Origin of the sequence: Nodosilinea sp. E11, assembly GCF_032813545.1 — a bacterium.
GTDB lineage: Bacteria > Cyanobacteriota > Cyanobacteriia > Phormidesmidales > Phormidesmidaceae > Nodosilinea.
The window spans coordinates 180,001-237,253 of record NZ_CP136520.1 but is presented as its reverse complement, the minus strand read 5'-3'; the positions used below and the strand labels follow the sequence as shown (position 1 = coordinate 237,253).

50 protein-coding genes and 1 tRNA gene (2 of these 51 running past the window's edge) are annotated in these 57,253 nt (G+C 55.7%); 23 read left to right on the top strand and 28 right to left on the bottom strand.

Annotated features, from left to right (window positions below):
• The 14 genes from RRF56_RS03655 to RRF56_RS03590 all read right to left on the bottom strand — a co-directional run.
• Positions 1-2,768, bottom strand: partial view of a strawberry notch C-terminal domain-containing protein gene (locus tag RRF56_RS03655; RefSeq protein ID WP_317036270.1) — the 5' portion only. 3,913 nt of this gene lie to the left of the window's left edge; 2,768 of the gene's 6,681 nt are visible here — the first part of the coding sequence; the start codon lies at positions 2,766-2,768; the stop codon falls past the left edge of the window.
• A gap of 2 nt (positions 2,769-2,770) precedes the next feature.
• Positions 2,771-4,336 carry a hypothetical protein gene (locus RRF56_RS03650; protein WP_317036269.1) on the bottom strand — a complete coding sequence of 522 codons (1,566 nt, stop codon included), beginning with the start codon at positions 4,334-4,336 and terminating at the stop codon, positions 2,771-2,773.
• Positions 4,324-4,722 (bottom strand): hypothetical protein, encoded by a 399-nt coding sequence (locus tag RRF56_RS03645; protein ID WP_317036268.1) that lies wholly within the window; start codon positions 4,720-4,722, stop codon positions 4,324-4,326. Before RRF56_RS03645 ends, RRF56_RS03650 begins: the two co-directional genes overlap by 13 nt.
• Positions 4,723-4,732: 10 nt before the next feature.
• On the bottom strand, positions 4,733-6,463 hold the full coding sequence (locus RRF56_RS03640) for a type IV secretory system conjugative DNA transfer family protein (protein ID WP_317036267.1): 1,731 nt from the start codon (positions 6,461-6,463) through the stop codon (positions 4,733-4,735).
• Positions 6,463-6,981 carry a hypothetical protein gene (locus tag RRF56_RS03635; RefSeq protein WP_317036266.1) on the bottom strand — a complete coding sequence of 173 codons (519 nt, stop codon included), beginning with the start codon at positions 6,979-6,981 and terminating at the stop codon, positions 6,463-6,465. Before RRF56_RS03635 ends, RRF56_RS03640 begins: the two co-directional genes overlap by 1 nt.
• An 11-nt stretch (positions 6,982-6,992) precedes the next feature.
• Entirely contained in the window at positions 6,993-8,702 is a 1,710-nt protein-coding gene (locus RRF56_RS03630) for a M23 family metallopeptidase (RefSeq protein ID WP_317036265.1), read from the bottom strand.
• 22 nt (positions 8,703-8,724) lie between these two features.
• Positions 8,725-9,453: a hypothetical protein gene (locus RRF56_RS03625; RefSeq protein WP_317036264.1), complete on the bottom strand. Its 729-nt coding sequence runs from the start codon at positions 9,451-9,453 to the stop codon at positions 8,725-8,727.
• Positions 9,450-10,916: a TrbI/VirB10 family protein gene (locus tag RRF56_RS03620; RefSeq protein WP_317036263.1), complete on the bottom strand. Its 1,467-nt coding sequence runs from the start codon at positions 10,914-10,916 to the stop codon at positions 9,450-9,452. Before RRF56_RS03620 ends, RRF56_RS03625 begins: the two co-directional genes overlap by 4 nt.
• Positions 10,916-11,650, bottom strand: coding sequence for a hypothetical protein (locus RRF56_RS03615; protein ID WP_317036262.1), 735 nt, complete (start codon positions 11,648-11,650; stop codon positions 10,916-10,918). The genes RRF56_RS03620 and RRF56_RS03615 overlap by 1 nt, the downstream gene beginning before the upstream one ends.
• 24 nt (positions 11,651-11,674) lie before the next feature.
• On the bottom strand, positions 11,675-12,775 hold the full coding sequence (locus RRF56_RS03610) for a hypothetical protein (protein ID WP_317036261.1): 1,101 nt from the start codon (positions 12,773-12,775) through the stop codon (positions 11,675-11,677).
• 39 nt (positions 12,776-12,814) lie between these two features.
• A complete protein-coding gene (locus RRF56_RS03605) occupies positions 12,815-13,537 on the bottom strand; it encodes a hypothetical protein (RefSeq protein ID WP_317036260.1) in 723 nt (240 codons plus the stop codon).
• Entirely contained in the window at positions 13,534-16,347 is a 2,814-nt protein-coding gene (locus RRF56_RS03600) for a hypothetical protein (protein WP_317036259.1), read from the bottom strand. The genes RRF56_RS03605 and RRF56_RS03600 overlap by 4 nt, the downstream gene beginning before the upstream one ends.
• Positions 16,277-16,630 (bottom strand): hypothetical protein, encoded by a 354-nt coding sequence (locus RRF56_RS03595; protein WP_317036258.1) that lies wholly within the window; start codon positions 16,628-16,630, stop codon positions 16,277-16,279. Before RRF56_RS03595 ends, RRF56_RS03600 begins: the two co-directional genes overlap by 71 nt.
• A gap of 69 nt (positions 16,631-16,699) precedes the next feature.
• A complete protein-coding gene (locus RRF56_RS03590) occupies positions 16,700-17,251 on the bottom strand; it encodes a hypothetical protein (protein ID WP_317036257.1) in 552 nt (183 codons plus the stop codon).
• Between the two features lie 665 nt (positions 17,252-17,916).
• Between RRF56_RS03590 and RRF56_RS03585 the strand changes: the two genes are divergently transcribed.
• From RRF56_RS03585 to RRF56_RS03560, 7 genes are all read left to right on the top strand, one after another.
• Positions 17,917-18,693 (top strand): ParA family protein, encoded by a 777-nt coding sequence (locus RRF56_RS03585; RefSeq protein WP_317036256.1) that lies wholly within the window; start codon positions 17,917-17,919, stop codon positions 18,691-18,693.
• Positions 18,686-19,129 (top strand): hypothetical protein, encoded by a 444-nt coding sequence (locus RRF56_RS03580; protein ID WP_317036255.1) that lies wholly within the window; start codon positions 18,686-18,688, stop codon positions 19,127-19,129. The genes RRF56_RS03585 and RRF56_RS03580 overlap by 8 nt, the downstream gene beginning before the upstream one ends.
• A gap of 169 nt (positions 19,130-19,298) precedes the next feature.
• The gene (locus tag RRF56_RS03575; protein WP_317036254.1) at positions 19,299-20,483 is read left to right on the top strand and encodes an ABC-three component system protein; all 1,185 of its coding nucleotides are present in this window, start codon (positions 19,299-19,301) and stop codon (positions 20,481-20,483) included.
• Positions 20,377-20,979, top strand: a complete 603-nt coding sequence (locus tag RRF56_RS26345) for a three component ABC system middle component (RefSeq protein ID WP_410510529.1) — start codon at positions 20,377-20,379, stop codon at positions 20,977-20,979. Before RRF56_RS03575 ends, RRF56_RS26345 begins: the two co-directional genes overlap by 107 nt.
• 1 nt (position 20,980) lies before the next feature.
• Positions 20,981-22,933, top strand: coding sequence for a DUF3732 domain-containing protein (locus tag RRF56_RS03570; RefSeq protein WP_317036253.1), 1,953 nt, complete (start codon positions 20,981-20,983; stop codon positions 22,931-22,933).
• A 197-nt stretch (positions 22,934-23,130) separates the two neighbouring features.
• On the top strand, positions 23,131-23,397 hold the full coding sequence (locus tag RRF56_RS03565) for a type II toxin-antitoxin system ParD family antitoxin (RefSeq protein ID WP_317036252.1): 267 nt from the start codon (positions 23,131-23,133) through the stop codon (positions 23,395-23,397).
• Positions 23,397-23,627: a type II toxin-antitoxin system RelE/ParE family toxin gene (locus tag RRF56_RS03560; RefSeq protein ID WP_317036251.1), complete on the top strand. Its 231-nt coding sequence runs from the start codon at positions 23,397-23,399 to the stop codon at positions 23,625-23,627. The genes RRF56_RS03565 and RRF56_RS03560 overlap by 1 nt, the downstream gene beginning before the upstream one ends.
• Before the next feature lie 927 nt (positions 23,628-24,554).
• On the opposite strand, the gene RRF56_RS03555 is transcribed toward RRF56_RS03560, so the two are convergent.
• The 3 genes from RRF56_RS03555 to RRF56_RS26340 form a co-directional block, all read right to left on the bottom strand.
• The gene (locus RRF56_RS03555) at positions 24,555-26,951 is read right to left on the bottom strand and encodes a DUF3987 domain-containing protein (RefSeq protein ID WP_317036250.1); all 2,397 of its coding nucleotides are present in this window, start codon (positions 26,949-26,951) and stop codon (positions 24,555-24,557) included.
• A gap of 329 nt (positions 26,952-27,280) precedes the next feature.
• Positions 27,281-27,550 (bottom strand): hypothetical protein, encoded by a 270-nt coding sequence (locus tag RRF56_RS03550; protein WP_317036249.1) that lies wholly within the window; start codon positions 27,548-27,550, stop codon positions 27,281-27,283.
• Positions 27,432-27,755: a helix-turn-helix domain-containing protein gene (locus RRF56_RS26340; protein ID WP_072015953.1), complete on the bottom strand. Its 324-nt coding sequence runs from the start codon at positions 27,753-27,755 to the stop codon at positions 27,432-27,434. Before RRF56_RS26340 ends, RRF56_RS03550 begins: the two co-directional genes overlap by 119 nt.
• A 102-nt stretch (positions 27,756-27,857) precedes the next feature.
• Between RRF56_RS26340 and RRF56_RS03545 the strand changes: the two genes are divergently transcribed.
• Positions 27,858-28,493: a LexA family transcriptional regulator gene (locus RRF56_RS03545; protein WP_317036248.1), complete on the top strand. Its 636-nt coding sequence runs from the start codon at positions 27,858-27,860 to the stop codon at positions 28,491-28,493.
• Between the two features lie 10 nt (positions 28,494-28,503).
• Here the strand turns inward: RRF56_RS03545 and RRF56_RS03540 are convergent, their stop codons facing one another.
• Together RRF56_RS03540 and RRF56_RS03535 are read right to left on the bottom strand one after the other, a co-directional pair.
• Positions 28,504-29,649, bottom strand: coding sequence for a tyrosine-type recombinase/integrase (locus tag RRF56_RS03540; protein ID WP_317036247.1), 1,146 nt, complete (start codon positions 29,647-29,649; stop codon positions 28,504-28,506).
• A gap of 151 nt (positions 29,650-29,800) precedes the next feature.
• Positions 29,801-29,874: transfer RNA gene (locus tag RRF56_RS03535), tRNA-Pro, on the bottom strand.
• Positions 29,875-30,085: 211 nt separating this feature from the next.
• Between RRF56_RS03535 and RRF56_RS03530 the strand changes: the two genes are divergently transcribed.
• The 3 genes from RRF56_RS03530 to RRF56_RS03520 all read left to right on the top strand — a co-directional run bounded on the left by RRF56_RS03530 (position 30,086) and on the right by RRF56_RS03520 (position 33,530).
• Positions 30,086-31,549, top strand: coding sequence for a phosphoglucomutase/phosphomannomutase family protein (locus tag RRF56_RS03530; protein ID WP_317036246.1), 1,464 nt, complete (start codon positions 30,086-30,088; stop codon positions 31,547-31,549).
• Positions 31,550-31,759: 210 nt separating this feature from the next.
• Positions 31,760-32,764, top strand: coding sequence for a protochlorophyllide reductase (locus RRF56_RS03525; RefSeq protein WP_317036245.1), 1,005 nt, complete (start codon positions 31,760-31,762; stop codon positions 32,762-32,764).
• 292 nt (positions 32,765-33,056) lie between these two features.
• On the top strand, positions 33,057-33,530 hold the full coding sequence (locus RRF56_RS03520; RefSeq protein ID WP_317036244.1) for a hypothetical protein: 474 nt from the start codon (positions 33,057-33,059) through the stop codon (positions 33,528-33,530).
• Between the two features lie 183 nt (positions 33,531-33,713).
• On the opposite strand, the gene RRF56_RS03515 is transcribed toward RRF56_RS03520, so the two are convergent.
• Positions 33,714-34,040: a hypothetical protein gene (locus RRF56_RS03515; RefSeq protein WP_317036243.1), complete on the bottom strand. Its 327-nt coding sequence runs from the start codon at positions 34,038-34,040 to the stop codon at positions 33,714-33,716.
• Between the two features lie 308 nt (positions 34,041-34,348).
• On the opposite strand from RRF56_RS03515, the gene RRF56_RS03510 reads away from it, so the two are divergent.
• Positions 34,349-36,043 (top strand): mechanosensitive ion channel family protein, encoded by a 1,695-nt coding sequence (locus RRF56_RS03510; protein WP_317036242.1) that lies wholly within the window; start codon positions 34,349-34,351, stop codon positions 36,041-36,043.
• Between the two features lie 383 nt (positions 36,044-36,426).
• Here the strand turns inward: RRF56_RS03510 and RRF56_RS03505 are convergent, their stop codons facing one another.
• On the bottom strand, positions 36,427-36,711 hold the full coding sequence (locus tag RRF56_RS03505) for a hypothetical protein (RefSeq protein WP_317036241.1): 285 nt from the start codon (positions 36,709-36,711) through the stop codon (positions 36,427-36,429).
• Positions 36,712-36,971: 260 nt separating this feature from the next.
• Positions 36,972-37,583, bottom strand: a complete 612-nt coding sequence (locus RRF56_RS03500) for an Npun_F5749 family FMN-dependent PPOX-type flavoprotein (protein ID WP_317036240.1) — start codon at positions 37,581-37,583, stop codon at positions 36,972-36,974.
• Between the two features lie 99 nt (positions 37,584-37,682).
• Here RRF56_RS03500 and RRF56_RS03495 point away from each other — a divergent pair, with 99 nt between their 5' ends.
• Together RRF56_RS03495 and RRF56_RS03490 are read left to right on the top strand one after the other, a co-directional pair.
• Entirely contained in the window at positions 37,683-38,810 is a 1,128-nt protein-coding gene (locus RRF56_RS03495; RefSeq protein ID WP_317036239.1) for a calcium/sodium antiporter, read from the top strand.
• Between the two features lie 30 nt (positions 38,811-38,840).
• A complete protein-coding gene (locus tag RRF56_RS03490) occupies positions 38,841-40,430 on the top strand; it encodes an Hsp70 family protein (RefSeq protein ID WP_317036238.1) in 1,590 nt (529 codons plus the stop codon).
• A gap of 45 nt (positions 40,431-40,475) precedes the next feature.
• Here RRF56_RS03490 and RRF56_RS03485 read toward each other — a convergent pair whose 3' ends face one another.
• The gene (locus RRF56_RS03485; RefSeq protein ID WP_317036237.1) at positions 40,476-40,655 is read right to left on the bottom strand and encodes a DUF1328 domain-containing protein; all 180 of its coding nucleotides are present in this window, start codon (positions 40,653-40,655) and stop codon (positions 40,476-40,478) included.
• Between the two features lie 284 nt (positions 40,656-40,939).
• On the opposite strand from RRF56_RS03485, the gene pyrC reads away from it, so the two are divergent.
• Positions 40,940-41,968 carry a dihydroorotase gene (pyrC, locus tag RRF56_RS03480; protein ID WP_317036236.1) on the top strand — a complete coding sequence of 343 codons (1,029 nt, stop codon included), beginning with the start codon at positions 40,940-40,942 and terminating at the stop codon, positions 41,966-41,968.
• Between the two features lie 394 nt (positions 41,969-42,362).
• Positions 42,363-42,920: a tetratricopeptide repeat protein gene (locus RRF56_RS03475; protein ID WP_317036235.1), complete on the top strand. Its 558-nt coding sequence runs from the start codon at positions 42,363-42,365 to the stop codon at positions 42,918-42,920.
• A 281-nt stretch (positions 42,921-43,201) separates the two neighbouring features.
• Here the strand turns inward: RRF56_RS03475 and RRF56_RS03470 are convergent, their stop codons facing one another.
• Complete coding sequence (locus tag RRF56_RS03470; protein ID WP_317036234.1) at positions 43,202-44,518, bottom strand: S41 family peptidase; 1,317 nt, start codon at positions 44,516-44,518, stop codon at positions 43,202-43,204.
• 453 nt (positions 44,519-44,971) lie between these two features.
• Between RRF56_RS03470 and trmFO the strand changes: the two genes are divergently transcribed.
• The 3 genes from trmFO (at position 44,972) to RRF56_RS03455 (ending at position 47,549) form a co-directional block, all read left to right on the top strand.
• A complete protein-coding gene (gene trmFO, locus RRF56_RS03465; RefSeq protein ID WP_317036233.1) occupies positions 44,972-46,357 on the top strand; it encodes an FADH(2)-oxidizing methylenetetrahydrofolate--tRNA-(uracil(54)-C(5))-methyltransferase TrmFO in 1,386 nt (461 codons plus the stop codon).
• 162 nt (positions 46,358-46,519) lie between these two features.
• The gene (locus RRF56_RS03460) at positions 46,520-46,765 is read left to right on the top strand and encodes a hypothetical protein (RefSeq protein WP_317036232.1); all 246 of its coding nucleotides are present in this window, start codon (positions 46,520-46,522) and stop codon (positions 46,763-46,765) included.
• Between the two features lie 115 nt (positions 46,766-46,880).
• Positions 46,881-47,549: a PD-(D/E)XK nuclease family protein gene (locus RRF56_RS03455; RefSeq protein ID WP_317036231.1), complete on the top strand. Its 669-nt coding sequence runs from the start codon at positions 46,881-46,883 to the stop codon at positions 47,547-47,549.
• A 51-nt stretch (positions 47,550-47,600) separates the two neighbouring features.
• On the opposite strand, the gene RRF56_RS03450 is transcribed toward RRF56_RS03455, so the two are convergent.
• The 3 genes from RRF56_RS03450 to RRF56_RS03440 all read right to left on the bottom strand — a co-directional run bounded on the left by RRF56_RS03450 (position 47,601) and on the right by RRF56_RS03440 (position 50,669).
• A complete protein-coding gene (locus RRF56_RS03450) occupies positions 47,601-48,791 on the bottom strand; it encodes a benzoate/H(+) symporter BenE family transporter (RefSeq protein ID WP_317036230.1) in 1,191 nt (396 codons plus the stop codon).
• Positions 48,792-48,859: 68 nt separating this feature from the next.
• Positions 48,860-50,065, bottom strand: coding sequence for an ATP-dependent 6-phosphofructokinase (locus RRF56_RS03445; protein ID WP_317036229.1), 1,206 nt, complete (start codon positions 50,063-50,065; stop codon positions 48,860-48,862).
• Positions 50,066-50,192: 127 nt separating this feature from the next.
• On the bottom strand, positions 50,193-50,669 hold the full coding sequence (locus tag RRF56_RS03440; RefSeq protein ID WP_317036228.1) for a hypothetical protein: 477 nt from the start codon (positions 50,667-50,669) through the stop codon (positions 50,193-50,195).
• 346 nt (positions 50,670-51,015) lie between these two features.
• On the opposite strand from RRF56_RS03440, the gene RRF56_RS03435 reads away from it, so the two are divergent.
• From RRF56_RS03435 to RRF56_RS26335, 3 genes are all read left to right on the top strand, one after another.
• Positions 51,016-52,038, top strand: a complete 1,023-nt coding sequence (locus RRF56_RS03435; protein ID WP_410510567.1) for a spore photoproduct lyase family protein — start codon at positions 51,016-51,018, stop codon at positions 52,036-52,038.
• A gap of 177 nt (positions 52,039-52,215) precedes the next feature.
• Positions 52,216-53,280, top strand: coding sequence for a hypothetical protein (locus RRF56_RS03430; RefSeq protein ID WP_317036226.1), 1,065 nt, complete (start codon positions 52,216-52,218; stop codon positions 53,278-53,280).
• A 243-nt stretch (positions 53,281-53,523) separates the two neighbouring features.
• Positions 53,524-54,054 carry an REP-associated tyrosine transposase gene (locus RRF56_RS26335; RefSeq protein WP_410510528.1) on the top strand — a complete coding sequence of 177 codons (531 nt, stop codon included), beginning with the start codon at positions 53,524-53,526 and terminating at the stop codon, positions 54,052-54,054.
• Between the two features lie 637 nt (positions 54,055-54,691).
• Here the strand turns inward: RRF56_RS26335 and RRF56_RS03425 are convergent.
• Positions 54,692-56,812, bottom strand: a complete 2,121-nt coding sequence (locus RRF56_RS03425) for an NACHT domain-containing protein (protein ID WP_317036225.1) — start codon at positions 56,810-56,812, stop codon at positions 54,692-54,694.
• Between the two features lie 199 nt (positions 56,813-57,011).
• Between RRF56_RS03425 and RRF56_RS03420 the strand changes: the two genes are divergently transcribed.
• A protein-coding gene (locus RRF56_RS03420) for a DUF389 domain-containing protein (RefSeq protein ID WP_317036224.1) crosses the window boundary here: on the top strand, positions 57,012-57,253 show its 5' end (the start). The gene runs 853 nt beyond the window's last position; the window shows 242 of its 1,095 coding nt (coding positions 1-242); the start codon lies at positions 57,012-57,014; its stop codon lies off the right edge, out of view.

Below are 57,253 nucleotides of genomic sequence, written 5' to 3'. Positions count from 1 at the left end.
TCCTCCACCGTCGCATCCGCCTTTTGGGCCAACAGACCCTGCTCAATGCAGTTGTGCATCAACGAGGTGAAGTTGGTACTCCTGGCTCCCACCTCGCCAATCGCCCCATCCTGCCCCAAGGCCTTCGCTTCCGCCTTCGCCTCATTACTGATCGCTTTCACCGCCTTCTGCTTGGCCCGGTCAAAATCCTTAATGGCCCGCATCGCCGCCGAGAAGTCGTCCGCTACCTCCCGATCCACCGGCACCGTCTTGGCTTGAAACGAAATGCCCTCATAGGAGCGCTCGCGGCGCAGCATCTGCCCGGAGGCGACAAACTTGCTGGCGACAATCTGCTGAAGCGGCACTCCACCCCGCGTCAAGATATTCTCCAGCGCCGTCATGCTGCTCACGCCCAGCCGCAGGTCAGTGCGCCGAGCATAGAGATCCATCACATCGGCCCGTTTGGCATAGGTCGCCGACGAGTAAAACACTCCCGAAGACAGGTCGATCAACTCTCGCACAAAATCCGCCCGATCCGGTGGCCCCGCTTCTTTCCATCCCCCTTTACTGCCCCCTGCCTGGTGGGCCTCGTCCAGAATCAAGATGGCATTTGGAGCCATCCGTCTCAGGAACGTGCGCCGTAACGGTTCCTTCTTTCCTACGGTCTGAAGCTGGCTGTAGGTGGTGAACACCGCGCTGTAGCGGCCCAGGTTCCCCCGCTGAATCATCGCCTGCATTTCCGCCTTCTGCTTGGCGGCCCCGGCAGTTTTCAGCGCCGCACCATTGGCTAGCGGAATCTCAGTACCGCTATCGGTAATGAAGGGCGAAAACCGCCGCATCCCGATATCCCCTACATCGCGCATCATGTCGGCATAGAGGGGTTTGTCCTTAGTTATGAATAGGGCGATCTTAGCCTGCTGCTGGGCATAGCGCATGATGCTGGCACAGATGCGGCCCTTGCCAATGCCGGTCTGGTCGCCCGTGATGAACCCGGCCCCCCGCTCGATATTGCTGATCGCCAGGGCCGAGGCATCGACCTGCTCAGCGCTGAAGTAGCCGTGGAGTTCAGAAACAGAACCATAACCCAGTCGGGTGGCCAGGTACTCATCAATGTCGCCGTGGTGCTGCTCAAAGCACTCCAGTGCCTGCTGGGCCGCACTGGCCATGTTGAAGGGAATCAGGGTTTGAGTCGAAAAGCCTTTGCTTTTGGGCACATAGGCCACCTGCCGGGGCTGGACATCATAGGTGTCTGCCGACGGGGCCACAGCCTCGCCGGTTGAAAGAGGAGTATTCATAATCAGGTCTGGGTGCAGGGCTACAGGCTCAGTTCGTTCAGCCACGCCTCTAGCGTGGTTTCGTCGTGCAGGCTCAGCCAGTCCAGGTAATCTGGATAGCTGGGGGTTACGGGCGTTACCGGAAAGATCCCCCCGTAGTGGCCCAGTCGTTCCTGAAACCGCCAATTGCTCCGAATCAAGGTTTCCGCCCACTGCTGCCGCCAATACTCCAGAGCCAAGTCCGGCTCCTCGTCCGGCTCCAGTATCGGAATCTCCTGAGCCCAGTCCAATTCGCTGAGGGTCGTGGCCAGCCCTTGTTGCGTCTCGATTTGGGAGGTTTCCGAGACGGAGGCCTGAATCATTCTGTCCAGTCGAGTTTGCATCAACTGCAGGTAAGTGGCTTCGCTCAGTTGCTCTAGCGCTGGTGGCACCTTGACGATGAATAGCGTTCCCAGGCCCTCCAGCGTCCAGAGATTGGGAAAGCTGGGGTACTTGCTGGTCATGAACGGGTACGTCCAGGGAGATACGGGCGTGGTGGATAGGTTCATGGGGAATCAACTCCTTAAGTTCAGCAAACGACTTGTAGATAATCGGGACATCAGCGGCAGGTAACGGACGTTCAGACCGTCCTCGACCTTCAATCACAATCAAATCAATCGGAAAACCCGCACCCTGTTTGCGGTACAGGTCACCCCAAATGGAAATGTGTTGGGTAACGGCGTACTGCTGATATAGGGCATAAAAGAAGCCTCGACTTTCCAGGCTGTTGTAGCGCTCAGACCGCAGCTCTGCGTCTACCCCCAGCTTGCCGCCCAGAATTAGCACGGCGCGACCATCGTCCTTCATCGCCCCTAGAGCTTGGAACGAGATCGCCTGATCAATCTGGGTCGTCCCCCGCAGGTTGCCGGGCAACTTGAACCGCTTGCGCTGCCCCTGTGCATCTCGCACCGCGCCAAAGGGAGGGTTAGCAATCACCACGTTATGCAGACGTTCCGGCTGATACTCCGCTGCGTCATGCTCCGTGACGGTGTAGCCTTGAACCCGCAAGTCAGCGGCGCGGTCTGGATTGAGTTCATTGACGCTTACTTGAGTGGGGTCAGTTCCCACCAGCAATGCGCCATGCCCGGCGGAGGGTTCGTAGACAGTGGTCTCTGGGGTAATGCCCGCCAAGGTAGAAGCTAAAAATGCGATGGGAATGGGCGTGCTGTAGGCCTGCTGCAACACGCTGGTGGAGGAACGAACATTCAGGGCTGGCTGGCGGTTGTGCAATTCGACCAGCCGCTCATAGGCGTCGCGGGGGGTAGGCGAGGCTTGAAGAATCCCCTGGGCTGCTCGCACCACCGCCCCCTCCACCGCTTCATCCACCTGCTTCGCCAGCGCCGTGCCGGGTTTGACCGGCGTGCCCAACACCAGCGCCGCCTGTTGTCGGGCGGTGGTGATCGTCGTAAACCCTTCACCGCCCAAGAAATGGGCAGTGAAGTGGTTCACCATCTGCTGTTGGGCGTCTTCTACCATTCCTACTCACCCATGGCCATGCCCACGGCGCGGCTGCGTTGTCGGCTGTTCAGGGGTGTCACTGTCGCCGGTTGATGCCGCTGCAAATCCTGGCTGAGTTCCCGGTCAATGAACCGGAAATAAGCAACATCCTTAGAAGTGAGATCAGACTTGATTTTGCCGTTGTCGATGCTGAGAATCTGACCTCGCTCTCCCGCCTGAATTTTCAGGCTATTGGGGGTCTCCTCAATCCGGTACTGGCTGCCCCCTTGGAAGACCCGCTTGCCCTGCACGTTGGGGCGACTGCCGGTGACATCGAGCAGTTTGCGGGCGGTTTTCGCCAGGGCCAGGGCGGTGAGATCGCGGGTGATGCCCCTGTCCCCGGCTGGTGCAAGGTTGCCCAACTGTCGCACCCGCATAGGAGGCTCTGGTGACAACCCATCCACTCCCTGGATCTGAATCTGCTGGCGGGCTTTCATGAAGTCGGCCTCTTGGGAGGCCACCATATCGTTTTTGAGGATGTCCAATCCCCATCGAGTTTTGCGAGCCGTCATCAGTTCAATGCCTTCGCGGTCTGAGACGGTGACCATGCGGCCCTTAGAGCTGACCACGTAGTTCTCAGCCACATAGAAGCCTCGACCAGGGCTGTAGGCGGTACCGTACTTTTGGAGCAAATCCACCGCTGTGGAGGCGACCTGCCGACTGCGGATATTCGCCGCCAGAGCCACCACCCGTTCAGTCAACTGCTGGGACGATCGCCGCATCACCTGAGTGGTCTGCTGCATCCATTTCTGGGTGGCTTTTTCGACCACCTGCTGGTTCTGGCGCTCCATTACGTTGAGGATGGAGACCACCCTAGGGGAGGCCATGGCCAGAGGCTGAGCCGCAACTCGGGTAGGTGCAGGCTGGTTAGCGGTTGGTTGTTGCTCTGGTTCTACAGCCGTTACAAGGGCCGGGTTTTCCTTAGGCTCAGGTTCTATAGTGGCCTCTGCTGAGGACACAGGCGACGGCATAGAGGGCACAGTCTCATCCGCCAACTTGGGATCTGCTGCTGTTGACGCCTCCCGGACGCCTCTAGGGGAAGAAACGCTCGCCTGATCCAGTTGATCAGGCTCTAGCCGGTTGGTTTCAACCGCCCCTTTGCTCATCCGATAAACCAGCTCATCTCCAGCTTTGATATTGATTGTCCCTTTGGCTCCGGAAGTTGCCTCAGCGCCCGGCTGCGGAGGCGCATCTACTGCGGCCTGGAGCAGCTTTAGCGTATTGGCATTGAGCTTGTTGACGGGGTCTTTATCGGCATAGCCCTCGCGGTAGACAATCTCGCGGCCCATTTTGATTTCGATGGGCTCGGCGACGGCTTGAGGCAGATCTACAGCATCCTCAGACTGAGCATCCTGTGCTTCAGTTTCCGGGTCTTGCTCCTTCTGTCGAGCCGCCTGTAGCCGCTCGCGCAGCATCTGGATAAAGGCATGTACTGCCTCGGCAGTCGATTGAGCCGTGGCCGCTGCCATTTCGCTAGAGGCCAGGGTAGTGTGAGCATAATCCTGCTCGATTTGTTTCGCTTCTCCGGGATTCACTACGGCTTGCATGGTTCCTCCTTTAAGGGGTCTAGGCCTTCTAACTCCATCAGGGGCATGATTTTGATGCGGTTAATCACCTCCAGGCCTTGAACCGAAAAGTAGGCAGTGTCGCCATCGATCAGCCACTCCACCAGCGTTGGCGTATAGTCGATATCCACATCGGCGCACTGGGCATGAATCCGGCCATCCCGCCAGTGAAACACCGTCACATCGTCGTACAGCAACTCAATCTCGCGGGGCACGTAGTCAGCGCCCAAGGGCGGCTGATCTAGCACCAACGCCAGATCAGCGGCGATGTTGGGGTAAGCCAGTAGGGCGGTAACCGTATCCACGGGCAGCTTGGCTCGCAGAGTTTGGGCCAGCATGAGATCGGGGGATTGAATCGTTGTCGTCATCGGAGGTCTCCTAAAGCAAACTGCTGTATTTATCGATCAGGCCAGCGGGGTCAGGGTAGGCCGAGTTGACCGGGGCTTGAGGCTCGGGCAGCATCGCTTCCACCATCTGTCGCCGCTTTTCTAAATCAGCGGCAGTGGGCATCCGCTGCGGGCTGCGGCGCACGAGGCGAGCGTGGATCTTGGCCCACAGGGCTTTACTCCCCTCGCTGGCTTGAACATCAGCCTTGGGAATTTTGATTGCCTGCTGGATAGGAATCGCGGCTTCTCCTCGGGAGGTAAAACCGGGGTTGATCAAGATGCATTTACCTGGTGGCAGGCGTAAAAATTGGCTGGGTTCAAATAGCTTGCGGGTACGTTCCTGGTCGGAGATGGTGGTGCTGGACTTACCGCCGCCGCGATTGCGGGATTTTTGCTTGTGCTGAATTTCCTCATCCCCCAGAAAGTCTGAGAACATGCGGGCCGCTTCGTATTCCTGGGGGTTGAAGACCGCTTTGGTAGCACAGGCCCCCAAGATGGCGCGGGCCAGCTCGCGACCGTAGGTTTTCTCTAGCTGCACCAGGTTTTGAAAGCCAAGGATGACCGCTAGACCGTCCTCCCGGTTTTCGTTCAGCCACTGCACCAGGGTGGGTAAGTAAAGGGTGGGCAACTCGTCAATCGCGACAACTAACGGATCTTGCCGACGCTGGGCCACATTGCGGGTGACCAGCATGTGCAGCACCGTGGCTACTAGCGGCCCCACCACATCCCGCCGCTCTCGATCCATCCCCAGAATCAGCAGCTGTTTGCCGGTTAAATCGAGAGGGATAGAGGTTTGACCACAGAACGCCCCCAATACCCCTTCTTTCATAAAGCGGGTAAAGGTCTCGCTGGCGCTGCCCACAATGCCGCTGGCGGTTTTCTCGGCATCTTTCACCCCAATCAACTGGTTAAAGGAGACTCGAATCCAGCTGTTCATGCCGTGAGCCGCCGCTACCCGATTGCCCAAATTGGTCAGCCCCAGCACCGCCTGGGCGGTCATGATGTCGGGGTGCTGGGTGGATTTGGCCAGCATCAACAGGGCTTCTGTCAGCTGATCACCAGCGGCGGCAAAGAATCCGTCTTCGCTGCTCTGGGTCATCAGCCGAAAGTTTTTGTTCAGCACCGTGGCGATTTGCCGCGCCATCTCGGCATCGGATTCGCTGCGGAGGAAGTCAATGGGGTTGCACACCTCGGATTCAGGAAAGCCAGGGGCCAGCACGCGCACGTCATAGCCCAGCTTGGCGGCATAGGCGGCATGTCGAGCACTTTGGGTCGGATACTTGAAGTCGTACATCGCTACCGGTAGACCCTGGTCAAGGGCGGAGCGAATCAGCGGGTCGATGATGCTGAAGGTTTTCCCAGAACCTGGCCCTCCACAAACAGCGATGCCCCGCTGAAGGTCGGGCAAATAGAGAGACCGAGCATCTTGCTTGCGGGTGGGCTTGCCAATGTAGAGAGAAACCGCGTTGCGTTTGCGCTCCTGAATCTGTCGTACCGCACGCTTGCGGGCAGCGGCTTTCTCGGGGCTGCCACCAAAGCGGCTGGTGGCGAGCTTCCCTTTCTTGCCTTGGCTCATTAGCGAGAAGGCGGCAATCAGCACAGCACAGCCGAGCAGGGTGAGCCCCTGGCGGGACTGGAGTGAGGTCACCAGCTGGGAGATGGATTGAGTAGAGGTGGAATCCACCTGCCCCAACAGAGATGGTTGTTCGGTGGTGTAACGCATCAGCGCAGCACCTCATAGCTGTTGGGCGGTAGCTCAATACCCAGTTGCTCTAGCGCCCAGAGGTATTCTTCAGGAAACTGACTGCGGGTACCGTCGGGGGCTGCCATCAGATACTCGGTCAACTGCTGCTGATAGGCGTCGCGCCCACCCTGTTCTTGCATCACTTGGGTGTAGCGCTGGAGGGCTAACTCGCGGGCCAGGTTCAGCGGGATATAGTGACTCAGCACCGGGTCATCCTCCGGTAGCAGCGATCGGCAGGCGGCTTGAGCATCCAGGTAAATCAGCACTTCCTGGTAGGTCTCGCCTTCACCGGCCCCGATTAGGAAGTAGCTGCCGGAGGCTGTTTCAACTCGGCCCCAGAGTTTTGTGATCTGGGTCTGGGGCGGCAGGCAGTCGTAGACCGCCTCTGGAACGGGGTCTGACGCCCGAGCCAGATTCAGGCCCACAACAGAGATTAGACCGACCAGCAGCAGACAGATGCCTGCTAAACCAGCGAAGACAGTGCGGTTAAGTCTCATCGCTAAACTCCTTAACTGAGATAGTTCATAGGGTTCTGGGGCTGACCGTTCTGGCGTACCTCAAAGTGCAAATGCGGCCCCGTTGACCAACCCGTACTGTTGGCGCGACCGACCGGATCGCCTTGGGCGATGATGTCGCCCGCTTGCACGAAAAAGCCTTGCAGATGGGCGTAGTAGGTCTCTACGCCATTGCCGTGGTTGATGATGACGAGCCTGCCGTAGCCACTGGTGAGGGAGCCGCTGATGCCAGCAAAGATGACCTGCCCACCGTCAGCCGCTCGAATGAGGGTGCCAGTGGGAGTGCCAAAGTCGGTGCCGCTGTGGAGACGGCGATCGCCATGGATTGGGTGAGTGCGATAGCCAAAACTACTGGTGACGCCATAGCCCGGTGCGGGGTGAATGAATCGCCCAGTAGCAGTACCTGGAGAGCCTGAAGCCCTGGTGACAGGTGCTGGGTTGAGTTTAGGTTCGCCGGTCTGCGGGTCGATTCCTTTCGATGCTGCAACGTCGGCTGAATCGGTGGTGGAAAGGCCTTCCTTGATTTGGCCCAAGAAGACCATGCCCTCTTCCTGCACCGGCAGCCAGGGAATGGGGCCGATGAAGTAGGGAGTGCAGCCTAAGTCCACAAACAGGTTGCGAACGCACATGCGGAAATATAGCCCGGTTTCAGCGGTGCCAGAGGCCTCATCGGTGTCGAGCACCGCCACCTTGAACGCATTGCCAAAGGGATGGCGACCGGTGGGTTCAACCCCGCCATTGGCGGCAGCCAAGGCCCCGCGTCCGCCGCGTACCTGCTGGTACTTGCCGGAAACCCACTGGGTACCTTCCACCAGGGTGGGCTGCCCGATTTCGAGGTGGGCGCAGTCAGCGTCACAGGGCACATTGAACCCCTCCACATAACTGCCGCTGATGGTGTTAGTGCGGTTGCCTTCCGCCGGGCCAAACACCACATCCACCTGGCCCACCACCACGCCTTGCTCCACGATGGGGTTGGGAAAGTTGGCGAAGGGGACATTCGCGAGACCGGGCACCTGGCCGATAACGGACTGCTGCCAGTCGCGGAAGCTCTCCAGCGGGGCCTCGATCAACCCTGGAATATCCCCTAGCCCGTACTGCTCCAGGTCGAGGTCTCCTAGGCTGAGTGACGCCAGTGCCTCATCTTGAAGCACCTCGGCGATCGCAGTTTGCGGATCGACTTGTCCCTTGAGTAGGTCAGAGATCGGGGCCACCGACTCCACTGGTCGATTGGCTAAATCAGGCAGCGCCTGCACCAAATCCCCCAGGGTTTGCCATGCCACCAGGGCAAAATCCGCCAGCCGTAGGGCAGGCCAATCCAGACCCACCAGGGCGGCAATCTCATACAGCGAGAACTGCTGGAGCTGAAAGCTCTCCTGAAAATCGCCCAGCTGCATGTACTGGTCAGCGGTTTGCCCAGCCTGCCAGACCCGCGACGGGTCGTAGCCCAAGAGACGGATCAGATCCGCTGGAGCCTCAAACGAGCCAGACTCCAGCGCCGCAGGCAGGGTGCGCAGGGTGATCTGTACCCAGTCGGGCTTGGTGCCTAAAATCTGATCCTGAATCACCGGCACTGGTGAGCCTGGCTGGAGGCTGGAGTGGGCGGGTTGCACCCGCCAGCCGTGAAGCGCGATCGCCAAAATTAAAACAAGAATCCCGATCACAGGCCGCCATAGCCGCCTGCGCCTGAAAAAATATGAGGTCATGGCTTTAACCTGAGTGGAGAACCTAGAGAGCGGTTGAGTTCAAAGGCGGATCATCGCGGGCGTTGGCCCCCCACTGCGCCAGCCGGGTGATCACCTCTGGGGAGACTCCAGCTTGCTCGGCGGCGGCAGGCACGGCGAGGCCACCTTGGGTCAGCCGCAGAAAGGTTTGTAGTCGGTTCCACAAGTCCTGATTGGGAGTGATCAGTCCTCTGGATTCAGCCACCTGAAGCCCTCGGCGCACATCCCCTGGCCCTAATAGCGGATGGATGGGGGAAGTGGGGTTAACCACAACAGTGTGGTAATCGGGCTCGCCCGTACCGAAGGCGATGCGAAATTCGTAGAGGCGGCGATCTCCTCCAGCCGTCTCGGTAATCACCGTCAGCAGCGTGCCGCTGGCCCTGGGCAGATTCTCGAAGGACAGCCCTTGAATCCGTCTCAGATGAATCACCGAAGGCCGACCCGAGACACAACCTGAGTCCGCTGCGGTGGGGCAGAGCGGTTGATCAAAATCGAGGACTACTCGGGACGGATCATCGATCCACACCCGCACGATGCTTTCGTTCGTCGGGATAAAGCTCAGGTTGGTGCCATAGCCGGGCCATAGGTGAATGACTGGAGCCTGACTGCCGGTTAACCCTTGGGCATGGCTGGCAGAAACGGAATAGGCTGATTGGGCTTGGGCGGGGTGGGAGGAGATAGCCGATAGAGAAAGCGCCCCAGCTACAATCCAGGGAGTCCAACGTATTTTCATAGCACCACCGTTTGATTCACGTACAGTTCGACCTCAGTGCCGGTTGGCAAATACCAAACGACGGGACGATTCAAGATTTCATCCAGCGCTGCCTGATTCCGCGCTTCCATCTGCCCTGATAGCTGCTCAAACGCGCCTTCAAGAATTCCAGCCAGAAGGTTGGGCTCTCCGGTGTCTTGGGTGATCGCGCTGCCTCCAACAGAGGTGATAACCGAGGATGTTTTGGGCCGGTTCACTAACCCCGCCGCCCGAGATAACCCAGCCATAGCCGCCATCGTGGCATCCATGCGAGCGATATCCATGCCTGGGTCGTCGTACTTCTGAGCGATCAGAGGGGTGCCCTCCACCCCCCGCAGTTGAACGGTTCCAGCGGGCAGCGGGATCTCCTGACCCGCCTGAATGAACGAGACCACTGCTAGCTGCACCAGGCCGCTGTCCACCACCGATGCCACCTGTGCCACCAGCGACGTGTCTGCCGGTAAGCCGATCTCTCCGTCGGCAGTCAGCAAGGGTTCTGTTAGCTGCACCACGAACTGAGGGCTGTCTGTCTCTGCTGCCCAGATCAACGGCGTTTCCAGTACAGCGGGGGCTTGGGTGCCAGTCAGCAGCAGGGGCGATGTCGGGGGCAATGCCACCGGCTGGCCCTGGAGAATGGCCGATTCTTCGGCATGGTTGATGGCACGGGGTGAGGGTAGGGTGCTGACTTGAGCCACTGGCGCTGGAGCCTCCGTGACTAGCGGTGCAAAGGTTTCCTGCGGTAAGGGACTGCCCTGTCCGTAGCTCCCCAAATGGGACAGCGCTAGCCATCGTTCCGTTGGATCTACGACGGGTTGGGCCACCGGTTGGGAAACTACAGGACGGGCTGAAACAGCAGAGGATACGGGGGCTGGTCGAGGCGGCAGCGGTGCCGGGGCTGGTCGCGCCGCAACGGTGTGGGGCGGTCGTGACGGGGGTGGAGGAGCCGGAGAAAATTCAGGGGTTTCTCTGGCCGTTGGCGCTTCCGGTTGAGCCGTAGGCTCTTCATTGGCCAAGGCCTCCAGTTCAGCCTGCTGACGCCCCATCGCTAAATCGGTGAGCAGCTGGCCCCGGTCATCTGTAGCACTCAGCTCCTCTCCCTCAACCATGGGTTCTGGAAAATCGGCTTGCACCTCTTCAGCCAGTGGAGAGTCGTTTTTCATCACCCCGCTGGTGAAGACGGCTAAAACCCCGATCACCAGACCGGTTCCAGCCGCGACAACACCCAGCTTGGTAAAGGGGTTAGCCGCCAGAGATAGTTTGGGCTTGCGATCGCCTAAGGCCTGCCCGTCAATATCCTCAGCATCCAGAAGGGGTTCTGGCTCCAGGGTGGTGGCGGGTGCAACTGGATAGGCATCCTGTTCTTCGGTAGTGGCAGGTTCTGGTAGGTGGAGTCCAACCAGGTCGGCCATCTCTTGGTCGTCCCACAGATTGTTGGGTGTCGTCATCACAAGTCCTCCCGGTCAAGTTCACGGATGGCATAGATTTGCAGGCCAGTTTGGCGAATGCTGTAGATGGCCTGCTCCAAGGGGGTGTCGCCATCAGGCACGGCTGGCGCGGTGACGGCCTCGACAAACACCTCCCGGTTAAAAGGGATCGCCTGCCCCAGGGCGTTGGCGTCGTTAAAGACATACAGATGGGCCACCACCGCCACCTTCCAGCGGCCCTCTCCAACCACCTCGGGGCTGCCGACGTGGTTGATCACCATCACCACCTGACTCGTGCCAGTGAAGACCCCCGGTGGCGTCAGTTCGGCCACCCGCTTCAGAAAGTCCTGGCGGAAGTCTTCCGAAAAGGCAAAGCTGGCCTGCCAACTGGCGGTGGCAATATTGCGTCTGCCCCGTTCCACCTCAATCGGTAGACCGGGGTCGGCCCTGGGCTGACTGGCCTCTTCTGCCGTGGTGGCAGGCAGGCTACCGCTCCAGTTGAACATCAGCACCAGGGTGTCATTGACAAAGCGCCGGATTGTTTCTGGGGTACGCTCCCGAGAGCCCATAGTGCCGACTCGAATGGCCTGCCCGTCCTGCATTTGCACCAGGGTGGGGGCATCTTGGCGGCTGAGACGGCTCAAGGCACCGGCCTGAAGAAACAAGACCACCAGCATCACCAGCTGCAACCCCACACTGCCCAAGACAAACAGAGGCAGGTAGTTTGTGTTGCGTTTCTCAATCAACTGCACCATGGGATATGTCCTTTGTGAGTGAGGTCAGCGACGGACGCGATAAGCTCGACGTCTGGCCGAGTAGCCAGGGGCACGAGCAATGCCACCCATAGCCCCCGTCCCTGCTATCACCCCAGCAGTACTGGTGAGGGCTCCAAAGACCGTCATGCCACCGCCCGACGCCAGGGCCAACGAGAGAATGGGAGCCAGCAGGCCGAGGAAGAAAGGGGCAATCAGCGGGTGAGAATCCCCGGCATTCAACACCGCAAGGGAGACTAGGCCCGAGAGGATGTTGAAGCTGAGTTTGGCAATGGCCAAAGAGAAGAACCCCGTCAGCCAGGCGAACAGCGGTTTGGCCCCCACCGGCAGCAACGATCCGCCTACGGCCAGCGGCCCCAGGGTGGCGGTCAGCAACAGCGAGGCCTCAATTAGCCACTGAAAGGCGATGTGCAGCGCCATCAACAGACCTCGGGTTACGGTCTGAAAGCCCGAACCCATCAGCGCCCCCCCAAACCGCAGACCCGAATCGAGGGGATTGTCCCCGGCCTGAGCCGCCTCCAATGCACGGGACAGAGCATTGGGATTACCAGTTCTAGCCCGGTAGTCTTCGATAAACTCGCGGGCTTCAATCGCCGCTAGCTCAATGCAATTTGCCCGCTCTTCAGGGTTTTGCAGTTCATAGCACTGGTTGCGCCGTTGGATAATGGTCTGCTCCACGGAGCCTTCTAGAACAGCCGCCTGATAGGCCTCTTGCAGTCGGATATCAGCAGCGGTGTAGGACAAGACGTCCTGGTTGACCTGGTTGATGTAGTTGCGGATGTCCAGGGTGATGGCCGCTAGGCGATCGCCATTGTTAGAGAGCAGCACAATCACCAGCAGCGGCCAGATGAAGTCGGCATAGGCGCGACTGCTTTCCCCTTCCACCATCTGCCGCGTCCACTGAGTCATGAACAAGAGCAGGGTAGCCACGGCGAACAAGACCCCCACCCGAGCCAGGGCAAAGTAAAGGCCACCCTGAAGCACGCTCTCCCAGAGCTGGTTCCAGCTTTCAGCCACGGCTTCGGATGCGACAGCGCCGCCTTCAATGATGTCGGCGGTGTCGCGGGGCAATTGGGCAATGGGTGAGATGGGCCAATCCAGCAGCATGGGGTTCACATCCAAGTTGACGTCATGACTGACAGACGTCTAAAACAAACGGGCCTGGGCGCTAATTTGCAGGGTATCGAGGGCATTACCCAGCTCTTGCAGGCGACGGGCACGGGCCTCTTGATCCAGGTTTTGCGACATGTTGGCCAGGTTGAGGTTAGTCAACTGAGCGTCCTGGCGAGATTGCAGCAGTTCTGACTGCACCGCCCCTAGAATTTCTGACTGACGCGCATTTTGCTGGGCCATCTGCTTGATCGCCGCCTGGGTAGACACAGCGGTCTGGGCTGAGTCAGCGTGCTGCTGCACCTGGCCGATGGTGCCCTCAATCCAGGTGATTTTGTCGCGGGTGGCGGCTTGCCCGGTTTGGCCCAGCACTGCATCGACCTGGGCACGGGTGAGCTGCCGATCTACTTCATTGGCGGTTTCAATGCCCGCATAGATGCTGTCGGACTGGGCCAAATCGCCCTCCAGGATGGTCGCGAGTTCCGTCGAGATTTCAGAACGTACCCGATTGGGGTCAACCAGACCCAGATCTCCTAGGGCGTTTTGGATCACGCCATCTAAATCACCGGGCAGCGGGGTGAGCAGGCCAGAGATGGTTTGCTCGATATAGGTTTTGCTGGTCTCGAAGGCCTGGCGGAAGATACCGAAGATGTCAGTGAAGGTGGTATCGACTTGCGAGGCGGCGGTGGGTCTTACAGGTGCCACCAGCAGGGTAGTGGCCAAGATAGGGATGAGGGCAACGCGAAAGCGAGGGTTCATGAATGACCTCCAGTGGGTAGGGATTTGAAAGAAGACAGGGGAACTTCGGGATGGGGATTGCGCTCGGCAAACCAGCGCTCGGTGATCACTGAAAGGGGTTCACCCGACTGAATTGAGAGCACCAGCAGTCGGGCAAACTCCGCCAGGCCGGTGAAGGTATCGGGGGCGTGGCGCAGCACCAAGTCTCGGGTCGTCTGCTCATCGGGGTTGTTGGCCACCGCAGCGAGCTGGGCGAAGGCGGGATAGTAGCGGCAGTAGGTATAGAGGCCGTTGTTGTCGAGGAGCCACTGGCTGTAAATCCCCTCCCGCTTGGGAAAGAAGCTCTCGCTGGCGTTGCGGCTGATGACAGCCTTGGGATATTTGAGAATGCGCTCAAAGCTATCCACCGCCATGGGCTGAATACGACCAATCAGGCGAGTGGTTAGGTTTTGAAAGATCTTGGCGCTGGCAGGCGATTTATGCACCGTGTCAGGATCTTGAGCCGAGATGATCACCCGAATCCCGGCTTTGGCACCGTTGGCGCAAAGTCGGCCAATCAGGGCTCCAATTTCGTCAAACTCAAACAGGATGGGGGCCTCATCGATGAAGAAGATAGAGGCTGGGGCTTCTAGGGCACGCCGCAGGGCAGCGGCATAAGCCGAGAGGGCCAGCACAGCGGCATCTTCTTCGTTGGATAGATTCCGCAGAGCAAAAACCAGCAATTGCGCATCGGTGGGAAAGCTGGAGGGAGCAGAAATCGCTCGGCCCACCCGACTGGAGAGCCAGAACCTGAGCCGTAGATCGATCATGTCCAGAGCCTTCGCGATATTGCCGCCCACCTGGTTCAGATCCAGCTGTTCGGGTGTGCAGAAGTCGAGAAAGTCAGCCAGGGTGGGCATCTGTGCCCAGGCGGTTGAACCCAAGCGGCCTTCCATCGCCTCCAGGTAGCGTCGCTGAATTGAGGCATCGGCAAAGAAGGCGTTGAGGGCCAGCACCAGAATTGAGCGAATAGTCTGGGTCATCACCGAGCTATTAGCCCCCGAGCCCACAATCATGGTCAGCAGCGCCGACTCCAGAAACGACTGAAAGTCGTCGAGGCGTTCTTTGCGCTCGTCACCGGGCAGGTGACGGAGATCTGGCAGCTCGAACAGGTTGTTGGACTCGCGGGAGATGTCGAAGTACGCCCCACCTACCAGCTGGGTGTAATCGGTGAAGGTCGAGGAGCCATCGGGTTTGGGGAAATCGAGCGCGACTACTGGGAAGCGATGGGCCAGCGCCTGGGTGAGGATGCCAGAGACCAAGACTGATTTCCCGGCTCGGGTGGTGGCAAACAGGCCTAGGTTCTGGTGCTGGTTGAACAAATCCAGGTGGATGGGTTGGCCCCCTTCCTCGGCGATTAGTTCAAAGCCACTCCTATCACAGGGCTGGGTTACCACCAGCGGCATCAGGCCCGGTGCTTCGCCCGTGAGGTAGAGCTGCCGTCGCCCAAAAGGAGTCGCCATCAGCGCTTCCCACACAATCGGCAGGGTTTGGAGCCACACTTTCCAGGCGTAGTCTTGCTCGCGCTCTACCCAGGCCGGGCGGCGAAAGCAGCTTTGGATATAGCGACAGGCTTCGTCCAGCTGCTCCAGAGTGGGGCGATGCACCAGAAATACAACGGCGGTATGGATCGGCAGAGCCCCCTCAAAGAGTTCTTCTTGAGCCTCAATGGAGCGTTTCATCTTCAGCTCAGCGGCCACATCCACTGAGTGGCTATCTTCAGCCAAAGTAGCCGTCAGGTTCGACTGCTTCAGCATCCGCTGCACGGTGGTTTTTACCAGGGTTTCGTTGGCCCGCGTCAGCTGGCAGAAGATTTCGGTATCAGCGACCGTCTCGCGGGAGAGGATCTCCCACAGGTAGCGAAGCTGGGCTGATTCACTGGCCCAGCCTCCTGGTTTTTCCAAGAAGGTGAGGGGGGCTGCATACTGGCCTTTAACCTTGACCCAGGTTTTCCCGGCGGTGGGTACCCCGGCCCGAGTTAGTAGCGTGGTGCTGTGAATGTCCGAGTTGACCTGCTCGTGTAGGCCGTCCTGATCCAGGATGATCAGCTGGGGGATGTCGATGGGGTCACTGGCGTTAAAGCGGCTCCAGAGCAGCGCCCACAGATCCGATTCACCCAAGGGTTTGACCGAGAGCCCCATCTTGGTTGAGAGCACCTGCTCCCAGAGCAAAAAACCGTCGGTAAAGGCCTTGGTGATCACTGTTTGCAGGCGCTGGTTTTTGGCCTGGCGCAGCTCTCCCGTGAACGACTTCCACAGGGTTTCGCCTCTGCTGATCACCTTCTCGATGATGTCCTGGGCTCCTTCGGCACCGCTCTGGACGGTGTAGGTGACGTACAGCCGCAGAAACTTGGGTTTGCGCAAGCCCTGCTGGGTGAGTTGCTGAACTCGGGCACGTTCAGCGGTGAGCAAGAACTTGAGGGCAGCGCTGGGGGCACCGCTAGATAATCGAGCTAGATCGTGCTGTCGATCGCAGTCCGCCGAAAACGACCCCAGATGAATCGTTAGCCGCTCACCGTTGGGTAAATCCTTCAGCCCTGATTCCAGTTGGTCAAAGACGATCTCCACCTGTTCATCGGTCAGGGTGTTGTGGATGCCCCGGCAGTCAAAGCCAAACACAAAGCAGAGGTGCTCGCGGTTCTTGCCCTTCGCGAGGACGTAGGCTCCAACCTGCCGCCCCCGCAGCTCGATTCGCACCATGGCGGCGAGGTGCAGCGCATCTTCAAAGGGCGTCAACGTGCTGACGAACTGGCTGCCGAGCTTGAGTCGGTGTTTGCCGATGGTCTGTTTCATCGTGGGTAAACCTTAGATATCGGGCGTAGCCGCGACTCCAGGTGGGAGTCGGCACAAATTTTGCGGTGAACTTCCAGCTCTGCCCCCCGGTGAGAATCCACCAGGTAGACATGCCCCAGGCGGCAATGAAACCTATCGAAGTCCAGCTGAGGCTGAACCCTCGACCCAACAGATAGGAGGCCCCCGTAATGCAGAACCAGGGAATGATCTGGTCTGCCGGAATCGGGCCTAACCGGGGTTGCGCCCCCAGAATGGAGTTGACGGGACGAAATTGAGATGTCATAAGCCGCTAGCAGTGCTGAAAGAACGGTGTAGAGCTGCACCCTCGATCTGAATGGCCGCACAGCGACAACTAGCCGGTGATTAGCGTCGTCAGCACATCGCCAGCGGTGACGGCAATGATGATGATCAGCGGCGTGCGGGCAATAGTTTGCCAATCCTCGTCATTGCGAGCACTGTTGATTACTCGCACGAGAGAGATGCCGACGTAGAGCAAAAACAGGCCCCGCAGCACGTTAAACACCAGGGGAATGGCGTCGCCCGCAGCGGTGCCAAAGTTGGTGGTCATCCAGGTTTCAGCTCCGCCAAAGAACTGGGCCTGGGCGGGATAGGCCAGTAGAGTGATTAGCCAGAGCAGCCCTAAACCCAGGAGCCGCCCGGTCTTTCGTCTAAAGCCCTGGGTCTTAAATGCCCGCCTGGATAGGGAACGGGAAGGTATTATGTCTCGCCTCCAGGCAAGGCCTGTCAACCCTGCCACGGCAAGCACCGTGAGTAAGGCAGTGCCGTGGAAGAGGACATCTAGCGTAAGGCCCAGGAACGCTACGACAAATAGCGACGGGGTTGGAAGCGGACTCATCCGACCTACCAGTCGTTCCATCAACGGAAAAACGTAGAGAGTTTTCATGGCTCAAATGAATTGAGTCTGACTGATGATTGAAGTCTCCTGAAATCAGTCAGATGACATGACTCGCGTGCTCACCAATGAGTGAAGTATTCAACTCGAATTGCGTAAAGATTTGATCAATATAGCAATATTTTTCAGCGGTGGGGAAATGAGAAACTAAATTGTGGATTCAGGCTCAGACAGCTCAAAGCTATGTCTAAAGCCTATACAAGACAGCCAATATCGGGTCTGATTCTGTAATCTTGCGTGATGTTAATCAAGCTATTGAGCAATCTATGTAGACTTTTAAAAGTGGAGATGCTTTTTATACTGAAGTCATGCATTGCCACTATCAATCGAAAATTTACTGTCAATTATAAATACGATTAGCTGCACGCAAGAACTCTATGGTTGCAATCGAAATTGATCTATAAAAAACTTCCAAAAGCGATGTAAGTTTATCTTCTTCGGTTCCCTTATGCCGCAGATATTCTCAGCCCAATAGTCAGGCTTCAACTAACAAAATGACACAACAACTGATTTATAGACACAAAGTCAAGTGTATTGACGTCAATACGTCTTGATGCCTCTAAATTTACAGTCTTAAAGGCGGCAGGGGTTTGGGTAAGGCGAGCCTTGTAGAGGTGATCAGGAGCTGGGCGTTATACGAGGAGTGAAACACAGCTATGAAGACGGTAAGTTGTTTGTCGCTCTCTGGGGGGCAAGGGAAAACGTCGGTCTCGCTGCTACTGGGGCAGCTCCTGGCGAGCCGGGGCCAGAAGGTGCTGATGGTGGATGCCGATCCGCAAGCGAATTTGACCTTTTATTTGGGCCATGACGTTCAAGCGAGTGAGCCCACCCTGCTAGAGGTGCTGAAGGGCCAAGTGGAAACAGCCGATGGGATCTATCCGCTGGCGACGGCGAATCTGTTTTTGATTCCAGCCGATGAGGGGCTGCACAAGGCCCAGGAATACTTGGCCACCATCGGGATGGGAGCCTTGGCTTTGCACCATGCCCTGGAGGCCGTGGAGGATGTGTTTGACGTTTGCATTATCGACTCGCCGCCCCAGCGCACCCAGATTTGTTTGTCGGTGATGGGGGCCTCGGACTGGGTGCTGATTCCCGCAGAAGCATCGACTAAGGGCGTGAATTCACTATTGCGCAGCCTAGAACTGCTGGAGGAAATGGGGCGAATCCGGGCGTTTAAGGGCCAGGTGCTGGGGGTGCTACCGTTTCGCGATAAATGGTTTGGTAGGTCTCAGGCAACAGATAGCCGAGAGGCCATAACCGCCATGCAGCAGGTGGCGGGCTCAATCCCGGTGCTGCCGTCAATTGTGGAGAGTGAGCGCTACAAGCAGGCGATTCGGCAGGGGCGGCGGCTAGCAGAGATTGGTTATGGGGAGCTGGAATTTCCGCTGCACAGGTTGATTGAGGCGTTAGAACAGGGGCAAGGGAATGGCTGAGGATGCGCTGGAACGGTTGATGCAGCGGCAGCGCCCGAGTGTGCCACCCCGTGCCGATGGGTTGGGGGCAGAGTTACCTGTGAAGTCTCCTCAACAAGTGACGGTGGGGGGCAATGGGTCGGGATATAGTGACTCTAGCGAGTCTACGGGTGTTGACGTCAGTATGTCTGTTAGCCAAGATGATGAGGCGGAGTTACCGCAGCTAGTGCGGACGACGACCCGGTTAGAAGAAGAGATTGATAAGGCCCTGCGCCACCTCTGTATGGATGAGAAGATCACCAAGGAGGTGTGGTTTGAGGCGGCGTACCTTTACTTGGCGGAGCACCCCAAGGCGATGCAGGTGGTGAATGGGGTGGCGAAAGAGCGCTACCAGCGGCGAAAGCGGGCGGCGGATTTGAGGAAGTTGGAGACGATGCAGAAGCGATTGAGGGGGTAGTGATATAAACTCTCAAAGTTTTATTAATATCAGTAACAAGATATGCCGCCGATATCAATTGGGTATGTGATTAAAGTTTTCTAACTTCAGACTATGACATCTCCTCTTGAAAGATTATAGACTTTATGTCTGCTCCCCTTGATTTCCGAGCTAATTAAGCTGAGACATTATGAGTTCAAGTTTTTCAGCAGGGCCTCAAGCACTTGGTTATCTCTACCAAGTCCGCTATGCATTAGACCTCATTCTAGAAAATCGAGAGGAATTACAGGTTTCTATTGAAAGCCTTGATGACGTCACGTTTGAGGAACAAGGAAGTCCCATTGAACTCTTACAACTAAAGCATCATACTAATCCAGCATCGCTTACTGACAGAAGCAGTGATCTTTGGAAGACTATTCGAGTATGGAGTAGTTTTGTGAAAGATGGCTCAGTCAATTCTGACACGCTACTGACCCTCGTTACTACAGGCGTAGCCCCTGACAACTCAGTCTCATTTCTTTTAAAGCCTGGACTTCACAGGAATCCCAAACTTGCTACACAGCAGTTGAGGAATATTGCGCAAACCTCTGATAGCCAAAGTCTTGCCAAAGCATTTGACGCCTTCAATGAACTGACACCAGCTCAACAAGAGCAATTGGTAAACGCAATTCATATTATTGACAACTCTTCTAATATTATTAATGTTGTTTTGAACATAAAAAATAGAATAAAACTTTCTGTAAGACGAGATCATTTAGATAGCTTGTATGAGAGGTTAGAGGGCTGGTGGTTTAGCAAAATAATCAACCATCTTAACGGCGCGTCTACTGTCCCAGTTTCTGGATTTGAAGTCAGTGACAAAATTCGAGACATTGCAGAGCAGTTTAAGCCTGAAGCATTGCCAATAGATTATTTTAATGCTGAACCGTCTAATCCACCTGATGCTGACGCAGACACTAGGCGCTTTGTTATACAACTGAAAGCTATATCGATCAATAACAAGCGCATAGAGAAAGCAATACTAGACTATTACCGAGCATTTGAGCAAAGATCAAGATGGGCTCGTGAGGAGCTGTTATTTGGTGATGAAATCGAACACTATGAGAAGAAGTTAGTTGATGAATGGGATCGATATCGCTTAATGCTCCAAGATGAATTAATTATTGAAGACGAAAACGAGACAATGCACCAACAATTTGGGCGTCAACTATATAATTGGATGGATCAGAAAGCAGATATTCGAATACGCCCACAAGTTTCTGAAGAATATGTTATGCGTGGAAGCTACCACATCCTGGCAGATCAGATGTCACCAACTATATGTTGGCATCCGAAATTTGTTGAAAGGCTTACCCAATTATTGCCGGTTTCATAGGAACCTCATTATGCTTCCATGGGAAAGAAGACCTATTGAGATAGCTAATCTATTCAATCCTGCATTTTGCTCTTTGCTAATTCAATATAGCATTAGGGGCTTTGAGAGAGAAAGTGGACGTGGTATGCCGTACACGTTAGCATTTCTTGTTCTTCCAATTACTTTGCATATTCAAACACGTCAAACTTTACCCACTACCACACGCACTAAGCTCCATGTATGGTTGAGAGAAAATCCCGAGGTTCGCATTGATTTCGTGAATCGCGTGAGAAATTTAACTCCTTATACTAAGGAAGCCATATTATTTGGGTGTCAGACCCAGATAATATCTTTTCAAGAGGATGGAACAGTTACCTGGATACGACGTTCTTTGAGCAGCAACACAGATAGTCCAGAAATAGAATCTCTCATTAGAACTGCTGAGTTTTTAGGCCAATGGATGGCCAAAATCCAAGATCCAGCATCTTTTTTCACCATGTGGGGAGTTCGTCCATAAAATGCAGATAAGATCGATTATTCTTTATAATTCATTGGGTGAAAAAAGAATCCTAAACTTTGAAATAGGCAAAGTAAATATAATTACTGGGAAATCAAGAACCGGTAAATCAGCTATTATTGATATTGTAGACTATTGCCTTGGGAGATCTACTTTTCTAATTCCAGAGGGAATTATACGAGATACAGTATCTTGGTATGCAGTTCTTCTACAGTTCCCTCGTAGTCAGCTATTTATCGCTAAACCCAGTCCTCCAGGGTATAATACAACACAAAGTCAAGCCTATTATGAAATTAGTGAAGCAATTGAAATCCCTGAAGTAGCTGATTTAGAGCCTAATACTAATGACGAAACTCTTAAAGGCTTTCTTTCAGATCTAATTGGAATTTCTGCGAATCAAAACACTCCAGATCCAGGACAGTCTAGAGATGCTCTAAGAGTGGACATTAGACACTCAACTTTTTATCTTTTTCAGGATCAAAACCAGATAGCTAATAGACGGCTTTTATTTCACAGGCAACAAGAACAGTTTATTCCACAAGCTATTAAGGATTCTCTACCGTATTTCTTGGGAATCACCCAGGAAAATCAACTTATCTTAGAGCAAGAGTTACGAGTTGCCCGTCGAGAGCTTAGAATTGCACAGCGCAGATTAGAAGAGGCTTTGTCTATTGCCAACGAACAAACTGATGTTGGCCGAAGACTTTTAGTAGAGGCTCAACAAATTGGTTTAATCTCAGTAGAGGCTGAAACTGAAAACACTGAGCAAATTCTCTTATTACTAAGACAGTCTCTTGACTGGGAACCTACTAATTTGCCTGCGATAGTCGATGATCGTTTTCCAGGCCTCCAACTGGAAAGGGATGGGTTATATACAAATTTAAAGCGGAAGCAAGAGAAAATTGATGCCGCAGAATCTTTTGTAAAAGAGGCAGAGGGTTATTCAAATGAAGCCAACCAACAGCTAATAAGATTGGAATCAATCAATTTATTTAGACATGATAATAATGGTACTAATCGTCTTTGCCCCTTATGCAACTCAGAACTCTCACAGCCTGTAACTTCTGCATTAGAAATACAAAATTCATTAGAGGATTTAAGAAATAGTGTTCATATAGTAGAAGGAAAACAGCCTAAATTGAGAGAGTATATACAACAGCTTAAGGAAGAACGACTAGAAATTCGTCAACAGATAGGTGAAGTCGAGATTGCTATACAAGCAATTTTAGAAGAAGAAGAAGCAACTCAAAGAATGCGTGACTTAAATGTTCGAATTGCTCGTGTTTTAGGTCGCATAAGTCTCTATCTGGAATCTGTTAGCTTTGCTGACGAGACTTCAGAGTTGCGCACAAATGTTGATATAGCTCGCAGAAGGGTTGAAGATTTTGAGTCGCAGATCGATCCTGTTGAAGAAGATGAAATCATGTCATCGATCTTAAATAGAATTGGCCAGCAAATGACTAACTGGGCCAACTATTTAGAACTTGAACACTGTGGGGCACCTTATCGTCTTGACTTAAAGAAATTAACTGTGATTGTAGATAGACCAGAAAGACCAATACCAATGGAGCGTATGGGTAGCGGTGAGAATTGGCTGGGATGTCATCTGATCGCCCACTTAGCTTTACACAAGCATTTTATAGAGAAACAAAGACCAGTTCCTCGTTTTTTGATACTTGATCAACCATCGCAAGTCTATTTCCCTTCGAGAGATATGTATTTAGCCTTGGAGAATATTACGGTTGAAGAAACCTTGAGTTCTAATGCTGATATTGTTGCTGTTGAAAGGATGTTTAGCCTTTTGCATGAATTCTGCGAGGAGTTTTTTCCTGAATTTCAAATTATTGTTCTTGAACATGCAAACCTGAGCAATGAGAAGTTTCAGGAGGCGCTTGTTGAAGAGCCATGGACAGATGGCAGAGCACTAATATCTGAAAATTTGGTAGTCGGTTAGCTGAAAACTGAACAGGATATTTTTAGTGGTTTTCAATTGTTGCTCAACTCGGTTCGGAAAATTGAACGAATTATAAGTGTGGCACCGTTTTCTATTTACAAGTTGCTGCGTTTTTTCTAATTGAATTCGGGTGAAAGCAGTGCATTTATCCCATAACGCTAAAATCAAACCAGAACTTTTGCTTTTCTACCTCCACTATGCAAATCGTCCTTCCCCCTGAATTAGAGCAACTCATCCAACGCCAACTCGCTGCTGGCAAATACCAATCTGCCCTAGACGTCATCACAGCAGGCATCCACCTGCTCGACCAGCAAGACGATATCTATCAAGGGCGACTCCCCGAACTCCAGCAAGATGCCCAGGTCGGCTGGGATGCAGCCCAACGTGGCGAACTCGTTGAAGGCTCTTCCGCCATGGCCCAAATTAGAGAAAATCTGCGGTCTCGCCACGCTTCCGCCGAATAATGGCCCCTCAGTTTTACCTAACCCAGCCTGCCATTCAAGACATTGAGGCCATTGCAGACTACATCGCTAGCCAGACTGGGCTTCAGCAGGCCGAGCGCTTTCTCTCAAAGCTCGATGCCAAATTCGCCAGAATCACCCAATTCCCTAATCTAGGGCGGCCACGCGACAAAATCCTCCCAGAGCTACGCAGCATCTCAATGGAGAGCTACCTCATTCTCGGCATTGCTTAACGCAAGTATGATTTGCCCCCTCAGAATTGGGGGATTTAGGGGGCCATGCGGGGTGCCCTGGTTGTAGCCTTTTAACTCAAGGGCTAGGTCAACTTCTTCACCTCTGTAGATGTTGTTGACCTCGTACCCATCGTGCTTGTTGCCCAAGACATCGTATGAGAAAGTCTCCCAGCGGGTCATGATTTTAGCCATTACTTCTCTTTGCTCTTGCTAACACTAATGGCTTGCTGCAGTTCTCGAAGTAGGACAAGTACTGTTCGGTCCTCACTTGATAAAAAGGCTTGGTCACTCAAAGCCTTCACTGACTTATCTACGGTAGGTACTAAATGGTCGGGAAATTCGATCTGCATGTGATCTCTCCTACTTGAGCAGTGGTCATTGCATCATTGAAAGCGCGTTGTCTCGCATCCTGATGCTCTTTTGTGCAGCCGTCTACTACGTTCAGCCTATAACCTAACTCTTCTAATTCTTCTTTGAGATTAGTGAACTCAGGCTCTGTGCACTCGGTGGTCATCAAGAAGATTGCTTTAAGGCTGCACGCGCCGTGTTGGCCTACGTGCTCGTAGCTTAGGCGGCGTTGCTGAATGGCAGTATGAATTTGCGCAATCCGGAAGGAGTTTTCAAAGATTTGAGCCGTCGCTTCATACCCTGAATCAGCAACGCCTCATTCTCTATACCGCAACCGAATCTAGAGTAGACATCTTGCGAGTCGTCAGTGGCTACCGCGATCTAACGAGTTTGTTCACAGACAACGACGAGGAGTAATCGATTTTCGGTAGACATGGTAGACGCCCGGTAGACAGAGTGTCTACCGGGCAAAAGCCTTTATCCACAATCTCTTCAGCCATTTCGGTAGACGGTAGACACTTTCCTAGCAATTCCCCATTGGCAAACCCTGTCTACTTGTCTACCGTTTCGCTACAACCCTTAGTCATCAACACTTTCAGCGGTAGACACCCCGTCTACCGTTTCCTCAAATCTGTCTACCGCGTCTACCGTTGCCCGCCACCGCAGCCGATTCCCCATCCCCTGAGTTTCCCCATACCCCATCGCCTCCAGCTCCAAAAAATGAGCGCGAATCACCTCCACCTCCGCCTTCCGTAAACTGCGCTCATAATTCCGTACATCCTTCGCTCGCAGCCAGCCCCGCACCCGCGATAGCTGAATTAGCTTCGTATAGACCGGCTCCAGCGCCCCATCAACCGTATTGCCGTCCGCATAGAGCAGCTTCACCTGGCCAATGAACCAACGCCCCAGCTTAATCGCTGCCTGCATCTGGCCCGCATCCACCGCATTATTCGGCAAATGCCCCTCCACCGCTGCATTCAGGCAGTGAAGAATCAGCGCCAGCCGCCCCGTATAGCCCTGCATCTTGGAATAGACTGCCTGCAAGCCTGGGTGCGTCTCCGTCACCCGCAGCTGATCCAGCTGGTCATACCAATCCGCAAATAATGCCTTGGCCTCAGGGCTCAGCCGGTAGCACTGAGCCGTTAACCCCTCCAACTGCTGGTAGAGGCCATAGAGCCGCTCCGATACGTCATGGCACACCGTCCGCCGGGGAAACGGCGCAGGTTTCAGCGGCAGCAAACACCACAAAAATCTGGCCCACTGGCCACTGGCATCCGAGCAATCCCCCATCATCTCCCGCAGAATATCGGGCTGAATCGTCCCCGTTAGGCTCAGACTGGTGCGCGGCAGGCTAATGCGCAGGCCACTAGCTCGATCTACCTTCAGCCCTGAGCCATCAAAGGCCGTCAGCAGCGACTCCTTATCATTGCCCCGGCCATTGCGATACTGGTTCTGTCCCTTGAACAGACCTGCCAATTCATCCGGCGTCACCAAAATGCCCCGCTCCGGCTGTTGGGCTTGGATTCGGGCGATCGCCTCCCGTGTCGCATCCGAGGTGTGGTATTCCCGTGGCATCGGCTTCCTCGGGCGAATGCCCCTATCCTCTGCCCTAGTTTGCTCCCAATCCCGCAGATCAACCTCATATTCCGAGGCGGCATACTCATACTCCTGATCCGCCTCCGCCTGAAGCAGCGAGAGCGGCCCCAAAATCTGCCTCTGAATCGGGCTCTTCTTGCTGCCCGAGGGGGCCACCAATCCCGTGAATACAATTGGCGGCACTGAGAACCCCATCCCGGCGTCAATCTCCAGCTCCGTACCGACCCGCAGCAATGACGCCGCTACCGGCAGTAGCGTCACCAGCATTGCCGCTGGCGTCGCCCCAATCCAGTCAGCGATCTGCTCTAAGGGTTCCGCCAGGTCAGCGTGGAGATACTCTCCTAGACACAGCTGGTAGTCGCCAATTTTGAGCAGCTGGTGAATTTCAGCTCGGCGATCGTCCCGCTCTTCGGTTTGCTCCAGCTCCGCCTGCACCAGAGTGACCAGGTTGCCGATATCCCTAGCCGATAGCCCCGTCTCCTGGTGCCACTGCACCACCTGCGCCGCCAGGGCCAGTTTAGTGGGGCTTGTGACCAGGTAGGTGCGAATCTGGTCTTGCAAGGCTTGCACAGACAGTCGCTCGGGGCCTTGAGTAGAGCTGACCTCCAGCTGCCGCCGGTCTTGCACCGCCGCCCGAATTTGCTCTGCTGTGGCCCCATCGTGAATCCAATCCACCACATCCAGTCCGCCATGCTTCGGCAAGTTCTGCCAGCGCAGACTATCCGGGTAGGGATAGCACCACTGGGCCGAGGGGAAGTCCTGGGCAACTTCCTCCATATGGGCAATGCCGACCTGGTCGCGATCTGGGCACAGCACCAGTTGGGCCGCCTGCAAATCCTGACGGTAATCACCATAGCTGCGGTACTTCTTCGAGCCACCCAGAGTAGTTGTCGCGGGAATGCCGATCGCCCACAGGGCATCAGCGCAGCCTTCCCCCTCCACCATCCAGATGGGTTGACCGATGGATACGGCATTCTGGACATTCTGGTAGCGGTAGATCGGCACCTGGGCTCTAATCTCAGGGGTCAACCCTTTGACCCACTGCTGCCCATTCCAGTGGTACTGGACAAAAAACTTCGCGCCGTTGCCCCGATCTACCCGCGTCACCTTTACCAGGGGCTGCCCAGCTCGGCTCGGATAAAAGTAATCCTGACGCTGCTGGGGTCGAACCGGCTTCTCGGGTGAGGCGGTGGCTGCAAAGTATTGCCCCCACATGCCATCGGCTGTCGCACCTCGGTAAACGTAGCCGTCTACCGCGCCATCCTGGTCTACGTGGGTGTGGCAGAACACCACCTCCCCATTCCAGCGGCAGTCCTGGTCTTTAGTGCGTCCACAAATAGGACAGGGGCGCGATCGCCCCGAGTAAATGTACTGTGCCATGGTTAGCTCCTGAATTTAGGAGCCAGGCCACCACAATCAACCGGCTGCTTTAACCGTTAACTGTGCCCAGGGTAGACATTTCCGATGTCTTTGCTATAGTTGAAGACACCACTTCTAGCCGCAGATTAATGCCCTGGGCGGTTCGGCGAAAACCACATCAGGATGTTGATTGGCCTGGCTCAGAAAATAAACAAAGAAAGTCTGACACCCTTACTGCGTTGTAGTTAGGGTGTTTTTTCATAGGCCTCAAGAATGAGATGCTAAGCCTAGCTCTTCATCACATACTTGATGGACTATCGAGATATCAAGGCAGCTTGATGTCCCTGAGGTTATCGACGATTAGATCGCTGAGGAACTTTTCGCTGGTTACTCAACAAACTGGCCTGATAAATCTCAATGGCCCGTTGGTGGGCCACTGGGTCATGGCGGTTTTGGAGCCAATCTTTGATGAGCTCCAAGTTGTAGCGGGTACAGCGGCTATTAATGCGAACCCAGTGAATGCCCTCGATTAACAGGCCCTGCAATCTGTATTTTTTTAAGGTAGTGCTGCTGAGATTGAGGTACTGTAACGCTTCCTGCTTGCTGACAAACTGATTCATGGGTTGCCCCTCCTTTATAACGTTGAGGCCAGATCTCCCGAGGAGACAGGCCGAGCTTGGCCGCGATCACTTTTTCAACCCTGCGAGACCGTTGCCTTGTCAGGGCGTGGGAGATGGCAGAAGGCCCTACACCGAGTTCCTTAGCAATACCGGCCAACGTCCAGCCTTGCTTACGAAGAGCTGCCTTAATGTCCTCTACGTGCATAAGATCAACAAAGCTCCATCAATTTGTATATCGATGAAGCTAACAATTAATAACGCGCATGTCAAGCGCTATAATTTGCAATACTAAATCTCTGGACTTGCGATGAATAACACGCCTTCTAATGAGGGGCAGGCGGTACTGACCGACTCAAACGATTTCCCCCAACGCTTAAAACAGGCCGTTGGAGAGAATAGCATTCGAGGATTTGCACGAAGCTGTGGTTTCTCTGACACAGTTTTGCGACAATACCTCAACGGCCAAAGCGAACCTACCCGACCTGCACTGCTCGCCATAGCACGCACGGCAAACGTCAGCGTAGAATGGCTGGCTGGTGGTCAGCCCGGTCACAACAGCTTGGGAGACGGAGAATCCAAAGAGTATATCTATAAGGATCCGCTAGCTTTCCAGACGGACTGGCTAAAGTCTGAGTTCCCAAAGTCTTATGACCACTTACTCCTCACCCAAGTTCAGGACGAAAGCATGGAGCCTACCCTGGTTCTCGGAGACCTAGTCCTAGTAGATACTCGTGTTAGGGAGTTAGCGGCTATCGACCATGGCCTTTTCCTGTTTAAGCTAAATGAGCGAATTTTGATTAAGCGCTTGCAATACATCCCCGAAAATAACTTCCGGGTGCTAAGTGATAACCCTGCCTACGAAGCTTTTTCCTTAGACCTGTCTAGCAAAGCTAATGGCCTAAGCATCATGGGCAGGGTAGTTTGGGCTGGACACAAGCTATAACGTTAGCGCTTTAAAATTCCACCATCACAGCAGATTTCTGAATGACGGAGGCATAATGTTTGAACAAAATTTGAGGATCGTGACCTGTTTGCTCTGCTACCGCTAGAGGATTTGCGCCATTAGCCAGAGTATGGCTGATGGCAGTATGGCGGGTAGAGTAAGGCTTCCGGTAGGTAATTTCGAGCCGGGTCAAGATTTTGGTCCAGGCTCGGCGACGGAAGGTATGGTCGTTGAGGAGCTTTCCCTTCGGCGATGGAAAAACTGATGCTTCAGGATCTACGTTGGTAGGTTTTCTAGCAGATAGCATTTCTGCCACCGTGGGGGTAAGGGTTATCGTCCGATCTTTCCCCGTTTTGGTGGTCTTACGGACTCCTCTAGAAACAGATTCGCCAATCCATACCGTTGAGTAGTCATCGGCAATATGCTTCCATTTTAGGGCTACAGCTTCCCCAAAACGACAGCCTGTACCGAATAGGAACGTCACGAAGTCGGCGTAGTGCTGGTAGTAACGATCCGTTCTAAACGCCGCCAAGATAGCTTGGACCTCAGCCAATGTAAAAGGCTTAACCTTCTGTTTAGGGGCTGGTTTCACTCTCTCTAGAACGGATGCCCAGGGGTTTTGTCCGAGTGTCTGCTCAGCCCAGTTCCAACAGGACTTAACTAGGGTTAAGTAGTCTTTGGCCGTTCGTTCGACCACTCGCTTTCGCAAGTACTCGGCAAAAGCGGCGGCACTGCCCTCATCCACATTGTCTGCTGGCTTAGTTGAGAAAAATGCGTCTAAATGTCGCTGCGTAGCTCCATAGCGGCACAGACTGCCCACCTGCAAGTCTTTGGCTTTGGTCTGAACCGCTGTGAATTTCTCAAATAGCCCAGTCACGGTGGTTGCTTCGCGCTTTCTAGCGGCAGCTTTGGGTGGCTTGTACTTTTTGAGGGTCTCATCGAAGTTGCCGGAGGCAATATCCAGTTCGATCTGAGTCGCCTTCTGCTGGGCCACGATGCGATTAACTCGGGAATCAGGCAAGCCAACGGCTATGTAGTGGCGTGTGCCTCCATAGGTAAAGCGTAATCTCAGCCTACCTTTATCGCTTTCTACCTTGACAAGGCTTCTATCTAGGTCGCGGCTCAGCGTCGGGCGTGCCGCTACGGGGGGTTGCATAGTAGTCATCTTCCTACCAATTTCCTACCACTCAGACGTCCAAAAGCGTCCAAAAGTAGCCAACCTCACCCCCCCTATTGACAATATGTTAGGGTCATCAAAAGGTTGATGCGTCGGCTACAAGGCGCTTCCGCAGTAGGTTTTAGAAGAATCGGGATGGCGGGATTCGAACCCACGGCCCCTTCGTCCCGAACGAAGTGCGCTACCAAGCTGCGCTACATCCCGTTTTTACTCAAATAGCGTAGCACGGCAGCCCCCACCATTGACAAACTTAGAATCGCCTCAGGATGATTCGTTCATCTTTCAAGACTGCTCAGCAAAATCAGGCAGTTGGATAAATTGTCCGTAGGGGCGCTGCTCTGGCCGTGTCACCGCCTGAGTAAGCGGGTAAACTCAGAGAAAATCTGCTCTTTTGCCCTGACATTTGGATTCTGCTATGGCAGCACCCTCTGGCCCCATTCCAGCGACCCCGAAACCGATTAAGTTTGGCACCGATGGCTGGCGCGGCATCATCGCCGCCGACTTTACCTTTGAGCGGGTGGCTCAGGTGGCAGCAGTGTCGGCCCATGTCTTGCACCACTGTTTTGGGGCTACAACCGGCAGCCGCACCATCGCGGTCGGCTACGATCGCCGCTTTCTAGCCGCCGAATTTGCCCGCACGGCTGCCGAGGCCATTACGGCCCAGGGCTTTGACGTACTCCTCTCCCAAGACTACGCCCCCACTCCGGCCTTTAGCTACGCTGCCAAGCATCAAAATCTGTTGGGTGCGATCGTGATTACGGCCAGCCACAACCCGCCGGCCTACTCGGGGCTCAAGATCAAAGGAGCTTTTGGCGGGTCGGTGTCGCCCGAGGTGACCCAGCAGGTAGAGGCTCTGCTGCCCACTCCCCCGACTCCCCTAGGTGAAAAGGGCAAGCTTGAAACCTTTGACCCCTGGCCCGACTACTGCACAGCGCTCCAGGCCCAGGTGGATGTGGCGGCGATTCAGAGTGCGATCTCCAGCGGCAAGCTGACGGTGTTTGCCGATGTCATGTACGGTTCTGCCAGCGGTGGGCTGCCAAGGCTACTAGGCGAAGGTAGCATTCATGAGTTGCACAGCGAGGCTGATCCACTGTTTGGCGGCAATCCGCCTGAGCCGCTGCCCAAGTATCTGGGCGAAATGCTGGAGACCGTGGAGGAGTATCCCACGCAGCAGGGAGTGAAGGTGGGGTTGGTCTTTGATGGCGACAGCGATCGCATTGCCGCTGTCGATGGCAACGGCACCTTCCTTAGCTCTCAAATTCTCATTCCCATTCTGATTGACCACCTCAAGTCGCGGCGGGGCTACAGCGGTGAAATCGTCAAAACCATCAGCGGCTCAAACCTGATTCCGGCGGTGGCCAAGCTGAACGGGCTAGAGCTATACCAAACCCCCGTGGGCTACAAGTACATTGCCGATCGCATGCAAGACGCCAAAGTACTGCTGGGCGGCGAAGAGTCGGGCGGCATTGGCTACGGCCACCATATTCCCGAGCGCGATGCCCTGATGTCGGCCCTCTATGTATTAGAGGCCGTCGTGGCGTCAGGGCTTGACCTCAGCGACTACTACCGCAGCCTGCAAGAAAAAACTGGCTACTTCTCTGAGTACGATCGCATTGACCTGCCCCTGGCCAGCATGGAAGTGCAGGCCAAACTACTAGACACCCTGGCCACTGCCCCACCCACCGAAGTCGCGGGCAAAGCCGTCACCCACATTCTCGACATCGACGGCTACAAACTCACCCTCGCCGACGACAGCTGGCTGCTGATCCGCTTTAGCGGCACCGAGCCAGTCCTGCGCCTCTACAGCGAAGCTAAGACCTTAGAGGAAGTGCACAAGCATCTGCACTGGGCGAAGGATTGGGCAAACTCGTTTGGGTAGGGGGGACGGGGCCTTGGTGCTGGGTTTCAGGTCCTAGGTTTCAGGTACTAGGTTTTGCCCTAAACCTTAAACCCTAAACCTGACACCCGGCACCCGACACCTTAAACCCTATGTAACAACACCTCAAAAAACATTAAGACACTGCATCGCTGTTCGTGCAATCCTTAACACTGGAATGCTAGAAGCGATTTTGCAGTCTTAAACATAGCTATGGAACAGCAGAAAACAGTCATTGTTACCGGGGCGTCCTCTGGGGTAGGGCTAAACGCCGCCAAGGCCCTAGCCGATCGCGGTTGGCATGTAGTCATGGCCTGCCGCAATATCGACAAAACCAAGCAGGTCGCGCAAGAAATTGGGATGCCGAGCGATCGCTACAGCATCATTCACCTCGATTTGGGCTCTCTGGCCAGCGTGCGCCAGTTTGTCAGCGATTTTCGGGCCACGGGGCGTAGTTTAGAATCGCTGGTGTGCAACGCGGCGGTCTACTACCCCCTGCTCAAAGAGCCGATGTACAGTGACGACGGCTACGAGATCAGCGTCGCCACCAACCACCTGGGCCATTTCCTGCTGTGCAATCTGCTGCTCGATGATATCAAGGCATCCCCCGCTGCCGACAAGCGCCTGATCATCCTCGGCACTGTAACCGCCAACCCCAAAGAGCTAGGCGGCAAGATTCCCATCCCTGCACCGCCCGACCTAGGCAACTTAGAAGGCTTCGAAGCTGGGTTCAAAGCCCCAATTTCGATGATCAACAACAAGAAATTCAAGTCGGGCAAAGCCTACAAAGACAGCAAACTCTGCAACGTGCTGACCATGCGCGAGCTGCACCGCCGCTACCACGATGAAACCGGCATTACCTTTAGCTCGCTGTATCCCGGCTGTGTGGCTGATACGCCTTTGTTCCGCAACCACTTCAAGGCGTTCCAGACGATCTTCCCCTGGTTCCAAAAGAATGTGACCGGCGGCTATGTCACCCAAAAGCTTGCCGGGGAGCGGGTGGCCGATGTGGTCACCGACGCTGAACTCAAAGAGTCGGGCATGTACTGGAGCTGGGGCAACCGCCAAAAGCCCGGTCGTCGCTCTTTCGCCCAGGAGGTCTCGAATGAAGCCCAGGACGACGCTAAGGCTCGCAAACTGTGGGATCTCAGCGCCCGCCTAGTGGAGCTTGATGACGAGACGGCCCGCAACGTGCCCGCTACCGCAGGCTCAGTCTAATAGCCTGGCACTCACGCTGTTTAGTTTGACTCAAGACCATCTTTTGACCTCTGGTCCCTATGGGGCCAGAGGGTTTTTGTTTCAACGGTTCAACTCATACCAGCCTGTTTAAACTTTTAGATTCTACCGAATGGCCGATACGGTGCCTTTTGTCAAGTTGGTAGTCTAAACCCGTACGCCTATGCCGCTGAAGACGATGAGACCGATGATGTTGAAACTTGCAGGGGGGCTTGGTCTATTGGTGGGCGCACTCGTGTGGCCCAGCTCTAGTCAGGCCCAAGGATTTTGTTACATGGTTGACTCTGCAGGGCAGGTGATCAACCTAGACGATCTCTGCGACAGCGGTGGAGCCTCTAATACGGTGCCCCAAGGTGTTTCTCCGGGAGGTGCGGGTACTCCTACCGCGCCCCAAGGCAATGTCGCCCCGACGCGGACAATCGTAACGCCAGCTGCGCCTACCTCTACCCCCGGTGCAACGGGTTTACCCCCTGGGGCAACAGCTCCAGCAGAAACAACGGCACCGATTGGGACGACCTCACCTACAGATACAACAGCTCCCACTGGGGCAACATCAGCTCCCACCGGAACCGTTGTGCCGGGTCGAGCAACGGTTGTACCCGGCATTCCAGTTCCCCAAATTGGGTCGCCGCAGATACCGGTGCCCCAGCGGCCCGTGGTTCAGCCCCCTAGCCGTCAGCCTTTCCCGTCAGGCGCGATCGCAGATCCGGCTAGCCAGTCACCTGAGGTGCAACAGCCAAGCCAATAGTCGCCTCTGACCAGCAGGAAAATGGCCATTCTGGTGGCTAAGCAAGCTATTGGCGGGGCGAAAATGACGGCTTTGTCCTAACCTGAGTAGCTATAGCTATGCTGCGGTTGTTTGCTATAGCTTTTATCGTCAGACCCCTGCGATCGTTAAGAGCGATCGCAGGGAATTTTTATGAACCTGAACCTATATGCCACCCAATTTAAGACTGAGGGCCAGCAGCCCCCCTAGAGAAATCAAGCCCAGGCCACGGCGAAAATAGTTAACCCCTTCAAATAGTTCTTGCCAAGCCCAGGTAAACAACGCGCCAAACGCCACCAATTTTAAACCTAGGTGAATATTGCCCGAAGGAAGCAAGAATTGTAGAAATGTAGTGATTAAGCCCACTAAAACGGGTAAATTTGGCGCTTGAGCAATCACAATATCTCCTTTGTTGTCGCGAAAGACGAGATCGAAAAGAGAGGTGTTCTGTGTTTCAAGCTGTTGGCGATCGCGATCTAGTTGAGACGACATTTGTTTAGTCCAAAAATACGGCTGGAAGATTTATAGTAGTGTCGTCGCTCCCAGACCTGCCTATATCAAGCGTCAGATAAAGCCAGCTTCCTCAGCGTTTTTTAGACACCTTCTAGATAGACAAAACCTAACCCCCCCATCCATAACCTATCGATAGGATGACTTGACACACCTTAACTAGAGTTAAGTTATGGCTGAAGTTTACCTTCAGCGTCATTATGCTTAGTCCTCGCCGTTGGCTCCAAGCTCTACGCCGGGTTATTTTGGTCGGTCTAACCCTCATAACCGTTCTCCTATTCAGCCCAGCCATGGCTGCCACCAGCGTAGTGGCCCAATTTTTTCCCCTACCAACCCCTGAGGGCAGTAGTGAAATCCTCCCTGTCGATGTCGAACGGCGGGGTACTCTCGAATCAGCTGGCGTACAACTCGATGGGCAAGTCCTCTTCCGCATTGCCTCTCCCATGGTGGTAAATCGGGCTGAGGTAGGTACGCAGATGCCGGTGGAGGTGCGCGCCAGACAGATCGAATCCAACTTACAGCGTCTGTTTCCTGATCGTGGTGCGACATCTGCCCAGCTAGACCCAGAGACCCTCCAGGTCGTGATTGAGCCAATTGACAACTACCCCGTCCTGTTTGTCAGAGATGCAGGCTTGGCCGAAGCTAGGGTATTGCTGACCGTGACCAACACCGATGCTCAATACCATGCCACGAGCGAAACGCTGCTGGCCGAGCAGTGGCAAAGCATTTTAGACCAAGAGCTGCGCCAGGCCCTGATGCTGCGGCAGCCCGAGGTAATGCAACAACAGCTCATGACAACGGTGCAGGTGCTGGCTGCGACCCTAGGGTTGACCTTAGTACTGTGGCTGATTCGTCTACAGTTGGGGCGCTACCAAAACCGCCTGTACCAACGCAAAGCTGCCGAGTCTGCCCTATTTGAAGCCCATCATCAAACCAGAAACAACGCGTCTGCCCCTGACCAAACATCGCCCTTAGGTCAGGGGGCCTACTATCATTTCCAGCTAGAACGACAGCTACACGGCGTGCGCCTGGTGCGCTGGCTACTGTTCTGGGGCACAGCTTCGCTCTGGGCTTTGGCCACAGCCTACAGCTTAAATCTGTTTCCCCAAACCCGTCAATTTGCCAGAACAATTGTCTTGGCCCCGGTGGTGATTTTGTTCACCTGGTTTGTCGTGGGGCTGATCGACAAGCTAATTGATCTTGGCGTCGATCGCTTTATTCAAAAATTTGCCAAGGGCCAGCCGCTGACCTCCACCAACCTCCAGCGCATCAACACCATTGCCCAGGTGATCAAGGGGGTCAAAATGGTGGTGGTTTATATCGTGGGCCTGATCTGGGTTTTGCAGTGGCTCAACCTCATACCAGGATCGGTGCTGGCCCTGGGCACCCTAGTGGCCCTGGTGATTTCGTTTGCGGCCCAAAACCTAGTTAAAGATCTGGTCAACGGGTTTTTAATCTTGATCGAAGACCAGTTTCGCATTGGTGACGTGGTGATCATTGGCGATATCGACGGATTTGTAGAAAATCTCAACCTGCGGATCACCCAGCTACGCAACCCCCAGGGACAGCTAATTACTCTACCCAATAGCTCCATTACCCACGTCAGAAACCTGACCCGTCACTGGTCGCGGGCGACGCTCGATTTTGAAGTCGCCTACAACACCGATATCAACCGCGCCCTGGCGGTGGTGCGAGAAACTGCCGACCAGATGGCCCAAGACCCCCAGTGGCAGCCGTTGATTCTCGATACCCATGAGTTTTTTGGGGTGCAGCAAATCTCTCACACCGGCATCGTGATCCAGATCTGGATTAAAACTATTCCGCTCAAGCAGTGGCTGGTGTCAATGGAATTTCGGCGGCGGGTCAAAATCGCTTTTGATCAACATCACATTCAAATTGGTGCCCCTCGGCAGATTTGGCTACAAGAAGATCCCCAGGCCCTCGGCCCGGCTCAGCAACAGTTCTATAGCTCTTCAGGAGACTAAAGGATTCTACAAATTTTGTATGGTCACCCCCGATTTAACCGGGCGAAAGCTGCAAAGCCGACAGCTAGGCTGTGCGCCCTGCTGAATCGGGGCTAGCCCAGCAGGATCCTCCAAGAAAATCCAAAAAGCCGCGCTCTGTATCAAAATACAGAGCGCGGCAAAGGTTAAAGAACAAATCGGGTCATCCCCTCAGGGGCAAGCAATGATGAATGGGTTTTGATCTACCGTTAGCAATCGGGTCGCTGGAGGGATAGTGCCAACGGTGCCCTTACCCATACCTGAAATGTCTCGGTCTTGATTGCCCCCAAAAAGTTGATTGGCGGAGGTGATTTGCTCTAGGTTACGACCTCGGCGATCGCACCTTTAAGCGCAAAACCCCTCGATTATTCGTTGGCTTCTATGCAGGCTGCTAGCTCCTCCTGGTAGTAAGGGGCCAATTCATCCACGTCTGATTCGCTTAGCTCATCTAATCCTTCAGCTTCTCCAATAGCCACAAACCAGCAGGCACAGGCTTCCGGCGAAATACCTTCTGCGTCACAGCGCTCAATCATCGCATCGTCCATGGTCACGGTTTGAGCCACGGATGCTTTAGGAACCAGCATTCCCACTCCAAGCACCAAGCCTAGACCCAACGACGCTGCCATTCCCAGGGCTTTTGGTTTAATCATCTCAAACTCCTAAAGGTAATCAATGGAGATAAAAATCCGCTGACCGCCTGAAGGCATTGTTGCCATTCAGCCTGTACAACCGGAATACAGCCCAGCAGCCCAGTCGCCTGCTCTGCTAAACAGAACTGTGCTTTCAGTATTCCCCAAGTATAAAAAAGCTATCATTACCCCTGGAAGCTAAGCCAAATTGCGGAGAGGCCTCCCTTCAGGGGTGGTAGTAGGGTAGTGCTGCCAGCTAGCTATAGCAGAGACATTAACTATCAAGGGTTCACAGCGTCTACCTGCCAAGTCTCAACCGGGTGACGAGTATAAATCGTGCGGGTTTGGGGGTCGCCACGCAGTTCGAGATGGTCAACGCGCTCGGGTGTGAGCAGCACCAGGCAAAACTCAGCGGGGGGAGTCTCACCAGCGTCGCGGGGCGCAAAGTCGGCCTCGGGCTCGCGGGGCTGGGCGGGATGGGGCCAATAAAACTGCTGGCGGGCGTTGTCAGAGAGAGAGTCCCACGCCCTTTGCCGATCGCCCATGAGATCGGCATTCGCATCGGCGGCACCCACTACCTGAATAGGGCCAGCCAGGCGAAACTGCTCGCGGGTGGAGGTGAAATACCAGCAGGCCTCGGCCCAGGGGTGAGCCACAATATCGGCCACCTTGGCGCTGCGCTGATCGGTGACCAGGGTCAGGGTGTTGCGATCGGGCAGCCAGCCCCGAAAGACCACGGTGCGGTTGGTGGGACGGCCTGCTGCGGTAACGGTGGCAAGCTGAAAGTAGCGACTGTCGGGGCGGCTGCGGTTGCGGTGCAGGGCGCGGGCCAGGGGGCTACGCCAGGGGGCCAGGGCAGCGGCTTTCAACAGAGATGGATCAGAATCAGACATACTAGAGGTTGGCCTTAACGGGGTTAAGCACCCGCCTGCCTTAAGCGGGGGGCCACTTTTCACCTTTAAGTAGAGCGTTTAGCGAGTGAGCTTGCAAGTATGACCGTTGCCATCCTATTGCTGATTGCGGGTGGGGGGCTATTGCTGGTGGGGGCCGAGTCGCTGGTGCGGGGCGCGTCTAAACTGGCCGGGCTGCTAGGAATTTCGCCGCTGATTATTGGCCTAACCATTGTCGCCTACGGAACTAGCGCCCCAGAGATGGCCGTGAGTGTGCAGTCTAGCCTAGCGGGCCAGGGTGACATTGCCCTAGGCAACGTGATCGGCAGCAACATTTTCAACGTGCTGGTGATTTTGGGGCTGTCGTCCTTGTTGGCCCCGCTGCCGGTGGCCCAGCAGCTGATTCGGCTCGATGTGCCAATTATGGTGGGTATTTCGGCGCTGCTGCTGTTGTTTTCTCTAGACCAGCTGCTGCAACCGAGCGACGGCATTATCTTGCTGATTGGGGGCCTGGTTTACACTCTATTTTTGATCTACCAAAGTCGCCGCGAAACCAATGCCGAGGTGCAGTCAGAATACGATCGCGAGTATGGCCCCACGCCCCCGGGCAAATGGACTTGGATCACTAACCTGGCCTACATGGGGTTGGGGCTGGTGGCGTTGGTGTGGGGGTCGCAGTGGTTTGTCACGGGCGCGGTGAGCATTGCCCAGGCCCTCGGGGTGAGCCAATTGGTCATTGGCCTGACGATTGTGGCAGCAGGAACGTCATTACCGGAACTGGCGACCTCGGCGGTGGCCACCTTTCGGGGAGAGCGTGACATTGCAGTGGGCAACGTCGTCGGCAGCAACATTTTCAACATTTTGACTGTGCTGGGGGTGACGGCGGTGTCGTCGGGGACGGGCATCAGCATTCCCAACTCGGTGCTGTATTTTGACTTGCCGGTGATGGTGGCGGTAGCGCTGGCTTGTCTGCCCATTTTTCTGACCGGCAATGTGATTACCCGCTGGGAGGGGGGGCTGTTTACCGGCTACTACGTCGCCTACGTCACCTACCTGATCTTGAGGGCGGCAGACCATGCCCAGCTGGGGCTCTATAGCCAAGTCATGCTGCTGTTTGTGATTCCCCTTACGGTGTTGACGCTGGCGCTGGTGGTGGTTAAATCTTGGCCAGCCGATCGCCGGGACCCAGAGCAGGAGAAACAGCTGCCGGGTGATCCCCACTCCCGATAGGATAGGAAGCACTGTCGTTTTTCTGCCCCCATGGCCTTAGCGGTTGATTTTGGCACCAGCAATACCGTCGTCGCTCGTTGGAACCCAGTCACAGAAAGCCCAGAGACCCTAGCCCTGCCGGGGCTGAGCGTGAGCTTGGCGACGGTGCCGCCCCTAGTGCCGAGCCTGATCTATGTAGAGCAGCCCGCTGCTGGTGGCGTGATGGTGGGGCAGATGGTGCGCGATCGCGGCCTCGATATTGCCGCTGATCCCCGCTTTTTTGCCAATATTAAGCGCGGCATTGGCACGCCGCTGCAAGGGTTTCTGCCCGATATTGACGGCACAACTCTCTCCTTTGAGCAGTTGGGGGAGTGGTTTCTGCGATCGCTGCTCACCCAGGTGCGGGCCGTAGCGGGAGACGACGACAGCCTGGTGCTGACGGTGCCTGTCGATAGCTTTGAGGCCTACCGCCTGTGGCTGGGGGATGTGGCTGCTGCCCTAGATTTTAAAGAAGTGCGGCTGATCGATGAGCCGACGGCGGCGGCCCTGGGCTACGGATTAACGGGGGAGCAAACCCTGCTGGTGCTCGACTTTGGCGGCGGCACTCTCGATTGGTCGTTGGTGCGGCTGGTGGCCCCGGCCCAGAAAAAGCCGACGGGCTTTTTGCTCAAGTGGCGGGGCCAGGGAGCCGAGCAAACCAGCGCTCAAAAGCCAGAGGTGGCACGGGTGCTGGCCAAGGCGGGCGAAAACCTGGGCGGAGCCGACATTGACCAGTGGTTAGTAGAGCATTTCGCCACTCAAGGAGTGCCCGGCGGAGCGGTGGTGCAGCGCCTGGCAGAGCGGCTAAAAATTGCCCTGTCTAACCAACTGGAGGCGGCAGAAGCCTACTTTGACGACGAAACCTTTGACACCTACGACTTGGCCCTGAGCCGCGACCAGTTTGAAGCCATTTTGAGCGAAAACCAGTTTTTTGAGCGGTTAGAAAAGGGACTCAGCCAGGTATTGCAGCAGGGGCAACGCCAGGGCCTGGGGGCCGACGCCATTGATGCGGTGCTGCTGGTGGGGGGCACGGCGCAGATTCCAGCGGTGCAGCGGTGGGTGACGGAGCGGTTTGGAGCCGAGAAGGTAAGGTGCGATCGCCCCTTTGAAGCCGTCGCCCAGGGGGCGTTGCAAATTGCCCAGGGCTTAGCGGTCGAAGACTTTCTCTACCATAGCTATGGCATGCGCTACTGGGATCGGCGCAACAACCGCCACGGCTGGCACTCGATTTTGCCCCAGGGGCAGCCCTACCCGATGAGTGCGCCTGTAGAAATTACTCTAGGCGCTTCGGTGGAAAAGCAGCCGAGTATTGAGCTGATTGTCGGTGAGCTGGGGGCAGCCAGCACCCAGACCGAGGTGTACTTTGAAAACGGTCGGCTGGTGACGCGGCAGCTCGGCGGCGATTCCCCCTCGGTGCAACCCCTCAACGATCGCGAGGGAGCCCGCACGATCGCTCAGCTCGACCCGCCGGGGTTTCCGGGCAGCGATCGGGTGCGGGTGCTGTTTCAAGTAGACAGCGATCGGCTGCTGCGCATTACGGTAGAAGATATTCTTACCGGCAATACGCTGCTGGATAATGAGGCTGTGGTGCGGCTGAGCTAGGCCTTGGGGGGTATAGGTTTGAGCGTTGCCCAGCAGGATTTAAGCTCAGGTGGCGAGGCCTACGCCCAATACCACCATCACAAACAAAATCAGAGCGATCACCAGAAAAATACCAAACAGAACGCGGGCGATAGTGGCGGCTCCTCGGGCAATGCCGGTAAACCCCAACGCTCCGGCAATAACGGCTACAACTAAGGCAATAATGGCCCAGGTCAGTAAATCCATCGGAATTCTCCCGTAGGCGACTCCTCAAAACTAGATCGCCGCCCTAGTTCTGTCCTCTACCTTTCGAGAGAAGCCTCTTGCTAGCGAATTAGGCCGATCGAAGGGGCGATCGCATCGTCTAACGCCGTTATAGCCATGATCATCTGGGTTAGAACATCCAGAAGCCCTGAGAACGTGTGAACGTTCAAACGTTCTTAAGGGAGAGGTCTTAACCAGGCTGGCCACAGCTATATTAGTTCGACAATCTCAATTTATTTAGGCTTAAACAATGGAATGATGAACCTATGGAAACGCTGACGATTACTCGACCCGACGATTGGCACCTGCATCTGCGCGACGGTGCGGCCCTGAATGCGGTACTGCCCCACACGGTGCGGCAATTTTCTCGCGCCATTGTCATGCCCAATTTGAAGCCCCCGGTGCGCTCGGTGGCTGAGGCGGCGGCTTACCGCGATCGCATTCTGGCGGCGGTGCCAGCGGGCCAGCCGTTTGAGCCGTTGATGACTCTCTACCTCACTGACAACACCGACCCCGAAGAGATTGTGGCGGCCAAGGCGGCTGAGTTTGTCAAAGCCGTGAAGTATTACCCCGCTGGGGCGACGACCAATTCAGACTCTGGCGTCACCGAGATCAGCAAGTGCGATCGCGTCTTTGAGGCGATGCAGCAGGTTGATATGCCGCTGTTGCTCCACGGTGAAGTCACCGATTCAGCGGTGGATATGTTCGATCGCGAGAAAGTGTTTATTGAGAAACACTTGATGCCCCTAAAGCAGCGATTCCCGCAATTGCGGGTGGTGTTAGAGCACATTACTACCGCCGATGCGGTGGAGTTTGTCTTGGCGACCGACAACATCGCCGCGACGATCACTCCCCAGCATCTGTTGTTTAACCGCAATAGTTTGTTTCAAGGAGGCCTGCGGCCCCACTACTACTGCCTGCCCATTTTGAAGCGCGAGACCCACCGGCAGGCACTTTTGCAGGCGGCGACCTCAGGCAATCCCAAGTTTTTTCTGGGCACCGATAGCGCCCCCCATCCCCGTAATGGCAAAGAAAGCGCCTGTGGCTGCGCGGGGTGTTTTTCGGCGTTGCACGCGATGGAACTGTACGCGGAGGCGTTTGAGAGTGTTGACGCCCTCGATAAACTGGAGGCGTTTGCCAGCTTTTATGGGCCAGACTTTTACCAGCTGCCGCGCAATGGCGATCGCATTACCCTGAGCAAAACGACCTGGCGGATTCCCGATGAGCTGCCCTTTGTCGATGCTGGCCTGGTGCCGCTGCGGGCCGGGGAAACGATGACTTGGAAGATGCTCTGACACTAGCCCCAGTAATGTAGCAAGAGAGCGTTTCCCAGCTTCGTGGGTAACGATGCTGACGGTCTGGGGAAACACAATGCGGTGGGCATAGGTGGCGTCTTTCACTCCCAACGGGCGATTGATAGTGACTATATCCTGCTTGGCTACTCCCGGTTCAGCCGGGCGCATGGCGTGCGCCCCTGCGGGTTGGCCGTTTGGGAGGCGGGGTATGGAATTCGGATTCGGTATTAGCTTAAGGGCGAGCTGTGGCATTGCCATGGCGGCAGTATGACAACCTAGCCCGTTTTCAGCTCTGCAATATCGCTGAAATGCTCCTGACACACCGTTGCCACATCGGGTCATTAACGTTAGTCACCAAATCAATCGCTTCTCTCACTCAAAAAGGACAAACGCTATGGAAACGTGCGTTCGAGATCGCCAAATTCTGCCCACTGGCCACCGTCCGCCCCGCCCGATTCCCGCCCTTGACTACGAAACCGAGGCCCGGCACCACCGCGAACGGGGCAAACTCCTCCTAGAGATGGGCCGCTATCGTGAGGCGCTAGCGCAGTTTAGGCAAGCTCTGACGGTTCATCCCCACGATGCTGAGAGCTGGTCTAGCCGCGCTGATGCCCTGGCTTGCCTGGGCCTCTACGATGACGCCTTGCAAAGTCTGGAGCAGGCCCAGGAATTGGCTGGGTTGGCCGATCCTCGGTTTTGGGTGCAAAAGGCGGTGCTGTTCATCTTGCTCAACCAACCCGAGGCGGCACTCACCTGTTGCAATCAGGCCCTCTGGCGATCGCCCAGCCACCGTCAGGCCTGGCTTTTTCGCAGCGTGGCCCTGCACCGTTTGGGGCAGTTTCAGGCCGCTTACCGCAGCTACCAGCGGGTGTCACAGCCTGGCCTCTCGTCTCCGGCTGAGTCCATCCGGCAGCTTTGCCATGACCTGGCCCCTCATCACCAGGCTAGTTAGCTTTATTCAGCGCGAATTTGAGGGGATACCAAATCCTACTTGGCTACTCCCGATTCCGCTGGGCGAACGGCCGTTCGCCCCTGCGGTTTCATCCTGAATCCTGAACGAATACCTCCGATTTGTAGGGGCGTAGCATGCTACGCCCCTACGGGGTTCCTGGATTATGAACCGGGGTTTACCAAATCGGATGTGGTATCAGGTGTCAGGTTCTAGGTCTGCTATGAACCTGACACCTGACCCCCTCAACGTTTAGAGTCTGTCACAATCAGCTTGGTCAAGTGCTAGCGGCGTGCCTGGGTTGACGATCTAGCCGCAATCGCCCCTCGCAGTTGGTCAATTGCCACCACGTACTGACTATCTTGCTCAGTGCCGATGCGATCGGGGTGCATCCACAGCTCTCGCTGGGCGGCTTCGGGTGACTCGGCCACTAGGTCGGGCGTAATGCCTTTGTGGTTGATGTCGGCCCCGGAAGGAGTGTAGTAGTGGGCGATGGTGACATTCAGGCCCGAGCCATCCCGCAGGCGGTTGACCGACTGCACCAGGGCTTTGCCAAAGGTCTGCGTGCCCACCACTGTAGCCCGGCGATCGTCTTGCAGCGCCCCGGTGAGCACCTCGCTAGCACTGGCTGAGTTGCCGTTGACCAACACCACCAACGGTTTGTCGGTCAGAGCGGTATGGTTGGCGCTGACCGCTTCGGCCTGGCCAGCCCGATCTACGGTGCGCACGATCGGACCCTCATCGATCCACATGCGGGCGATCGCGATCGCCTGCCCTAAAATTCCCCCTGGATTGTTGCGCAGATCGAGCACATAGCCCTCGACCTGCTGCTGCTCCAGGTTTTTGATCGCCCGCTCCATCTGTTCGGCAGACTGAGCATTAAACTCGCTCAGGCGTAGGTAGCCAATGCGCTGCCCCTCGGTTTCTCGCAGGGCTGAGGTGACCACCGGCAGGTCAATACGGGCGCGGGTGAGGGTAACGGCAAAGGGGGCCGTATCGTTGCGCTGCATTAGCAACTCTACCGTCGTGCCCGCTTCACCGCGAATTTGGCTGGCGGCGGCCTCTACGGTCATACCCTGGGTCGAGGCACCATTGATCTGCAAGATACGATCCCCCGACTGCACGTTGGCGGCCATGGCCGGAGAGCCTTCAATGGGCTGCACCACCATCAGCGCTTCGGTATCGGGTTCAAGGGCAAGGCGCATGCCCACTCCCACCAACTGCCCACTGGTCTGACTCGAAAACGCCTGAAACTCCTCCGGTGTCATAAACCGGGTGTAAGGGTCATTGAGCTTCGCCAGCACGTCCTCCAGCGCTGCGTAGGCCGCATCCGGAGAGGTGTATTCCTGACCCAGCAGTGACTGCCGCTCTTGCATCCAGTCTATCTGGTTAAAATTGGGGTCAACGTAGGAGCGATGGACGATTTGCCAAGCTTCGTCTAAAACGCTCTTGGGGCTATCTTGCCAGGTAGCCCAGGCGGCTGTAGTGAGAACGGGTAGCCCAACCAGGGTCAGCGTTGAGGTGAGGGCCAGGGCTTTTTGGGCGGGTGACCAGGCGGCAATTTTAGACATGAGGGCCAAAGGGTGGCGAAGTTGAGGCATAGCACAGCAGCAGGTTTAGAGTACTAGCCACAGAACGGTAGGAAGCTGAAACCAGCGCGTATCGGCATCTCCAGGATGCCAAGGCAGAGGGTCTGCTGCCGCCGGGTCAGACCCTATAGTCTGTAGATAGCCTTGAGCGTAACCGAGCCCTATGGCAGACCTGTGACAGAGGTTTGACGATCCCGTGGTGGATCGGCTTAGGCAGCCCACTGTGGGGTTGGGTGCCACCGTGCCCCAAGAACATCTAGGTTGTTCGAGTCCACAGCCTACCTTTTGTCCAGGTTTGCCATTGAAATTTGCCACAGTGAGCCTGTGTTTCTGTGCAGATGTTAATCCTGATCACTTTCAATACCCTCCGCCAGACCCATCGTTGCCTGCACGATAGAAGTACTGCAACGCCTTCAATCGGCTAGAATCGTTATCCTAGAAAAGCTGAATTTTGAGGGCTACGCAGTGCAAACCCCAGACCCCATTCATGTGATCGGCGGCGGGCTGGCCGGTACCGAGGCCGCCTGGCAGATTGCCCAGGCCGGGGTGCCCGTGGTGCTGCACGAAATGCGCCCCCACAAAACCTCCCCGGCCCACCACAGCGAGCACGTCGCCGAACTGGTGTGCAGCAACTCCTTTGGGGCAATGTCGAGCGATCGCGCCTCGGGCCTGCTCCACGAAGAACTGCGGCAGCTAGGCTCAGTGGTCATCGGCAAGGCCGACCAGCACCAGGTACCGGCGGGGGGTGCCCTGGCGGTCGATCGCGGCATCTTTAGCCAAGATCTCACCGCAACCCTAGAGCAGCACCCGCTAATCGAGCTGCGCCGAGATGAAGTAACCCGCATTCCCGACGATGGCATTACCGTGCTGACCACTGGCCCCCTCACCAGCGAAGCCCTATCGGTAGACCTAGAGCGGTTCACGGGCCAGGGCTACATGAGCTTTTTCGACGCCGCCAGCCCAATTGTGGTGGGTGAAAGCATTGACCAGTCGGTGGCCTTTATGGCCTCGCGCTACGATCGCGGGGAAGCCGCCTACCTCAACTGCCCCATGAATAAGGAGCAGTACCTGCACTTTTGGACTGAGCTGTGCAACGCGGAGCAGGCCGAGCTTAAGGACTTTGAGCGCGAGACGGCAAAATTCTTTGAAGCCTGTCTGCCCATCGAAGAAATGGCGCGGCGCGGCGAAGACACCATGCGCTACGGCCCGCTCAAGCCCGTGGGTCTGTTCGATGCCCGCCTGGGCGACTTTAAAGCCCCCGAGAACAAGAGCAAGAAACCCTACGCCGTGGTGCAGCTGCGCCAGGAAGATAAGGGCGGCCAGCTGTGGAACATGGTGGGCTTTCAGACCAACCTGCGCTGGGGCGAACAGGTACGGGTGTTCCGCCTGATTCCGGGGTTGGAGAAGGCCGAATTTGTGCGGATGGGCGTGATGCACCGCAACACGTTTTTAAATTCGCCCGAGCTGCTGCACGCCACGATGCAATTTAAGGCTCGCTCAACTTTGCTGGCGGCGGGGCAGCTGGTGGGTACCGAGGGCTATACGGCGGCGGTGGCGGGTGGCTGGCTAGCGGGGACAAATGCAGCCCGGCTGGCCTTGGGGCAAGATCCCTTAACCCTGCCTGCAACGATGATGCTGGGGGCGCTGATCGATTTCATTACCTCCGCCGAACCGAAGCACTTTCAGCCGATGCCGCCAAACTTTGGCATTTTGCCGCCCCTGCCGGTAAAAGTGCGGGGCAAAAAAGAGCGCTACGGCCAATACCGCGATCGCGCTTTGCAAGACCTGCACACCTGGGCGGTAGAGCAAACCTTGGAGTTGCACCAACCCAGCCTTAGCCTCTCTGCCTGAGACAATACTGGTCGTTCAATCGACCAGCCTTAGTTAGGCAAATAGTAATACCAAAGCATTTTCTATCGTGAGAAGGGGGGCGATCGCTGAGGGCCTTGATACGATCGACATTGGTTAAGGGAAGATTATAATTAGGTTAATAAAATAAATGGGGGTGACTCAATGACCCAATCTAATTCTTCTAATCGTAACGAAATTGACAATTTTCTCTGCCCCCGCAGTCGCTATTACGGTGAGTTTTCGCCCCAGCAACTCACGTTTAATGCCAATTTGCAGGAATTCGCCCACCGCATTGGCTACATTTCTGGTCTGCAAACCGGCGGCAAGCTTTCACCCGATGAAGCCTACGACCAAATTAAGACGCTTTATAAGCAGTTAAAGCGCAGTAAGAAAGGGCTCAACGTTTAGCGGGTCGCTGGCGATCGCTGCTACACCCCACCCAATCTTGCCCAAAACCCATTGCCGTTGCTCCAAGTGCTCGGCGATGGGTTTTGGCTTTCGTGACGGTATAGGATTTTTGGCTATGGTGCATCGACTTCCTCGCTATGCGGCCAAACGGGTGCGTCGCGATCATAAAATGCTTTACGAGGTTGAGGGCCGCTGTTATCCCGGTGTCACAACCGTGCTGTCGGCCACCAAACCCCAGGAGGCACGAGAAGCGCTTCAGCGCTGGCGGCAGCGGGTGGGCGTTGACGAAGCCCAGCGCATTTCGGGCAACGCGTCTTCGGCGGGCACTCGCTTGCACAAGCAAATTGCCGCCCACCTCAATGGCAAACCGGTCGAAATTTCGGCTGATTTAGCAGGCTATTGGGCCTCGATTCAGTCGGTACTGGCCCAGGTAGAAGAGGTGCTGCTGGTGGAAGGGGCGGTGTGGCACAGGGCGGGGTTTGTGGGCTTTCCCGATGCGCTGGTGATGATTGACGGTGAGTTGTACCTGTGCGACTGGAAGACGGCGCTGCGCCCCAAGCAGCCCCAGTGGTTGGAAGATTATTTTTTGCAGATAGCGGCCTATCGCGCGGCGGCCACTCAGGTGTATGCCGACTTTGGCTTAGAGGTACAAAAGGGGCTGGTGGCGATCGCCCTGGCTGACCAGCCCGCCCAGCGTTTCGAGGTTTCTCTAGCCGAGATGAATGACCACTGGCAGCAATTTCAGCGGCGGTTGCGAGAATTTGAGTATCGACGGCGGCGCTGAGGGGCTGGTTCAGCAATCCTTGGTTCTGTGCCTCAGAGCAAACATGAAGGGTTATGAGTTTAACGATGGGCGCTTGAACTGAAACACGATCAGGGCTAGTAAACCGGCAACTAGCCCCCAAAACGCAGAGCCGATGCCAAAGAGCGTGATGCCCGAAGCGGTGACCAAGAAGGTGATTAGGGCGGGTTCGCGATCGCCTTCGTTTTGCAGGGCGGTAAACAAGCCGTTGCCGATGGTACCAAACAGGGCCAGACCGGCGATCGCCAGCACCAGTTCTGGCGGGAAGGCGGCTAATAGGGCGGCGACGGTAGCGCCAAAAAAGCCGATCAGCAGGTAGAAAAACCCGGCGGCGATCGCCGCTACATAGCGCTTGCCGGGGTCTTCGTGGGCCTCACGCCCCATGCAAATGGCGGCGGTAATGGCGGCCAAATTGAGGGCAAAGGCACCAAATGGGGCGAGCACCACCGTTGCGGCTCCGGTCCAGCCAATGACGGGCGAGATCGGCACGGTGCCATAGCCAGAGGCCCGCAGCACGGCAACCCCCGGCACATTTTGAGAGGCCATCGTGACCACAAACAGCGGTAGAGCCACACCAATCGTCGCCCCGAGCGAAAACTGGGGAACCGTGAAGACGGGCCTAGCCAGTTGCAGGCTCACGCTGTCGAACTGGATCAGGTTTTGCAGCGCTGCGATCGCAATACCAACCCCCAATGCCGCCACTACGGCGTAGCGCGGCTGGGCGCGGCGCATGGCTAAGTAGGTGCAAAACATGGCAAAGGTCATGGCAAATTGGGTCTGCATGGCCGTAAACACATCCAGCCCAAAGCGCAGCAGTACCCCGGCCAGCATTCCTGCTGCCAGCGCCAGGGGAATGCGACTCATCAACCGTTCAAACCAACCGCTAAATCCAGCAAGGGTAATCAGCATTCCCGACAGCAAAAACGCCCCGATCGCCTCGGCCATGGGCACCCCCGTTGCCGAGGTAATCAGCAAGGCCGCCCCCGGTGTAGACCAAGCGGTGACCACTGGCGCACGGTAGCGCAGCGATAGGCCAATGCAGGTCAAGCCCATGCCCAACCCCAAGGCCCACATCCAGGACGCGATTTCGGCGGGGGTGGCACTGAACGCCTGGGCGGCCTGAAACACAATCACCGCTGAACTGGTAAAGCCTACCAGCACGGTGACAAACCCCGCGATGATCGCTGAGAGAGAAACGTCGTTGAAAAAGCCTTTGGCAACCATGGTCTTAGTCGAGACTGCTCAGATTAGACTACAGGGAGCCAGCCTCAACTGTCCTGTGGTGCAGGGGCTTAAACGACTTGCGCTTCCTGCATAACGGCCTTGGGGTCGGGCAGGGTGTCGGGGTCGCCCACATAGATGCCGAGCGATCGGGCCACTTTGACCATGGTGCTATCGGTTTCGACCGGGCTGGGGCAGATGCCGCGCAGGTGGCACTCACGCACGGTGGCAATCACGTCACCTAGGTCTTTAGAGCGCACGCGGCCTGCCTCCCACACCACCAGGCGGTTGTAGCGGCCTTCGGCGATTAGGTCTACGGCTTTGCGGCCAAAGGCTGAGGCCAGCAGGCGATCGCTAGCAGTAGGAATGCCGCTGCGCTGAATGTGGCCCAGCACCATGGCGCGAGTTTCGACCCGGTCCATATCGCAGTAGGCGGTATCGCCGGTTTGGCAGAGGGTGCGGCTGCGCTCGGCGATCGCCGTCGCCAACGATTCGCCAATCAGGTGCTGAGGCTTGCCGTCTTCGCCATGGACACCTTCAGCCACAACCACGAGGGCAAACTTGCGGCCCCGCTGGCGCAGATCGGCAATGTGCTGACAGATCTGAGTAACAACTAGGGGGTTGAGTTCGGGCACCAGCTCAGGAATTAAAATCACATCGGCCCCGCCCGCGATACCGCCGTGGAGGGCCAGGTGCCCGGCGTCGCGGCCCATGACTTCGACCACCATGACGCGATCGTGGCTGGCAGCGGTAAAGGTGAGGTCGTAGAGGGCGCTGTTCACTGTCTGCACAGCGGTATTGAAGCCAATCGATTTTTCGGTAAACGGCACATCATTATCGATGGTCTTGGGAATACCGATCAGGTTCCAGCCGCCGCGCTGGGCTAGGTCGTAGATAATATCGAGGCTGCCGTCGCCACCGATCGCAATTAGCGCATCGAGGTTGAGTTTTTCGTAGCCCGCCAAAATTTTGGCCATTTGGTCAGGCCCGTCGAAGCGGCTTTTGCTGAGCGAGCCCAGAATGGTGCCGCTGAGAAATTGCAGCACATCGAGCCCCTGCAAAATGCCGGGAATGTCGTAGCCGTGGTCGGTGAGCCGCAGGTGGTCGGGGTCGTACTGGCCGTCGGCCACCTGCATAAAGCCATCGGTGCTATAGGGAATGCCAATCACATCCCACCCACGCCGATTGGCGCATTTGACCACCGCTCGAATGACGGCGTTGAGGCCGGGGCAGTCGCCGCCGCTAGTGAGAATGCCAATGCGCTGAGTGGTTGTCATAGAAGGATATCCGAAAGGCTGATCTCCTTAATCCTCAGGCCGATGGAGCCTGAGGAACCGCCACTCTTCAATAGTCTTTAATAGTCTTAACGCAGAATAATCTTCGCTAACGAGAGTGAACTTTTGCTTAATTGCACAGGTCAGTGGTCCAGTCTTCAGAGCCTCGCCCTGGCTGACAGCGGGCCTGTTGTCCGGCCCAGTCGAGCCGCCATTGGTCGCCTTCGGGCACAAACTCTAAGCGATAGCGCATGCCGTTCACCGAGTCGTCGGCCAGGCCGGTTTGGGTGAGTAACACTAGGGCTCCAGCGTCGGTTTCTTCGATCAGGTCTGCGTATTCAGTAAAGTTACCTTCCCCTGGCTCGGTGCTGCCAAATACTGCTAGGGCAATTTGGGTGGGGTCTGTACCCACCGTGCTGTCGTCTTCAGGGACAGGCACTTCGTTGTAGTCGGCGCGATCGCCCACTTCAGTGGTTCCCGGCGCTTGGCCTGGGGCTTCTGTGGTGGGCGGCACCACCTCTGGGGTAGTTGCCCTGGGCTCACAGGCCGCCAGGGTAATCGCTAGCGCACCAGCGGTTAGGGTAGACAGTAAGTACTTGTTAACCATGGGTTTCCTTAGATAAACGCTATTAATGTATCTAAAACAACAGAAATCAGAGTCGTTCGCCAGGATACACGACGACATCGGCCTTTAGCCAGAGCGTCGTTCATCAACTGCAACCCTTCGCTAGAGAAAAAGGGGCGATCGCCCCGTTCCCTCGTCACCGGAACCTGCAATCTGAGTGATGTTTTTGCCCTGAGAAGCTATTTAGGCTGAGGAGAGACTATGGCGTTGCTGTTGTGTCTTGCTGTTCTATTGGCTCCCTGTTTTGACTTACGATTCTGCGATCGCACCTACCCTGCCGGGCACCGAGCCCGCCACCCTGACTACTGCCTACCGCCATCGTCGCTGGCTGCCAGAGCAGGTTTTGTTTACCCCCGCCGCCCTAGATGAACCCTGGGGGCAGCGCATTTTAGAGCGGGTGCAGGCCCACAATCTACCGGTAGACTTTCTCAAGCAAAACCGCCTGAGCGGTCTGCGAGGGGATACCGAGCGCGAGACCTATGCGATCGCCAAGCGCACCCTGGCCGTAGTCACCGCCCCGGCGGGCCAGCTTAAGCTGACGCCGATTCCGCCCTCGGCTGACTGGCAGTTTCACCTGGCCCAGGGCTGCCCGGCCCACTGCCAATACTGCTACCTGGCGGGCAGTTTGCAGGGGCCGCCCGTGATCCGAGTCTATGCCAACCTGCCGCAGATTTTAGACAACCTGAAGCACTACGAGAGCGCTGACCGACTCACCACCTACGAGGTCAGTTGCTACACCGATCCCCTGGGCATTGAGCACCTGACTGGCAGCTTGGCTGAGTGCATTCGCTACTTTGGCGATCGCGATCGTGCCCGCCTGCGCTGGGTGTCAAAGTTTGACTCGGTTGACGACCTGCTAACTCTGCCCCACCGGGGCCACACCCGCTGCCGCTTTAGCATCAATGCCGCTTCGGTATCGCGGCGGCTAGAGGGGGGCACTGCCTCGGTGGCCGAGCGGCTCCAGGCCATTCGCCAGCTGGCGCTGCCGGTAGAGCGGGGCGGCGGCGGCTACCCGGTGGGCTTTGTGATCGCCCCGATTATGCCGATTGAGGGCTGGCAAGACGAGTACAGCCAGCTGCTAGAGGCCGCCGCCAGTGCCCTCGACTTTGACTGCGACCTCACCTTTGAGCTGATTTCCCACCGGTTTACCCCTGGGTCTAAGGGGGTGCTAGAGCAGTGGTACCCCAACAGCAGCCTTGACCTCGACGAGTCAACCCGTACCACCAAGCGCAACAAGTTTGGCGGCACTAAATATGTCTACGACAAAGACACCATGACCGAGCTACGCACCTTTTTTGAATCTGCGATCGCGCGCTGGTTTCCCCAGGGCAAAATCCTCTACTGGACTTAGCCTCGTCGTCGCGTAATCTATCGGTAAGACCGACTGGGCGATCGCAGAGGGTTATAGTTGACTCTCATCAGGCAGAATTGGCCTAGCTGAGCCTCATCTCTGGCTTGCTTGACTGGATTCTGGGCTGGTCGTGGCATGATTTAATGCAGTCCGTGAACCGGAAGGGGTTTATCATCTATGGCTTTACCCTTTGACGCAGCCCCCAGCGAGGCGCGAATTGAGCGATTTTGGCAGCTCTCGGCCAGCTTTGGCATGGAGCGCAATGCCTACCACAACTATTTAAATGAGTTAGTCAGCGATCGCTACGCCCTGATCAAAGGACTGCAACTGTTGCGCGACGAACTGCAATTTGCCGGAGTTAGCCCCACCGATATTCAGGCCTGCGGGGCCGACATGAGTCTGCCCAGCGCGGTGACGACCCTGGCCTACACCAACTGCGGCGATCGCATTCACCAGGGCGAAGCTACCAAGCGCTACCGTGATGTGGTCGCCTCTCGCTTTGCCACCCTGTCAGAAATTGGCGAACTGAAACTGGAGGCGTTTTTTCCCGCCGGGGGCGGCACCGACAATGGCGCGACCTTAGCCCATGTCACTGTGGCCCACGAGCTGGATGAAAAGCTGAAGCGCCGGGTTTATGAGGGCAACCCCCAGTCAATTTCTCTGGTGGCGATCGACCTCAAAACCCACGTGGGCCGCATTCAAGAAGACGGCAAGCAAGTCTACGGCAAAACCCGCGAGTCGCCCTGGCGCGAACCTCGGGCGGCCTGCGGGGCGATCGTCGGAGCGCTGACCCACTACCAGCCTGAGAATTTGATTCACCGCCGCATTCGCAATGACCTGGGGGAGCGCAACTTTCAGTTTTTGTCGAACCAGCAGATTTTGACCGATGAGGGGGTCGATATCACCATGGCGGTGGCGGCGGCGATCGTAGCGATTCGCGGCATTCGCAACACGGCCATGGCTCTAGCCCAGGAGATGGATGAGCGCGGCCTGGGCCACCTCACTGCTAGCACTACAGTGAATCGCCCCTCGCGGGATGACCTGGTGATCTACCTAGCTCGCGCCACGGTGTTTAACGGCAAAATCCGCATTCAGAGCCTGGGCACCGAGGCCAAGCACTACAGCGGCAAGCTGGTGGGCTACGCCGGAGAAAAACGCCTCCAGCTGCGCTACGACGACTGGGATAGCGAGAACGTGCCGGTGGAAGAGATTCCCTACAAAATGAAGTTCTCGGAGTTATAGCGATCGCCCCGATGATGAGCAAAGCGAAGCAAACGTAGGATGGGCAAAGGGCTTTGCCCGTGCCCATCGTTAGGCATTCGTTCCGATGGGCACGCTTCGCTTTGCCCATCCTACGCGGGTATGTTCTTATCCAGAACTTACCTTAGCAAATGTAGGATGGGCAAAGCGAAGCGTGCCCATCATCAAGAGTTAGTAGAAGTGTTCGACCGTGATTGTGATCGGTAATTGGGGATTTCTACCCTTATGGATTACCGACGCTTTTACCAACCTGGGGGCTCATACTTTTTCACAGTCGTTACTGAAAGGCGACAGCCTCTACTGGTTGATCATATTGATCGGCTGCGGGTGGCTTTTAGGCATGGCATGGAGCAATACCCGTTTAGTATTGACGGAATTGTGGTGTTGCCTGACCATTTGCATACCCTATGGCGTTTACCAGACGGAGACGCTGACTTTTCGCGTCGGTGGATGGTAATTAAACGCAAGTTTTCGGCAGGGCTAAAAGCTGAAGTGACCAGTACCTCCCAAAAACTCAAGCGAGAGAAGGGTGTTTGGCAACGGCGATTCTGGGAGCATTGCATCCGAGATGAGGCAGACTGGAATCAGCACATGGACTACATTCACTACAACCCGGTCAAGCATGGGTATTGCACAACACCTGCCGACTGGCCCTATAGCTCTTTCAGGCGATCAGTCGAGTGGGGTCTGTATCCGGCTGATTGGGGAGCAAGTCCTTTGTCAAAACTCCTATGTGACGAGTTGGAGTTTGAGTAATTCGCTAGGGGAATGTGATGGGCACAGGCTTTGCCCTTTGCTACGTTTAATTACTGCGCCTCAAAGAATGGAGATGTTTCTTTTGCTGGCTTCGGGCCAAGGTTGCCATGAACCAGCAAATGTAACAAAAGTAGGATGGGCAAAGCGAAGCGTGCCCATCATCAAGAATTTGAATGCAATGGGCACGGGCTTTGCCCTTTGCCTATCCTACGTTTAATTACTGCGCTTCAAAGAATGGGGATGTTTCTTTTGCTGGCTTTGGGCCAGGGTTGCCATGAACCAGCAAATGTAACAAAAGTAGGATGGGCAAAGCGAAGCGTGCCCATCATCAAGAATTTGAATGTGATGGGCACGGGCTTTGCCCTTTGCCCATCCTACGGATCGCTGCGCTCTGCCCAATCTACCGAGCTGATACTTCTACTGGGTGTAGCCTGTCGTTATTGCAATCAGCGACCTGCTGTGTTGGGAGTGCAGGGCGCGATCGCAGCTTTTACCCTATCACCCCACCATCAGGGCAATGGGCACGGGCTTTGCCCTTTGCCCATCCTACGGATCGCGCGTAATGCTGGCAATTTTGGTTTCGGCCATAGAGTTCACCAGAGGACATAGTGCTTTGATTTTACCGGGTGGCTTTGTATCAGCTGGGGTAGGTGAGCAAGCGATCTTCAAGTTCGGCCCAGGCTTGCTTGGGTATGCGAATGGCAGCCTCCTTGCACCGCAGTAAAAGCTCTGTGGCGTAGAGATAATTTTGTAAGGCTATAGCTTCTTCTAAATCAAACGTCAATGCTTCTCGGGTAAGACCTAGAGCATCTAGCCACAGTGCCTCAAGTTCATCGGCCCAATGCTGCCAAGCCTGATTTGGAGCTTTGAAGGTAGGGGCGATCTTGGACATACGTTTGAGCTCGCTTGGAAGCTGTAAAGATTTAGGGCTGCTGAATATTTCGGTCAATAGGCTGCTGCTGGGAATAGCTCTAACAATGGCTTTGACCCCACTAGCCACAACGTAATCAGCTCTGGCGCTGGCGATGGCGGCAGCAATATCTATGGCAATTGTGATGACGATGTTGATAGAAATGTCGCTAGTGCTGACTCTGGCTATGCTCCTAGCAATAGAGATATTACCAGCAATATCGATAGAAATGGCGCTGGCAATAGCCACTGCTCGTTTGGCAAGAAGACTAAATTGTCCTGATGAATTTACCGTACAGGTATTAGACCAGCGAATCAGTTTTATCAGTCTTACATGCGGTTCAACATAGGCACGCGCTGCCTCTTCAATCGCATGAAGAAGCTGGATTGCTTTATTGCCCTGTAGCCCCGCCACCAGGAAAAACACCTCTCGCCAGCGGCCAGCGGTTAGGTGATGGGCGATCAGTTCAGTGTCTAGACCTTCTTCTTTGATGTGAAAAGCAGTGAGATATTCTTGCAGCGTTAGGTGCGAGAACGAATAGATTTTAGTAGCGCGCTCTACTAAAATGCCCTGCTGGCGCTCGATAGCTCGTAGAACGGCGGCTCCATCCAGGTATTTGGGTGCATCTAGGGTATCAGCCAAAAACTCGCTAATGCGCCGGGTAACGTCGTCTTTGAGAAAGAAAAGCTGATCTTGCTCGAAGCTCTCGTAAGCAATCTGGCCAAGAAGTACCTTTTCTAGATCGGGATGAAAACCCTCGTAAATGGGGTCTTGCTCTAAGCGCTTTTGAGCCGACCATTCCGACAACAAAATATCTAAAGCTTCGCCATATAGAGTGCTGAGTTTGGTTGGCAATACCTGCTTCGAATCATATACTAAGCATAAAAAAGCAAGCAGCAGCGGCGTTTGGGCAAGCTCTTTAGTAGCTTTATGTTCGTCTTTCTGTAGCAGTGCCCAATAGTTATTGGCAACGCCAGCATCTAGGTCTAAGGCTGAACGAAACCAGCGACGAATGAATTGCTCAATCTGCTCGTCGTCTAATTCTGCCAGAGTAACATCAGTAAAGCGCTTGAAGAAGGTGCCATGGCTACCGCGATAGGCGGCAATGCGGCAAGAGGCCACAAAGGCATTGGTGCTGTGGGCATCGACAAATTTCTCGATGTGCTCAACTACGCGGTTGAGGTTTTGGGTGGGCACTTCGTCTAGCCCATCCAGCAGCACTAGCAGTTTGCCCTGGGCCAACGAAGCTTCGGTAAAAGCCTCTGCCTCTGGAAAGCCGCAGGTGGCAAACTCGGCGGCGATCTTTTGCTTGAGGTCAACAGCTTGATTCCGCAATTCCTTTAGCTCAATCAGCACCGGAATGCAGTCTCGCTGAATCTGCCCATTCTTGCGCAGCGCTTCTAGGCCGATTTTGCGCAGGAATGTCGATTTGCCAATACCAGGGCCGCCCAGCACCATCAGGTATTGCTCGGCATTGGCAACCTGAATGCCGTCTTGCCGTGGAGATTCGCTAGACCCAAAGCTACGTCTACCCTTGGCGCGGTAGGTTGCTTCTAAATCATCAACTGCGGCAAAGAATTGAATGCTCTCATCGTCTAGCAGTTTGACAGCGGTGTAAATGTCTTCGAGGGGTAGAGGCTCTTTCATTAGCCCCGGCATGACTTTGACCTGGCATTGGTTGGCTTCGTAGCGCTGCACATAGTTTTGCGCGGCTTCAAAGGCTTTTTGCTTGGCTTGGGTTTCGCTGTAGGCTCCTTTGATCTGGCCAGCCACGGCTCCGCCTGTTTTGATGGCAGTTTCGATCACCGTTTTTGCAATTCCGCCGATCGCACTTTCGAGCAATGCCATGTCTATCTACCCAGGCTAACCTGCGCCAACCCTAGCACGACCTCTAGCCTTGTAAGTTGGGTACCGCTGAGCTTGTGGGCTAGCCGTCCCATCTGTCCACCCTCCAGCGCTGAATCACTTCACCTCAGTTCGCGATAACGCCACCCCCTTTTGCACCGACTGCTAGAGAATGAGCTATATCCATAGCACCTGCAAAGCGATGACCCGGCGATACCGATATCTAAAAATGCTAGCCCGAGTGCGCCGCAAGAAGCGCAAGCTGTGGCTGAGCAACAGCGGTGATTGGCAGTGGTTAGTCAGTAAACCGACATCAGTAGCCAGCCTCAATCGGTTGCTGTGGCGAGAATCAGTACCCTCCCTCAGCTTTTTTGTCATGCTGACCCTATCGGGGGTCATCTCAACGTTAGGGTTACTAGCGGGCAGCACCGCGACCGTGATTGG

Excerpts from the sequence above, each read along its gene's own strand:
- RRF56_RS03615 (WP_317036262.1), bottom strand. The coding sequence starts at position 11,650 with ATGGTGCAGTTGATTGAGAAACGCAACACAAACTACCTGCCTCTGTTT.
- RRF56_RS03525 (WP_317036245.1), top strand. The coding sequence starts at position 31,760 with ATGGAACAGCAGAAAACAGTCATTGTTACCGGGGCGTCCTCTGGGGTA.
- RRF56_RS03555 (WP_317036250.1), bottom strand. The coding sequence starts at position 26,951 with ATGGCACAGTACATTTACTCGGGGCGATCGCGCCCCTGTCCTATTTGT.
- RRF56_RS03520 (WP_317036244.1), top strand. The coding sequence starts at position 33,057 with ATGGTTGACTCTGCAGGGCAGGTGATCAACCTAGACGATCTCTGCGAC.
- RRF56_RS03545 (WP_317036248.1), top strand. The coding sequence starts at position 27,858 with ATGAATAACACGCCTTCTAATGAGGGGCAGGCGGTACTGACCGACTCA.
- RRF56_RS03620 (WP_317036263.1), bottom strand. The coding sequence starts at position 10,916 with ATGACGACACCCAACAATCTGTGGGACGACCAAGAGATGGCCGACCTG.
- RRF56_RS03425 (WP_317036225.1), bottom strand. The coding sequence starts at position 56,812 with ATGGCATTGCTCGAAAGTGCGATCGGCGGAATTGCAAAAACGGTGATC.
- RRF56_RS03605 (WP_317036260.1), bottom strand. The coding sequence starts at position 13,537 with ATGAACCCTCGCTTTCGCGTTGCCCTCATCCCTATCTTGGCCACTACC.
- RRF56_RS03575 (WP_317036254.1), top strand. The coding sequence starts at position 19,299 with ATGAGTTCAAGTTTTTCAGCAGGGCCTCAAGCACTTGGTTATCTCTAC.
- RRF56_RS26335 (WP_410510528.1), top strand. The coding sequence starts at position 53,524 with ATGGATTACCGACGCTTTTACCAACCTGGGGGCTCATACTTTTTCACA.
- RRF56_RS03450 (WP_317036230.1), bottom strand. The coding sequence starts at position 48,791 with ATGGTTGCCAAAGGCTTTTTCAACGACGTTTCTCTCTCAGCGATCATC.
- RRF56_RS03530 (WP_317036246.1), top strand. The coding sequence starts at position 30,086 with ATGGCAGCACCCTCTGGCCCCATTCCAGCGACCCCGAAACCGATTAAG.
- RRF56_RS03595 (WP_317036258.1), bottom strand. The coding sequence starts at position 16,630 with ATGACATCTCAATTTCGTCCCGTCAACTCCATTCTGGGGGCGCAACCC.
- RRF56_RS03445 (WP_317036229.1), bottom strand. The coding sequence starts at position 50,065 with ATGACAACCACTCAGCGCATTGGCATTCTCACTAGCGGCGGCGACTGC.
- RRF56_RS26345 (WP_410510529.1), top strand. The coding sequence starts at position 20,377 with ATGTTATGCGTGGAAGCTACCACATCCTGGCAGATCAGATGTCACCAA.
- RRF56_RS03485 (WP_317036237.1), bottom strand. The coding sequence starts at position 40,655 with ATGGATTTACTGACCTGGGCCATTATTGCCTTAGTTGTAGCCGTTATT.
- RRF56_RS03430 (WP_317036226.1), top strand. The coding sequence starts at position 52,216 with ATGGCTTTACCCTTTGACGCAGCCCCCAGCGAGGCGCGAATTGAGCGA.
- RRF56_RS03645 (WP_317036268.1), bottom strand. The coding sequence starts at position 4,722 with ATGACGACAACGATTCAATCCCCCGATCTCATGCTGGCCCAAACTCTG.
- RRF56_RS03455 (WP_317036231.1), top strand. The coding sequence starts at position 46,881 with ATGGTGCATCGACTTCCTCGCTATGCGGCCAAACGGGTGCGTCGCGAT.
- RRF56_RS03650 (WP_317036269.1), bottom strand. The coding sequence starts at position 4,336 with ATGCAAGCCGTAGTGAATCCCGGAGAAGCGAAACAAATCGAGCAGGAT.
- RRF56_RS26340 (WP_072015953.1), bottom strand. The coding sequence starts at position 27,755 with ATGCACGTAGAGGACATTAAGGCAGCTCTTCGTAAGCAAGGCTGGACG.
- RRF56_RS03540 (WP_317036247.1), bottom strand. The coding sequence starts at position 29,649 with ATGCAACCCCCCGTAGCGGCACGCCCGACGCTGAGCCGCGACCTAGAT.
- RRF56_RS03570 (WP_317036253.1), top strand. The coding sequence starts at position 20,981 with ATGCAGATAAGATCGATTATTCTTTATAATTCATTGGGTGAAAAAAGA.
- RRF56_RS03600 (WP_317036259.1), bottom strand. The coding sequence starts at position 16,347 with ATGAAACAGACCATCGGCAAACACCGACTCAAGCTCGGCAGCCAGTTC.
- RRF56_RS03490 (WP_317036238.1), top strand. The coding sequence starts at position 38,841 with ATGGCCTTAGCGGTTGATTTTGGCACCAGCAATACCGTCGTCGCTCGT.
- RRF56_RS03625 (WP_317036264.1), bottom strand. The coding sequence starts at position 9,453 with ATGAAAATACGTTGGACTCCCTGGATTGTAGCTGGGGCGCTTTCTCTA.
- RRF56_RS03510 (WP_317036242.1), top strand. The coding sequence starts at position 34,349 with ATGGCTGCCACCAGCGTAGTGGCCCAATTTTTTCCCCTACCAACCCCT.
- RRF56_RS03630 (WP_317036265.1), bottom strand. The coding sequence starts at position 8,702 with ATGACCTCATATTTTTTCAGGCGCAGGCGGCTATGGCGGCCTGTGATC.
- RRF56_RS03505 (WP_317036241.1), bottom strand. The coding sequence starts at position 36,711 with ATGATTAAACCAAAAGCCCTGGGAATGGCAGCGTCGTTGGGTCTAGGC.
- RRF56_RS03590 (WP_317036257.1), bottom strand. The coding sequence starts at position 17,251 with ATGAAAACTCTCTACGTTTTTCCGTTGATGGAACGACTGGTAGGTCGG.
- RRF56_RS03585 (WP_317036256.1), top strand. The coding sequence starts at position 17,917 with ATGAAGACGGTAAGTTGTTTGTCGCTCTCTGGGGGGCAAGGGAAAACG.
- RRF56_RS03475 (WP_317036235.1), top strand. The coding sequence starts at position 42,363 with ATGGAAACGTGCGTTCGAGATCGCCAAATTCTGCCCACTGGCCACCGT.
- RRF56_RS03515 (WP_317036243.1), bottom strand. The coding sequence starts at position 34,040 with ATGTCGTCTCAACTAGATCGCGATCGCCAACAGCTTGAAACACAGAAC.
- RRF56_RS03550 (WP_317036249.1), bottom strand. The coding sequence starts at position 27,550 with ATGAATCAGTTTGTCAGCAAGCAGGAAGCGTTACAGTACCTCAATCTC.
- RRF56_RS03495 (WP_317036239.1), top strand. The coding sequence starts at position 37,683 with ATGACCGTTGCCATCCTATTGCTGATTGCGGGTGGGGGGCTATTGCTG.
- RRF56_RS03580 (WP_317036255.1), top strand. The coding sequence starts at position 18,686 with ATGGCTGAGGATGCGCTGGAACGGTTGATGCAGCGGCAGCGCCCGAGT.
- pyrC (WP_317036236.1), top strand. The coding sequence starts at position 40,940 with ATGGAAACGCTGACGATTACTCGACCCGACGATTGGCACCTGCATCTG.
- RRF56_RS03640 (WP_317036267.1), bottom strand. The coding sequence starts at position 6,463 with ATGCGTTACACCACCGAACAACCATCTCTGTTGGGGCAGGTGGATTCC.
- RRF56_RS03610 (WP_317036261.1), bottom strand. The coding sequence starts at position 12,775 with ATGCTGCTGGATTGGCCCATCTCACCCATTGCCCAATTGCCCCGCGAC.
- RRF56_RS03470 (WP_317036234.1), bottom strand. The coding sequence starts at position 44,518 with ATGCCTCAACTTCGCCACCCTTTGGCCCTCATGTCTAAAATTGCCGCC.
- RRF56_RS03635 (WP_317036266.1), bottom strand. The coding sequence starts at position 6,981 with ATGAGACTTAACCGCACTGTCTTCGCTGGTTTAGCAGGCATCTGTCTG.
- RRF56_RS03440 (WP_317036228.1), bottom strand. The coding sequence starts at position 50,669 with ATGGTTAACAAGTACTTACTGTCTACCCTAACCGCTGGTGCGCTAGCG.
- RRF56_RS03560 (WP_317036251.1), top strand. The coding sequence starts at position 23,397 with ATGGCCCCTCAGTTTTACCTAACCCAGCCTGCCATTCAAGACATTGAG.
- RRF56_RS03565 (WP_317036252.1), top strand. The coding sequence starts at position 23,131 with ATGCAAATCGTCCTTCCCCCTGAATTAGAGCAACTCATCCAACGCCAA.
- RRF56_RS03460 (WP_317036232.1), top strand. The coding sequence starts at position 46,520 with ATGACCCAATCTAATTCTTCTAATCGTAACGAAATTGACAATTTTCTC.
- RRF56_RS03500 (WP_317036240.1), bottom strand. The coding sequence starts at position 37,583 with ATGTCTGATTCTGATCCATCTCTGTTGAAAGCCGCTGCCCTGGCCCCC.